We start from the raw sequence: 47,555 nt of genomic DNA, 5'->3' as shown, positions 1-47,555 counted from the left end.
CAACGCAAATGGGTGGTCAAGTGGGGTGCAATTTCGCAGTTTTTGAGTGTGAGCGCGTCAATCAGCGGTTAAAGGGGATTAAGGTCTGAGATGCAAGGCGGTGTAGTTCGGACGCTTACAGAATAACTGAATGAGTCAGGGTAATTTTTTTGCAGTTGGGTCTGCTGAGTTCTCAAAGGCTTGTGAATTAGGGCTTCGGCCGGCTGTAGCATTCCTTGTTCTTGCCCGAGGCACCCTGAAAGACCATTCCACAACTGCCTGGAGCGCCCAAGCGGTCTTTAATTATACGGGGATGGCATGGAGGCGAGCATCCGAAGCGATTGATGCACTAATCGACGCGAACCTTGTGGTTGTGACAAAAGCAGGAAAGAAACCCCGCTATAAGCTCTGTAAGCCTAAAGAGACAGCAGATTTCCTTTGGCTACCTAACGAGCTCATTGATGGCGCAGGCAGCGAGGTACCGCCCCTCCGTCGGCTTAGAGAGAGAGGAGAGCTATTCCTCTTCCGTCGATTCATCGAGCTTTATGGCATACAGGACCTGACGGCTGACGGTGGACTACCCCGAACGTTGGTACGCACAAACTATTCACGAGAGAAAATATGCCCAATCGGAACGCTCGTCGCCTACGGGTATAAAGCGGCCGAGACCACATCCACAGCTAAGGGAATTTTCGCCGATTGCAATGGACTAGAAGATGAAGACGGAAATCAGGGTGCATGGACGGTTTTGAACCCTCTTTTAAAGATGGGGCTGATTGAGCAAGCGACCTATATGGTTGAATCATCCGATTATGAATCGGAGCTACTTTACCCTCTGAACGACCTAACGAAAGAAGCCACTTATGGTCTCCTCCCATATTTTGACGCTAATGGAGGGGCAGGCTTCGCAAGCAAGATCGAGAAATTCTTACCGTTGGTAGGCGTAGCAGTCAGAGATTTAAATGACCCATCACTGATAGGTGTTTATCGACTGGTCTATAGACCGAAAACCGCCAAAACCACTGTTTGGTACGCCACAGAACAGGGTCTGACGGAGCGGTTTGTTCAGGGAATGAACCGTTTGCTTGGCCTTGATGTTGATATCAATGGTTTTCAAGGTACCTCAATGGAAATCAATGGGTATCAAGGAGCGGTAAGTGTTGATATCAATGGTAATCAATGAGACGTAAGCACAGCTGCGCACGTTGTGCGCTCGACAAGAGGTCTGCTATGAAATCATGGGAATACGCGTTTGCTCAGATCGGCTCCAAGGACGACCGCAAAACTCGCCCAGCCGGTAATCGCCGAATTTTGCCAGGAGGATGTGTGTTGATTGCCTTTCCTCGAAAGCGAGTAATCAATTCGCGAGCTGACTAATCAATCACATAACGCTGCATGAAGAGTCGAAACAAGCAGAATGCAAAGGGCACCACCCTGTGACGGGGTAGTGCCCTTGATGCTACGAAGGTTTCGTTGCTTATCAGCCCTACTCCAACACCAACGCGCGGTAAGGCTGATCGCCGCCCAGGTCATCCGAGCCGAACAGGGCCTGATTGACGGCCTTCCTACTCTCAAGCAGACGGTCATGCTCATCGTGAGTGCCAATGTCCGCCGCAACCCACTCAGGGAGCTCCTTGCGGCGCCGCATCTCGTTCAGGTGCGTCCACCACCGGGTAGCGTGGCGACGATCTGCCAGGATGAGCTCTACCACTAAGGTTCGTTGCTTCTCGTCGAAGAGGGGCAGGTGTAAGGCGCTAGAGTCGCCTACCTCAGTGCCTACCGAGCCCTCCCCTTCAAGTTCGGACTTATCTTGGCCTTTCAGGGCGTTACTGATATTTTGGTAAAGTCGCATGACGTGTCTCTCAAGGTTGCGTCGTGTGATCGCCAGGCGGCTGTTAGCGCAGCGGCCTGGCACCTCTTCTGAGATGGCCCAAATCTGGACCATCGATTCGATCGGCTAAGGTTTTAGCCAATTACTGCTTGCCCTTCTCGCTGATCCAGCCTGCTGCCCAGCTCAGCGGGTCTTTCGACTCCATCGGTTCCAGTGGCTTTCCTGCTCTTGCTGCCCTAATCCCCTCCTTTGCCGTCTCTTCGTGAATCCAGACCGTTGTCCGTTTGTAGCCTGCAGCCTTCTGCCGTTCGGCGAAGTCCCGCTGCCGATCCGCACCGGTCCTCTTGCCAGCCGCGCTGTTCGAATCTTCCATCCCTCTCCCCTGTTAGTGCTGACGCTAAAGGATAATGCCACGCTGTTAGTGCTGACACAAGCGAGCAATGCAAAATATTTGCTGCCCCCAAATCTGGGGGATCTGCCCGGCAGAGATAACACGGGTTTGCGTGGCATCTACCGAAATCCCGGTAGTTTTGCGAGAGGGTCGTAAAAGGGTTCCGTTCCTACAATCAACATCAGCTAGAAAATTCAACGCTATTGCTAATACACAGGAAGGCAAGCGAGTATCGATGCAGAAAAATCGCCAAGACGGAAAGGGAATTGAACATGACGAGGCTTTTGGAAAAACGGTTCGGCGAACTTGAGGTGCAACTCGAAGCCATCGAGGCAACCAAGCGGATGGAGCAAGGCGCTTTGAGTGGAGCCCCATACCCGCACATTAAGGCCGACCTAATTCTTAACTGGACTGTCAAAGCGAAGTCGCTTTTATCCAATGCGTGTGGCGAAAAATCGCTTCACTTGGCCACTTTCATCGAAGCGGAGAAGCCGCGCGCATACTCAAACAACTTCGAAACGCTCCAGCGAGTTAAGGCCGTCTTCCTGGCTGCCAAAGAAGATTATGAAGGTGGCTACCTCAACAGCGTTCGCAACCTGGTGCAGGCAGAAGTGTTCTCCAGCGAACTGGAGCAAGCCGAGGAACTGCTCAAATCAGGGTATGCAACAGCTGCAGCGGTAATCGCAGGTGTTGTCCTTGAGACGACTCTGCGCGATCTGTGTTCTACCCATGAGCTAGAGCACGGTAGTCTAAACAAAATGAACGATGACCTAGCTAAGATAGGCGCATACAACGCCAGTCAGAAAAAGCGGATCACCGCATTGGCTGCCATCCGCAACAGTGCCGCCCATGGTAAGCCAGAGGAGTTCACGGCCGCGGATGTGAGGGGCATGATTGATGACGTGGAGCGCTTTCTCACTACAACGCTTCAGTGATCAATACTCCCCCAACACCTACTCCTGAAGGAACAGAAACTAAATGAAATTAATATTTCCAGAAAGCTTTGATGACCTTAAAGCCAAATTGACAAATGTGGGTGGTGAATGGGACGAAACACAACCAGGAAAAAAGGTGCTTCGTTTGGATGGCGGAGTGATGAACTGGTTTGAAAGCACTGGCACTGTTCAGTTCCAAGGAAAGCTGGACAAGAAGGAAATTCTAGAGCGCCTTGTTACTGCCGCGTTAGCTCCAGAAAAAGATCTTCCTCCAGCCATTGAATCTCCTCCAGCAGCCATCATTGAACCTAAACCTGACCCTTCGGATGACGTAGCATCTCAGCATCTAAAAGGAGTTTTCACGGAGTCCGAAATAATAATAGGTATTGTTAGTGCAGTGGGTACAGAATCAAGCCGTGTAATAAGCCCCCTAAAGGATAGAATTTCGCAATTTGGTTATCATGTTGAAGAGATCAAGATCTCATCTTTACTCACACCTCCCAGCACAAACACGTCTGGAACATCTGAATACTCCCGTATAAAAGGTTTAATGGGTGTTGGCGACAAGCTTAGGGAAACTACAAAAAATAATGCAATCCTGTCATACGGGGCAGCCAAGAGCATAAGAGAGAAACGAGACCCGCGAAACACCAAAAGAGCTTACATTATAAACTCCTTAAAACACCCAGAAGAAGTTGACTTACTACGAAAAGTCTACGGCCAAGGATTCTACCTATTCGGCATTCACTCTGACCCCAAAAGGCGGCTTCATTACCTCATCAACGACAAAGGCTTGACTCAATCAGAAGCGGTTGAACTCACAAAAATTGACGAAGATGAAAACATCACTCATGGGCAAAGAACAAGAGACACTTACCATCTAGCTGATTTTTTTATAAACCTAGGAAAAAATGATGACCAGGTTAAAAATACACTCCAACGCTTCCTAGAGTTGATACTTTCACACCCCTATAAAAATCCGACATTTGATGAGTTCGCTATGTTTATGGCGTTCTCTAGCTCGGTTCGTTCGGGCGATCTATCCCGACAGGTGGGAGCGGTCATAACCAAGGATCGCCAGATAATTGCAACAGGCGCCAATGACTCTCCTAAGTTTGGCGGAGGACTTTATTGGGCTGAGACCGATGAAAATAGCGGTACCGTATCCGATACACCTCAAGGCAAAGATTACACCCGAGGGGAAGATTCCAACAAATCGGAACAGACAGAAATAATAAATGAGATCCTGTCTGAAATAGGCCACCTTAAAAACGACCAAGAAGTATCAGATAACTCTTACAAAGAAATACAATTTATTCTTGAGAAGAGCCGAATCAGAGACCTTACAGAGTTCGGCAGGGTGGTTCACGCGGAAATGGAGGCACTTCTTTCTTGCAGCAGATCTGACATAAGCAGCGCCGCGTCCGATTTATATTGCACAACATTCCCTTGCCACAATTGCGCCAAGCACATTATCGCAGCTGGGGTAAAACGCGTCATATATGTAGAGCCATACCCCAAAAGCAAAGCACTCGAGTTTCATTCAGATTCAGTGGAATTGAATACAACACTTGAGGCATCTAAGACTTCACTCAATGTTATATTCGAGCCATTTACGGGCGTGGGCGCAAGAAGATTCCTTGATTTCTTCTCTATGAATCTTGGCTCTGGAAGCAAATTAAAAAGAAAAAACAAGGATGGAACAGTTATCGACTGGGACAAAAGCAAAGCAAAAACCCGAGTTCCATTACTCCCAATATCATATTTAGATGTTGAAGCCAAAGCTGCTGTTTTTTTTAAATCAGAGACAAGCTCTTAAAAATGCATCCACTCCGCTTTGGAGAGGCCTCTCTCCAAAGCAAAACTCTCTTGCAAATAACTTAAAACACCTAAAAATTTCGTCAACCAAAATTATCTCACCTTCCCATTAACGCTCCCTTTCTCTTCCCGTTACTTTCTTGCCTAACTGAAGACCGTACCTGACAGCAGGCAAGAGCAGGCGGTGCTGTGACAGCAACACCCTCACTCAAATGTGAGCACATCTGCTCACATTGCTAGTGCTCGATATCTAAAGACCAGCGGCCCTTACTCCTAGTTGGATGCTATCGCTCGCTCTACGAACGCTCTTAGGCAGAGGCCGGAGGTGAGGAACTGATCCAGGAACACAACTTGACCGCCCTGCTGATAAGCGGTGTTCAGCGGTCCTTTCTTAGCGTCCAAGGTGAGAACAACCGACTCGAAGGATCGGGAAGCCAATGCTACATCTGCTTCATTAGGATAAAGCCTTGATTTAGCTTTCATGCGCGCACCTAACGTACTCCGCTGCTGCGCCATGAACGCCAACTCCGCCTCGCTTGCGAAGCAGCCCTGATCGAACCCCCCATATCGTTGTTCATCCGCCGGCACAGACTCGTCGTAGAAACCGAATAACGGAACCGTCTTGACGGCTCTCTGGACCGTTGTGTTGATGAAGGTCTTCAGCTCAGCCTTCTCCTCGGGGATTGGTGGTATCTCAAACTCCGCTTCCCGGGTCATGCAAAGACAGTACTGGTTAGCTGGAAACTCTGCGGTTAGATCTATTTGATGGTCGAACAGTAGATTCCAGACATTTGCGTCAATATAAACGCTGATCATGTGCGCGCTCCTCGCGGTCGTTAGATCGCTGTCTTGTCAAAACATTTGGAAAGGACAATGCCAGCCTAGCCTTAGAATCTTGCCGTGCCGAGTGAGACGTTTCGGTCTAAGTGGGATGGTTTGGTCTCACTGAGACGTTTTGGTCTATCTGGCAGATCTGGGGTCGTTCCGGTGTTATCGGTACTCAGCCCGAGTATTGCGAGACAGACCATATGAGCCGAATCGGACCGTACGGCCTGACTGGCCGGTAACGCTTCTAACGTTACCTTACCGTTACCTGGCGTGTGTCAAAGCCTGACAGCAGGCCGGAACAGGCACGCGACACGGTGATCCACCACTGGTGGAAGATGCGTCCAAATCTGGACGCATCAAATCCGCGCCACGTTTTCACATCTCGCAAAACGTGGCGCGGAAACCTGACATACCGAAACGGTAGGTCAGCCCTCCCCTCTCCATCCTCAATCTGAGGACGGACTGAGCCGAAAACCCGGCTTTGTATCACTTTGCCTACCGCCGACTTAGTGCAACAAAATCCCCCTCTCCAATCCCGCCGAAACCAACTATTTCAGTCCCGTTCAATCCCGTTCCGTGTAGCACATGAGGTGCACCTAAAAAGCACTGGATAAATGATCAGATCATGCCTAATGTGAGTTTTTGAGCCACTCAAAACCCCATTCGAGGCCGCATCTATGAAAACAACTAAGCCCGCCCGAGGACGCCAGCACAAACCAACTCGCTCCGAAGTTGCTGCCGCCTGGGGCCGCCTTCGCGAAGCCGCAGCCGACGGAAGCGTTCAAGCATCCGCCCTGCTGATAGCGCTCGCTGAAAACAAACCGGTCATCGCTATGGAATCGCCCACCGCATGACTGATCGCGATAAAGCCGGCAAATGGAAGCCGGGGCAGTCAGGTAATCCAGGTGGCCGTTCTGGCCAAACGCAGGAGCTGCGCGCCCGACTCGCCGAAGGTGCAGACGCCGTAACAAAGAAGGTTCTGACAGCGGCCAAGAAGGGCGATATGCAGGCGTGCCGTCTGATCCTCGAACGCTTGGTACCGCCAATCAAGCCAACTGCCGAGACCGTGTGCTTCGACCTGGACGACACAGACCTGCCCAGCGCAGCCAAATCAATCCTTCGCGCAGTTGCCGCCGGCGAACTACCGCCCGACCAGGGCAAGGCATTGATCGAAGGGCTAGGCGCTGTTGCCCGGGTCATCGAAGTTGCCGAGCTACAGAAGGCCGTCGAAGAACTCCGCGAACAGATGGAGGGAATGCGGCAATGAGCATTAAGTGGATGCGCGCCGAGCTCAAGCGAATTGCAGAAAAGATCGGCGCCGAAGACGAAGAAACAGTGCTCGTAATGTTGACGGTGGTGGACTGCAGGGTTGACGCGGTTGAGGAGGAGATGGACTACCCCAAGACAGTGGGCCACTCCTTCAACTATCCCGTCCTCGGCGTACAGACTGTCATGCACTTCCCACTGTGCACCATGAACAGCTATGACGCGGCCAATCTTGCAGAGGCGTTCATTCTCCACGTGCGCGCAATTGAAAGCCTCCGCCGTCCCGCTCCGGTAGGTGTGATGGATATGCGGCCATTCCCAAGTTCTGGTGCCTGGATTTTCCCGCCGCTGGCTGATGGGCAAAACATCAAAGAGCACGTCGCAGAACAGTACCAACTGATCATCGAGGCCCGCCATGAACATTCGTAACCAGATGGCAAAGCTGCGTCAGCAGTCCGGGCTCACTCAGTTCAATCGCGACGTGCGAGAGATAAGCGCCCTTATGGACGAGTTGCACGCCGCAGGAGCCGGCGGCGGCACCCAAGAGAGCGTGTCCCTATTCGAGATCCTGAGCGAAGCCTCAGACCAAAAAACGGCCGAATCACGGCCAGACAATCAAAAGGTAACCCAATGAAAATCGGCAAACGATCCGTCCTCAAAGTTGGCTTGGCCAACCTCCATTACTCCGAATACGAGCACTCCAAGGTAGAGGCAAGAACATTCAATATTCAGCGACCCGATGGCACCAAAGGCACCTGGCAGGCCGGTGGCTTGCTGAAGTCGGTTCGCCATTTGCAGGGCTTGGCGCTGGAGACTTTCAAGGACCTTGGAGAAGAAATTCTCTCGATTCGTGGAAACAAAGACCTCAACGCCGCGGCCATCGAGCGCAAGGGCAAGGAGCAGATCGACGGGATCATTCCTGCCTTGATGCCGGCTATGGAAAAGGCGGCAAAGGATATGCTGACGCTGGCCCAAACAGTGGTCAACGGCTTTGCTCCGGTCACGCCTCGCGCAAGCTCGGACGTTGTTGGCTTCCTGGCTGATCAGGAGCTACGAGCCATCGTGCGGAGCCTTAAGCCGGAAGAGCGCCAGCGACTGGTCGCTGAGGCGCGTGCAGGTAGTCATCCCGACGTTGTAGAGGCGGTGCTCAGAGCAAACCCAATGCTTTCCGGGCTATCGCCAGAGGCGGCTGACAGCCTTTCGCGTGCAGGTATTGCAGCGTCCCGCGCCGAGGACATTGAAGGGCTCAAGCAGATGCTAGCGATCTACGATGACGTGCTGACCACCGCCTCCAATGCTGGTGTCGCACTGAGCGGTATGGTCGCCAATTCGAATGGGTACACCGGCCGGTTTGAGAAGTGGCGATCGGGCTGTGAGGGCTCCGAAGCACTTCGCGAATGGCTGGCGAAGATGCCCACTCGCACCTCTGCAAAAGCGACCCCTGATCAATCCGAAGCGGCCTAACTGAGCATCCGTGCGCTGCGCAAGTATTGGTAGCGCCGATCAGCCGGCTGATTCTTTGAGTAAGAAGACATGACGTTTCAAGAGCGCTTTACCGAGGCGTGCAAAATTCAGAAATTCAAACCCTACGAACTGATCCAGGGGCCAGACGCGGGCTACACGGTGTGGGAGGTCCAGCACGTCATCGGCGGCCAGCAGGTGACCGTGGACGGGCCATTCTTTACCGAGGATGAGGCCAGGGTTTCGGCCGATCTGCTGCGGGGCACATTCAGCGGCGCCCGGGCCAGCGAGACGATCTACAACCGGGTGTGGAACTACGACCCGCGCCAGGAGCAGCTGACCATCGATCAGGCGCATATGTCGCGCGCTGTGCTCGCCATTCGCCTTGGTCTTCCCGCCCCTTCCACCAATCCATAGGAGGCCCCATGGCCGCTACAGCAATTGAATACGCCCCACTCACTACCATCAAGCTGTGCGGGCAGCTACGGCAGTTCGGTAAGTCCTACCAGTTCTCCGTCCGCACGACGGCCGAGGCCATCAAAGCACTGTCAGTGCAGATCCCAGGGTTTGAACGGTTTCTGTCTAACGCAAAGTCTCGCGGGCTCGTGTTTGCCGTGTTTCGAGGCAAGAAAAATATCGGGGAGAGCGAGCTCACCTACCAAGGACAAGGCGACATCATCATCGCGCCTGTGATCGTTGGCAGTAAGCGCGCAGGGGTTTTGCAAACGGTCGTCGGTGCGCTGCTTATAGCTGCTTCATTCTTCACGTTCTGGGCGCCTCCAGTATCAGCCGGCCTGTTTGCATCTGGCGTGGGTATGGTCGCCGGCGGCGTAATCCAAATGCTCAGCCCCCAGGCTGGCGGCCTCAAGACGAGCGCCGCGCCCGAGAACACGCCGGGCTACGCCTTTGGCAGTGCCAAGAACACCACGGCATCCGGCAACCCTGTTCCGCTCTGCTACGGCAAGCGACGGGTAGGCGGCGCGATCATCAGCGCCGCGATTTATGCTGAAGACAGGACCTAGCGAGTATTCCTATTCGGATTTCTTCGCTGCCGCAGAAGCAACCTCTATGGCCTTTTCCATTACTTTTCCAGCCGCGCCTGCAACTGCCGGGTCTACTGAACTGGGATCATGTTTAGAAAAGGCACTCTGACCCGAGATGTTCCAATGGGCAAACGCCTCCTTGACCTGTTCCCACTCGGCATTTGCTCCGTATGTATCGAGGTAAAACTCTCCGAACCGTATTGCGTGTGCTCGCTCACCCACCTTCAGAGATTCGTGCATATACGAGTTGCTAAAGATGAACGCATACCTAGCAAGGGCTACGCAGACGCCGACTACAATCAAGCCTCTGAATAGATGGAAGAAGTAATATCCTAATCCGGCTGCTGAGGCTTGATGATACGAATCTGAACTACTCAACATTGTGACTACGGCTATGGCTACACCTGCCAGTAGAGCAGCGGCTCCCCCTACCGCCCACCAATTGGCGATTCTATGAAACCGGCCTTCCTTGTCACCTAATAGCGTCAGGGCTGAACCGACGAAACGTTTGGAGTTGTCTTGCAGAGTTTGCTGAGATTCCTGTGTAAGACGGATTCTTTCCTGCTCAAGCGCGCGGGCTAAAGACTCTAAATCACGCCTTTCTTCAAGGTATTCACGCCGCCGATCGTCGATTTGCTGTCGTTCAACCTCGAAATTCCGCTCAAATTCTTCCTGGCGTTTAAGAAATGCTTGCTCCTGCTCGATCAAATTTTGCTGACGCTTGTCCCAAGCATCAGCTAGCTCGCGCTCGCGCCTTTCAAGCATTTTTTTGTCCTGCGCCGAGCGACGATCAATCATCTCCTCGCGCTGGACCAACTGACTGCGAAGTTCGTCTAGCTCTTTTTCCCTCGCCGCTAGGGCAGATCGAATCTGGTCTCGTTGCAGTTGGTCTGGGGTATTCCAAGGATACTGACTCTCCGCCATAAACACTCCCTTGCTGGCAAAATGATGTCTGATATCAATCATATCTTGAAGTATGCCTATCCAGATACAGGCTTATTTTGCCTTTTTCGGGCTTTTCGCTTGATAAGTAACACCCATAGTGCAACAGTATTAGTACAACGCCCTAACTGATACAGGCACCCATCATGTTCATCCGCGCATACCTCCGAGCATCCACCGAAGAGCAAGACGCCGGCCGCGCCCGGGTTTCGCTCGAGCAATTCGCCAGCGACCATAACAAGGTCATCGCCAGCGTATACCTGGAGAACGCCAGCGGCGCCACAGCCGACCGGCCGGAGCTGCTCCGCCTGCTGAAAGATGCGCGCAAGGGTGACGTGCTGCTGGTGGAGTCGATAGATCGCCTATCCCGCCTGCCAGTGGAGGACTGGCAAAAGCTCAAGGCGGCAATCGACTCAAAGGGCCTACGCATTGTCGCGCTCGACCTGCCGACCAGCCACCAGGGAATGCGGGATACCAAGGGCGACGAGTTCACAAGCCGGATGCTGGGCGCAATCAACTCAATGCTGGTGGAAATGATGGCGGCTATTGCACGCAAGGATTACGAGCAGCGCCGCGAGCGCCAAGCTCAGGGCATCGAGAAGGCTAAAGCTGCTGGTAAGTACCAGGGCCGGCCGGTCGATGAGGATCTGCACAAGAGGGTAAAGGAACTACTGGCCGCTGGGTTAGGCATCCGGGCCACCTCCAGACACGCCAACTGCTCCACTACAACCGTGCTACGTATCCGAGGTACGGTTTGATTACCAATTATTGAACGGGATGGCCGAAGACGTCACGATGTCGGCGCTATAGCCATACCGCTCAAGTAAAATCTGCGCAGCCTTCTCAGCGCGCGGCTGGTTTGGATTCGGACCGACAATCACTCGTTTGAGCGCATGAGGCTTCGTCTTGAGCAAATCGAGTGAAATGAAGGGTATGACATATGATGGCCCAGGCCGGAAGCAGACTTCCTGTTCAGGCTTACTAGCGATGATTCGCCACTCAGCTTCCTCATGAAACCCTTGATGCTTGAACAGCGACGCAAGACCCGATAGAAGCTCACAAGCCTTCTCTATAACCCGATCGCCATCAGATTTAAGCTCGTGCTCCAGCTTTCGTCTGAGTTCGTCCATGGCGTCGAGCTTTTCATCGATCGGAAGAGAATAAAACTGCTCTTCCGAATACGGTATCGACGGAAAAAAGTCTTTGGCGGCAGAAATTATGCTCGCGACAGCTCCAAGTTGGTCAGCATACTCGTAAAGACATTTCTCTAGCCTAATGCCCCGCTCCTCGCAGTACTCAGCGATCAATGCTTGGTCAAAACCGATGCAGTAGCCGCTTCCACCAGGGCAGTATCCCCGCCACTGACTTAGCAAGTCAGGCTTCTCACTGAACGATGAGACGTACAGATCCTCCCCGTGCATATGATCCAGGCTGTGGTAGAGCGCGGCCCCGAAGAACTGGGAGTAATCGTCGTCATATGCACGGCTCGCCATTGGCTGAGCAAGCGCCAGTGCATGAACGAATTCAGTGGGATCGTTTAGGAAATGGGTGTTGGTTGCCCATACAGCTTGGCTGCCAAGAATTCCGAGCAATCCATGTTGGCTGGTGTAGTGGTAGAGAAGGCTCATTTAGCGCTCAACCTCAAAGGACATGAGTACGCACTGCAATCCGTTTGCTGTCACCTTGCTGTCACAGCGCAATCAAGAATCTAAAGTTATTGCTTGAAGGCCTTGAAATATATGGTGTCCCAGGGCCGGTTCGAACGGCCAACCTTCCCCTTAGGAGGGGGATGCTCTATCCAATTGAGCTACTGGGACAAATGCCAAATGCTTACCCGGAAGGGCTAGCGACAGACGGCGTGCATCTTAACGGCCGAGGCTGGTTTTGTCATGTCGTCCGTTGGCATTTTGAATGTAGGCCGATCCCTGCGAATGCATTCAAAGCCTCTCGCTGCAGTCCAAAGCCTTCAGATGTATCGTGCAAATTGCACTGCGCCAATATGCCATCATTGCAAACTGCAACCTCAAAACCCCACAAATCAAATCTAACTCTTTGTTTTTATTGGCCTAATAGGTTGGCACGACATCTGCAAAGTCATATATACACAACCAATCGTTTCAGGCACCGTGGAGACCATGACTATGAACAGCGCCCTTCTATTAGCACTGAACGCTGTGGCACTGGCCGCGGTGGTGACGTTTCATTTTCAGCCGACCAATACTGAAGACGGCGCGCAAATCAGCCAAGCCATTCCCCACCATCTGCAACAGCGCCCTCAACTCGCACTGATGACTGCCAACCCCCAGCCCCCCATCCGCCTGACCCAAGAAACCCAATCTGCCCCAGCGGCCGAGCATTGGATTTTCTGAGAAAATATTCATGTCCAAATCTGCCTGGTTATTTCTGTGCCTGACCCTCATGTCCGCCGCACTAGGCCTGGGAGCCACCTCACAACAAGCTCAAACCCTAGCCTTCGTCGCAAGCGCCGTGCTGGGCAGCCTACTGATAATTGCACTCATCAAGGGTCGCCGAATCAAATTCGATCCACTCCTTCGCTAGCCCTCCCCGCCGCCCCTTCTCCCTACCTTATGTCGCCTGACACTCGTAAATAGCCGAACAGCTACTAACCTTAAGCTTGCGGGCAAAAGGCCATACCCCTATAGAAAGGACACCCTTCGACTCAGATTCCGCGCTGGCCTGAACGAAGGTTGCCGAGCTTCGCTGCAGCTGCGGGAAATTTTTCCAACCAGTCCGCAAAAACGCAAATCAGTACTGGCATAAAGCCTTTAGGCGGTTCAATATTTGTCACAGAATTGACGCCAATGAAATGGCAAATCTGAGGCATGATGCGGCCTCTTTGCAATTCGCGTTGAACTTTGGTCGTGAGCCTTGTCTTAACACTCATCTTGCGGCCAATTCCAGAAACCGCTCCCCTGAACTAACCGGTTAAATATATGCGCCCATTGAAACAGGCAATTTATTCCAGCCGTACGGCTGACAAATTCGTCGTACGTCTGCCAGACGGAATGCGGGAACGCATTGCCGAGGTGGCTCGCAATCATCACCGCAGCATGAACTCCGAAATCATCGCACGCCTGGAACAAAGCCTTATTCAGGAAGGTGCCTTGGGTGAAGAGTTGAGCATGCGCCTGGACAGCCCCGAGCTGTCACTGCACGAACGCGAACTGCTGCAGCGTTTCCGTCAGCTCTCCCACCGCCAGCAAAATGCTCTCGTCTCGCTTATCGCGCACGACGTGGAGGCGGCCGCAGAAGCCAATTGATTGACACCTGAAAGCCGAAGCCAGCCCTGTGCTGGCTTTTTTTGCGTCGAGTTTGGGAATAAGAAGCAAAGCGAGGGCAGGTTTGCCCCCGCGGGAAGGGTCAGAGCAGGAAGATCGTTGCCAGGCCCAGGAAGATGAAGAAACCACCACTGTCAGTCATGGCCGTGATCATCACACTGGCACCCATGGCGGGATCGCGACCTAGACGCGCCAGGGTCATGGGGATCAATACCCCCATCAAGGCCGCCAGCAACAGGTTAAGGGTCATGGCCGCAGTCATGACCACACCTAGGGACCAACTTCCGTAGAGCAAGTAGGCCACCACGCCAATCACGCCCCCCCACACCAATCCGTTTATGAGGCCTACAGCCAGTTCCTTGCGCAACAGCCGTGAGGAATTGGCGGTACTGACCTGGTCCAGCGCCATGGCGCGCACGATCATGGTGATGGTCTGGTTCCCGGAGTTGCCGCCAATGCCCGCCACAATCGGCATCAACGCCGCCAAGGCAACCAGCTTCTCGATGGAGCCTTCAAACAACCCGATCACGCGAGAAGCGATAAACGCGGTAATCAGATTGATAGCCAGCCAGGCCCAGCGGTTATGCAGTGAACGCCAGACCGACGCGAAAATATCTTCCTCTTCACGCAAACCCGCCATGTTGAGGACTTCGGTTTCACTTTCCTCACGGATCAAGTCGACGATTTCATCGATGGTCAGACGACCGATCAACTTGCCGTTCTTATCTACCACCGGAGCCGAGATCAAGTCGTAACGCTCGAATGCCTGGGCCGCGTCGTAGGCATCTTCGTCCGGGTGGAAGCTCACGGTATCGCTGGCCATCAGGTCAGCAACTTTTTTCTCCGGATCATTGACCAGCAGGCGCTTGATCGGCAAAACGCCTTTGAGGATGCCCTCATAGTCGACCACAAACAATTTGTCGGTGTGGCCGGGCAACTCTTTGAGGCGGCGCAGGTAACGCAGCACCACTTCCAGGCTGACGTCTTCGCGGATGGTGACCATCTCGAAGTCCATCAGGGCGCCGACCTGATCCTCGTCGTACGACAGCGCGGAACGCACACGCTCACGCTGCTGAGTGTCGAGCGCTTCCATCAACTCATGGACAACATCACGGGGCAGCTCAGGGGCCAGGTCAGCAAGCTCGTCCGCATCCATCTCCTTGGCGGCAGCCAGGAGTTCGTGGTCATCCATGTCGGCGATGAGCGTCTCACGCACCGAGTCCGATACTTCCAGAAGGATGTCACCGTCGCGATCAGCCTTCACCAACTGCCACAGGGTCAGTCGGTCATCCAACGGCAAGGCTTCAAGAATGTAGGCGACGTCGGCGGAGTGCAGGTCATCGAGCTTGCGTTGCAACTCGACGAGGTTTTGCCGGTGAACCAGGTTTTCGACGCGGTCGTGGTTCGGACCTTCCTGGCGGTGCGTGAGGTCTTCGACCACGCGCTGGCGCTGCAGCAGCTCGATAACTTGAGCCAGACGATCCTGCAGGCTTTCTTGTGTTTTCTTTACTTCTACTTCGGTCATAGGCGAACTCCACTCCCAGCAGCGGGGCACGCCGGAAGGATCAATCAGTCAATTCATGATTGGTAAAACGGGGTACTGAGTAACTACTGGGTAAGTCCATGGAGGTATTCCACAAGCCCCGGCGGGGCTGACGGGCGCATGATACACCGCCCGGACGTTTTAAACGTTAAAAAACTGGAAAGAACAAGCGCTTGCACGCCAAAGCTCAGTATTGGCTGCATCTATGAACTGCGACGACGCAGACGCATGGGAAAACACATGAGGAGGGAGAAAAAGGAGGACGCCGGATAAAGCCTATACAAACCCCAGACGGCAAAAAGCCCGCACTAGGCGGGCTTTTTGTTTGTATGGTGCACTCGACAGGATTCGAACCTGTGACCGCTCGGTTCGTAGCCGAGTACTCTATCCAGCTGAGCTACGAGTGCAGATTGTGTTTTTAGACCAGATCACAACTGGTTGAAGCCAAGCTACCTGCATCGCTGCAACTAACTCTTAAATGGTGCACTCGACAGGATTCGAACCTGTGACCGCTCGGTTCGTAGCCGAGTACTCTATCCAGCTGAGCTACGAGTGCATTTGTTGCCGCGCATTATAGGCCGTTCAATCTCTATGTAAAGCTATTTTTTCGAGTATTTTCAACAACTTACCGAAAAAACCAGATTGCAACGTACTAAGCAAATAATGGCGGAGAACGGGGGATTCGAACCCCCGACACCCTTTTGAGGTGTACTCCCTTAGCAGGGGAGCGCCTTCGGCCACTCGGCCAGCTCTCCGCAACACGGGGCGTATATTAACCACGTTCCTCCCCGTTTGCAAACATAAAAAACGATAAAAATTAAAGGCTTGGTTCTTCGTCCTTCTCTTTCTTGATCCGCAGGTAGATTTCCTCGCGGTGGACCGCCACCTCTTTCGGAGCGTTAACCCCAATACGTACTTGATTGCCTTTGACGCCGAGCACGGTCACAGTGATTTCGCCATCACCGATAATCAGGCTTTCTGCGCAACGACGAGTCAGAATCAGCATACCTTTCACCTCACGCATTTCAGTTCAGGAACAACAGTCTGCAAAAAAAAAGCATTCGACCTACAACCAAAAGGTCGTAGCCCTACTCGCTAAGTATTGTCGAGCCCATGCAAAAGACCATGTACCCCACAAAAAAATGAAAGGCGCGGTAAACCGCGCCTTCCTGGCAACGCATCACTCGCCCTGTCGGGCCGGAGCATCCAACTCAAAAGCCGTATGCAGCGCGCGTACAGCCAGCTCCAGGTACTTCTCTTCGAGGACGACCGAGACTTTGATTTCCGAGGTGGAAATCATCTGGATGTTGATACCTTCTTTGGCAAGAGCCCCGAACATACGGCTGGCAACGCCAGCATGGGAACGCATGCCCACCCCGACGATCGACACCTTGGCAATCTTGGTATCGCCGACCACTTCACGGGCGCCAATCTCGCTCGCAGTGTTCTGCAGGATTTTCAATGCTGCATCGTATTCATTGCGATGCACGGTGAAGGTGAAATCGGTGGTGTTGTCGTGCGAAACGTTCTGCACGATCATGTCGACTTCAACATTCGCATCGCTGACAGGCCCCAGAATCTTGAAAGCCACGCCTGGGGTGTCTGGCACGCCACGGATCGTCAGCTTGGCTTCATCGCGATTGAAAGCGATGCCGGAAATGATCGGCTGTTCCATGGATTCCTCTTCATCAATAGTAATGAGGGTGCCCGGACCCTCCTTGAAGCTGTGCAATACGCGCAGCGGAACGTTGTACTTGCCGGCGAACTCCACCGCGCGAATCTGCAACACCTTGGAACCAAGGCTGGCCATTTCCAGCATTTCTTCAAAGGTGATCTTGTCAAGGCGCTGGGCCACTGGCACGACGCGTGGGTCAGTGGTGTAGACGCCATCCACATCGGTATAGATCTGGCATTCGTCAGCCTTGAGCGCTGCCGCCAGGGCCACACCGGTGGTGTCCGAACCGCCACGACCCAGCGTGGTGATGTTGCCGTGCTCATCCATGCCCTGGAAACCCGCTACAACTACCACACGGCCTGCTTTCAGATCAGTGCGAATTTTCTGATCATCAATCTGCAGGATCCGCGCCTTGGTATGTGCGCTGTCTGTAAGAATGCGCACCTGACTACCAGTGTAGGACACCGCTGGCACGCCACGCTTGTTCAGCGCCATGGCCAACAGCGCAATGGTTACCTGCTCGCCCGTGGAGACAATCACATCCAGCTCGCGCGGCAGCGGCTGTTGATCACCGCTGATGGCCTTGGCCAGATCGATCAGGCGATTGGTCTCGCCACTCATGGCCGACAGCACCACTACCAGGTCATCGCCAGCATCGCGGAATTTCTTAACCTTGTCGGCGACCTGCTCGATTCTTTCGACAGAACCGACCGAGGTGCCTCCAAATTTCTGTACGATCAAAGCCATTTCCAAGCAGCCTCAGCCCGTAAAGGGGCGCCTAATTTCCAATCCACCCGCACTGAACAAGCCCGTGACTAGACAGACCACGGGCCGGTTAACAGTGCTTTAAATACCTGCCTCGACAAATGGCACGGTCAAGGCCAGCGCCGCGTCCAGGGCTGCGGCATCGACACCACCGCCTTGCGCCATGTCCGGACGACCACCGCCCTTGCCGCCCACTGTCGCAGCGGCTTGCTTCATCAAATCACCGGCTTTGAGTTGGCCAGTCAGGTCCTTGGTTACACCAGCAACCAGAACGACCTTATCCTCATGGACACTGCCGAGCAGGATCACTGCGCGGCCGAGCTTGTTCTTCAACTGATCGACCAAGGCCAACAGCGCCTTGCCATCCTGGCCGTCCAGGCGCGCAGCCAGGACTTTTACGTCCTTGACGTCAACCGCCGCGGCCGACAGGTCATCGCCCGCAGCGCTCGCCGCCTTGGCCTGCAACTGCTCCAGCTGTTTCTCCAGCGCACGGTTGCGCTCCAGCACGGCGGACAGCTTGTCGATCAGGTTGTCGCGGCTGCCCTTGACCAGGCCGGCCGCTTCCTTGAGTTGTTCTTCGGCCGCATTGAGGTAAGCCAGGGCCGCAGCACCGGTTACCGCTTCAATACGACGTACGCCCGAGGCCACACCACCTTCGCTGATGATCTTCAGCAGGCCGATATCGCCGGTGCGGTTGGCGTGGATGCCACCACAGAGTTCTACCGAGAAGCTGCCGCCCATGCTCAGTACGCGGACTTCGTCGCCGTACTTCTCGCCAAACAGCGCCATGGCGCCTTTATTCCTGGCGGTCTCGATATCGGTTTCTTCGGTTTCAACCGGGGTATTCTTGCGAATCTCGGCGTTGACGATGTCTTCCAGGGCCTTGATCTGCTCAGGCTTGATCGCTTCAAAGTGGCTGAAGTCAAAACGCAGGCGCTGGCTGTCCACCAACGAACCTTTTTGCTGCACGTGCTCGCCCAGTACCTGGCGCAGTGCGGCATGCAGCAAGTGAGTAGCCGAGTGGTTCAACGCGGTGGCATGCCGTACGTCGGCATCGACCTGGGTGTCTACCGGTGCGCCCACGGTCAAGTTGCCCAGCACCAGCACACCGTGATGCAGGAAAGCCCCGCCGGTCTTGGTGGTGTCGCGCACATCAAAACGACCGGATGTCGAGCTCAGGAAACCGCAATCGCCAATCTGGCCACCCGACTCGGCATAGAACGGCGTCTGGTCCAGCACCACAACCGCCTCTTCACCTTCGCTCAACACGTCGACCGACTTGCCGTCTTTATAGATGGCGACGATCTTGGCCGAGCCCGCAGTGGCTTTGTAGCCGGTGAACTCGGTCGGTACGTCAACCTTGACCAGGGTGTTGTAGTCCAGGCCAAAGGAGCTGGCCGAACGTGCGCGCACGCGCTGGGCTTCCATCTCACGCTCGAAACCGGCTTCGTCGACGGTCAACTCACGCTCGCGGGCGATGTCGGCAGTCAGGTCCATCGGGAAACCATAGGTGTCGTACAGCTTGAACACCACATCACCCGGCACCACGGTGCCTTTGAGTTCAGCCAGGTCCTGTTCCAGAATTTTCAGGCCATGCTCCAGGGTCTTGGAGAACTGCTCTTCTTCAGCCTTGAGCACCCGCTCGATGTTGCTTTGCTGTTGCTTGAGTTCCGGGAAGGCATCGCCCATCTCGGCAACCAGCGCGGCCACGATCTTGTAGAAGAAGCTGCCGGTAGCGCCCAGCTTGTTACCGTGGCGGCACGCACGACGGATGATGCGACGCAGCACGTAGCCACGGCCTTCGTTGGAAGGCAGCACGCCGTCGGCGATCAGAAAACCGCAGGAACGGATGTGGTCCGACACCACCTTGAGCGAAGACTGGCCTTCATTGGCGCAGCCAATGGCTGCCGCCGAGGCGCTCAGCAGGTTGGTGAACAGGTCGATTTCGTAGTTGGAGTGAACGTGCTGCATCACCGCACTGATCCGCTCCAGGCCCATGCCGGTGTCCACCGACGGTGCCGGCAGCGGATGCAACACGCCATCGGCGGTGCGGTTGAACTGCATGAACACGTTGTTCCAGATCTCGATGTAACGGTCGCCGTCTTCTTCCGGCGAACCTGGCGGGCCACCCCAGATATCGTCGCCGTGATCGTAGAAAATCTCGGTGCACGGGCCGCACGGGCCGGTATCGCCCATGGTCCAGAAGTTATCGGACGCGTAGGGCGCGCCTTTGTTGTCACCGATACGGATCATGCGCTCGGCAGGTACACCGATTTCCTGGGTCCAGATGTCATACGCTTCATCGTCCGTCGCGTACACGGTGACCCAGAGCTTTTCCTTGGGCAGCTTCAGCACGCCGGTGAGGAACGTCCAGGCGAACGTGATCGCGTCTTTCTTGAAATAGTCGCCGAAGCTGAAGTTACCCAGCATCTCGAAAAAGGTGTGGTGACGAGCGGTGTAGCCGACGTTTTCCAGGTCACTGTTCTTGCCGCCGGCGCGTACGCACTTCTGGCTGCTGGTAGCGCGGGTGTAGGCGCGCTTTTCCTGGCCCAGGAAGCAGTCCTTGAACTGGTTCATCCCCGCGTTAGTGAACAGCAGGGTTGGGTCATTGCCTGGGATCAAGGAGCTGGAGGCTACACGGGTGTGACCTTGCTCTTCGAAGAAGCGAAGGAAGGCTTCACGGATTTCTGCGCTTTTCATTAGGTTCTTCCACGGAGGCTGCGGCCAAAGGCCAGTGCGCAACATCATCAGACGGAGCGACGGCAAAGGGCCGCATTATATCGGCCCTTTGCCGGTGGTACAGCGTGTTTATGTGATAGAAACAGTCAATTAGACGGCCTGCACTGTCATTTCTGCGAAAACGCGACGAATGTCTGCAGCACTTGCTCGATCTGCGCCCGGCTGACGTCCAGATGGGTGACCATGCGCAGGCGCGGCGCGGCACTCAACTTGACCCCACGCTCGGCCGCAAAGGCCTTCAGCGCCTGCGCCTGATCGCCTACCTGCACATACACCATATTGGTCTGCACCGGCTCGACGCTGTAGCCGGCCTTGCGTAACTCATCGCCCAGCCATTGCGCGTTGGCATGGTCGTCAGCCAGGCGCTGCACCTGATGATCCAGAGCATACAACCCCGCCGCCGCCAGTGAGCCGGCCTGGCGCATGCCGCCGCCGACCATCTTGCGCAAGCGCCGAGCCTTGGCGATCAGCGCCGCCGAGCCACACAGCACCGAACCGACCGGCGCGCCGAGGCCCTTGGACAGGCACACCGACACCGAATCGAAGTGCTGGGCGATTTCTCTCGCATCCACCCCCAGCTTGACTGCTGCGTTGTAAAGGCGGGCGCCATCCAGGTGCAGGGCCAGGCCGTGCTCGTGGGTAAATGCCCGGGCCTTGGCCAGATAATCCAGCGGCAGCACTTTGCCCTGCATGGTGTTTTCCAGCGCCAGCAGGCGCGTGCGCGCGAAGTGGAAGTCGTCGGGCTTGATGGCTGCAAGCACCTGGTTCAGATCAAGGGAGCCATCAGCTTGAACCTCCAGGGGCTGCGGCTGGATCGACCCCAGCACCGCCGCACCGCCACCTTCGTATTTGTAGGTGTGGGCCTGCTGGCCGACGATGTATTCCTCGCCGCGCTCACAGTGAGCCATCAACGCCAGGAGGTTGCTCATGGTGCCGGTGGGTACGAACAGCGCCGCGGCAAAGCCCAGGCGCTTGGCCAACTCGGCCTCCAAGCGGTTAACGCTGGGGTCTTCACCATAAACATCATCGCCGCTGACGGCGCTGGCCATTGCGTCGAGCATGCCGGGGGTAGGTTGGGTCACGGTGTCGCTGCGCAGGTCGATCACGGTCATGAAGGGGGCCTCTAACGGAGTGGATAAGTCCTTTTGTGTGTGATTACTGCGGGCAAAGCCACGGAATATCAAGCCCCTATTGCATTCATTCGAATACCAACCAATCAAACCGATATAAGTTATCGAGACGGCAGCCGTGCAGTTTTCGAAAAACCATGTTAAAAACTCTCCGCCGCCAGGGTTCTGGCGGCAACGTTCTCAGGGCGGGGTGCAATTCCCCACCGGCGGTAATTGCACGCAATGTGCATAGCCCGCGAGCGCTTGGCGCCTTGAACTGCTCAGGCAGGACGGCGACAAGGTCAGCAGACCCGGTGTGATCCCGGGGCCGACGGTCATAGTCCGGATGAAGAGAGAACGGGATTGGCACCTAAGGGCCGCGCGCCTGTTTGCGCATGCGTACCCTTAAATCCCATTCGATTCATAACGCCCTGTTTTTTTCTTAAACAGGAGTCAGAACATGCAACCCACCGCAATCGACAGCAAAAGCAAAAACCATCACGGCGAGCGCGTCGCGTTTATCCAGGCCTGCTGGCACAAGGATATTGTCGACCAATCGCGCAAAGGCTTCCTCGCCGAAATGATCGCCCAGGGTTATCAGGAATCGGACATCGACTTCTTCGAAGTCGGCGGCGCCTTTGAAATGCCCCTACACGCCAAGTTGCTGGCCAAGACCGGCCGTTACGCGGGGATCGTCGCTGCCGCGCTGGTGGTGGACGGTGGCATCTACCGTCACGAATTCGTCGCGCAATCGGTGGTCAGCGGCCTGATGCAGGTGCAGTTGGAAACTGAAGTGCCGGTGTTCTCGGTGTCCCTGACGCCGCACCACTTCCATGCCGGCAGCGAGCACACCACGTTCTTCTATGAGCACTTCGTGCACAAGGGTCAGGAAGCTGCGCGTACCTGCGCCGATACCCTGCACAAAGTGCGGGCGATCTATCAAAGCGAGCCGCAAAAGCGCGTTAGCTGATTGCATCCGAGCCCTGTCCAGCCGAGTTTCCTTGGATCGACAGGGCATATATATAAGTAAAACCAGTGATTGATGTACCGACGATGTAATGGTTTTGAGGTTTACCTCAAAAGAGTTCCCATCATCAACGGAGTCAGCATGTCTGAGATTACCCTTCCAAGCGCTCCGCGCGCTCCCGATAACGTCTGGATGATTGACGGACGAATCAGCGACCCCATCAACCGCACCAAAAACCTCCAAAGGGGCCCGCACGCCCAACTGCCGTTAGCGTTCATCACGCTGCATTCCGATAATACCGTGCTTGTCGAGCGCGAATTGGCCGATGAACTGCACGATTACCTTGTGTTCACAACCACCGATAAAGCCGACCGAATCTGCGTCGACCTCCCCGCGCAAGGCGAAGGTGAAGGACTCAGCGTCATAGTCAATACGCAACGTTTCCATGTCACCCTGAACGGGCTCAATCAGTTCGTGGTGTTCCGGACACAGGGCGGTGATGACCTAATTAATGTTGCCGACGATGTCACCCACCCCATCCTGATCGACGCCGGTGAAGGCAGTGATCGCATCTGGGCCGGAGGCGGCTACTCGCGCATTTTCGCCGGCCCCGGCGAAGATATGATCCTGACTCGGCGAGGCGCCTGCTATATCGAGGCAGGTGATGGAAACGACAAGGTTGTTGCCCTCGCCGACGGTGACATGACGGTCTACTCCGGCGCGGGGGACGATACCGTCATTGGCGCCCAAGGGCAGGCCTTTATCAATGGCGGAGAGGGCCATGATCATCTGACAGGGGGAGGCAAGCACAACATCCTGGTGGGTGGGCCAGGCGATGATATTTTACAGGCAGGCCCGCACAGCAATGTGATGTATGCCGGACACGGCATGGATCTGGCACTTCAGCTCAAGCCGAGGGACATAGTCTTCAAAGACTCCAACACCATCCTTGTTGCTGCGCAGCAGTTCAGCGTGCCCGCTTCCACATCAGGGAACAGCTCGCCAATAGATGTCCAGCAAGCGCGGGTGACCGATATCAATTACTACCCTCTGATCCACAGCGGCGTTCGAGTAGTCGGTAGCCTCCAGTTTCAACAACGAGTAAACGATGACCTCTCGCTGCTGGCCCAATCGCCGAACGGGCAACAATTGCTGCAAGCGCTGTACGCCGCGCAATTGATAGGCGGCACCCCAATCAATATCTATGAGTTGCAAGATGAGAGCAACGGGCTGTTTGCGCCGAGCAACGAATCGGAACCCAGGTCATTCATTGAGAATAATCAACGGGGCATACCGGCCTACGGTGGTTCGATCTACTACAATCCGACGTTCATCGGCAATCGAATGACCAACATACCGTTGCTTTATCACGAGCTGTGCCATGCGTACAACGCGGTCACCGGAACCACCCTGCCAGGATACAGCGAGGACGGTGTCGACGGCGACAAGGCCCGTCCGCTCATCCGCAACAGCGAACTGCAGGCGGTGGGCCTGCCTACAGACGCCCCCCCTTTCGACTTCGACAACGACCCGTCGACTCCACCCACCAATTCCAACCCGGTGTCATTCAGTGAGAATGGTATCCGCGAAGAACTGAACATGCCGCCGCGCAAACAGTATTCCTTTAACCCTGTTTAAGCTCCGCGGCGTCTTCTGAGGTCGGCACAATTAATATCCCCGCCCGTAGGCCATTCTTGACCTTCGGGTTGGGGAAAATGATATGCGCGCCCTCCTCCTCGATCACCCAACGGGTCTTGGCCACGTCTTCGGCCAACAGGTAGCCCTTGGCCAACGGCGAGAAGTTTTCCACATCCGCCGGCAGGTGCAACAGGAACGCGTCGCTGTGCTTGATCACTTCACGGGACACGGCAAACAGCTGCAGGCCGTCCAGGCTCTCGGTCACAGGCTCGGTGCCTTCGATGATCTGCGTGAGGCGAGCCTCCAGGAGACGCACGTCTACACCCTCGTTGTGCCCGAATGGTCGCGCCTTGCCCAATTCAAGGGTGAAGGCCTCGGCGCCCAACTGTTCATAGGTAAACGCGGTGAAGGTGATCGAGGTTTTATTCTGCAGCAACACCGCTTGTATACCGGCAGCGCGCAGGCGTGCCAGCTCGTGGCGCGAATGCTGGCGCCCTTCCTTCCAGGGATACAGCGCGAATTGTTCGATCTTCGAGCCACGAATCGCGGTGTGCAGGTCGTAATGCAGGCGCGAGCGGCCAGGCAGGCTGAAAAAGCTGCGGGCCAATTGCTCAAGCTCGGCGGCGCGCATGGCTTCGGGGCCAATGTTTTGTTCATGACGGCCATTGAACAGCCGGTTGACGTCCAGCTCGAGGTAACGCTCACCGCGGCGCATGGCCTCGGTATTACCGAACAGGAACAGAATACGGGTGCGGGGTTTGATCTCCCCGCGGGCAATGCCATGCAACAGGCGGTCGAGCAATTCGATCGGCGCGGTTTCGTTGCCATGGATGCCGGACGACAACAGCAAGTCGCTGCCGTTGTCCAGAGCTTCAGGAGGACGCACTTCAAGCGCGCCTTCGCTGAGCCAGCGCATCTGCACGCCGTCGACAGTCAGTTGAATTTTTTGCGCCGGTTCACGACCGGCGAGGGTCAGTTCAAGCAGTTTGCCGAGGGCGAGCATAAGCAGCTTCCTTAGTGGTTGCAGCCTGGGCCATGGACGTGATCGTCGTCGTCACCTTCAACGTCGGCCGGCTCCATTTCCAGTTGCAGGCTCATCAGGTTGGTGGCCAATGGGCGCATCAGCAGGTTGGCGTACTCGGCATCGCCCTCCTCTACGTCTACGCCAATCAGCAGTTGGCCGCGGCCATCGTGCTGGATCCAGATCTCCTTGCCCTGCCAGACCACCGCGACGCGGGTGCAGGAGGTTTCCAGCTGGGTGCCGTCGGTGTCTTCAAGGATGAGTTTCAGGGTGTCGGTCATAAATAAAATATCTCAGCCGTGTGGCATTAATTGATCTGGAAAGGATAAACCGAGCCCAGTTTAAGGATTTGCGTCAGTTCATCCAATGCCGTCCGGCACTCAAGCAGCAACTGCGGGTCAGCCAGGTCGGTTTCGCGCAGGCTGTCGCGGTAGTGCTTGCCCACCCATTGGGTCAGGGTTTCGTACAACGGCGCGGTCATGATAACCCCTGGGTTCACGGCCGCCAGCTCGGTTTCGTTCAACGCCACGCGCAGGCGCAGGCACGCCGGCCCACCGCCATTCTGCATGCTTTGCTTGAGGTCGAAGACCTTGACTTCGCGGATCAACCCGCCGGAAACGGTCAAGCCTTGCAGGTACTGCCACACGCGCTCATTGGCGCGGCACTCTTCCGGCACGATCAGCAGCATCGAACCATCAGGACGAGTCAGCAACTGGCTGTTGAACAGGTAGGAACGCACCGCGTCCTCGACACTGACCAACGCGCGGGGCACACACACCGACTGGAAGTTGCCGCCCAGCTTGCTCAACTTGCCGTGCAGTTCGGCGAGCATCTGTTCGGTATTGAGGAACGCATCCTCGTGATAGAACAGCACCTCGCCGTTGCCCACCGCGATCACATCGTTGTGGAACACACCGGCATCGATCACCGCAGGGTTCTGCTGGGCGTAGACCACACCATCATCCTTCAAGCCATGCAGGCGCGCAACGGCCTGGGAGGCTTCGAGGGTCTGGCGCGCCGGGTACTTCTGCGGGGCCGGGTAACGGGGGTCGAAAGCACTACGGCCGAAGACGAAAAACTCGACGCCCGCCTCGCCGTACTCACGACAGAAACGCGTGTGGTTGGCCGCGCCTTCATCGCCAAATTGCGCCACGGCCGGCAAGGCGGCGTGGTGAGCGAAATGCTTGCCATCGGAGAACATCGCCCCCAGCACTCGGCTGGTGGTGGGGTGCTCGATGCTGCGGTGGTATTTGCAATTGAGGTTGGCAGCGGTGAAATGCACACGACCGTCTGCGGTGTCGGCACTTGGGCTGACGGTGGCGGCGTTGGCTACCCACATGCTGGATGCCGAGCAGCTCGCTACCAGCAAAGGCATGGCCTGCCTGGCAGCCTGCTCGATCACCTGAGCGTCGGTGCCGCTGAAACCCAAGCTGCGCAAGGCGGCTACATCCGGGCGCTCCTGGGGCGCCAATACACCTTGCACAAAGCCCATGTCCATCAGGGCTTTCATTTTCTGCAGGCCCTGCAACGCCGCTTCCTTCGGGTTGGAAGACTGCTGGCTGTTGCTTTGGGACGCGACGTTGCCGAATGACAAACCGCCGTAGTTATGGGTCGGCCCCACTAGACCGTCAAAATTGACTTCACAGGATTTCATCGGCGAGGCTCCACAAACATCTGTTTTTATAGGCATCAAATCACTTGAATACACCACAGATCCATTGTGGGAGCGGGCTTGCTCGCGAAAGCGGTGGTTCAGTCACTTCAAATGTTGAATGAAACACCGCATTCGCGAGCAAGCCCGCTCCCACATTTAGATCAGCGTTATACCTGGCGTGAGCGTTGCCGGGACTATCAGGCTTGGCGTTTCCAACGACGCCACCGGGTACGCGCAATAATCCGCCGCGTAATAGGCACTGGCGCGATGATTGCCCGACGCCCCGACACCACCGAACGGCGCGGTACTGGCAGCGCCGGTCAACTGCTTGTTCCAGTTGACGATACCGGCGCGGCTTTCCAGCCAGAACTGCTGGTAACGCGCTTCGGAGTCCGACAACAGGCCAGCGGCCAGGCCGTACTGGGTGTTGTTGGCCTCAGCGATGGCACCGGCAAAATCCGCATAGCGGATCACCTGCAGCAGCGGGCCGAACAGCTCTTCGTCTTCACGTTCCGTCACCCCGGTTACGTCGATGATTCCAGGGGTCAACAATGCGGCCTGAGCCTGAGGCTGGGTCATTTCCAGCAGTGCCACGGCACCATTGGCCAACATCAGTTCCTGGGCTTGCATCAAGGCTCTGGCCGCAGCCAGGGAGATCACCGACCCCATGAACGGCGCCGGTTGCTGATCGAAAGCGCCCACTTCAATGCTCGCACTCACCGCCACCAGGCGCGCCAGCAAGGCATCGCCCCAGGCACCTTGCGGCACCAGCAAGCGGCGCGCGCAGGTGCAACGCTGGCCCGCCGAGATAAACGCCGACTGGATGATGGTGTACACCGCCGCATCCACGTCGGCGACTTCGTCCACGACCAGCGGGTTATTACCGCCCATTTCCAGGGCCAGGATCTTGTCGGGCCGCCCTGAGAATTGCTGGTGCAAGTGATTGCCGGTGCGGCTGGAGCCGGTAAAGAACAGGCCGTCGATGCCTGGGTTGGCCGCCAGGGCGATGCCGGTTTCCCGCGCGCCTTGCAGCAGGTTCAGCACGCCCGCCGGCAAACCGGCTTCGATCCAGCACTGTACGGTCAGCTCAGCGACCTTGGGGGTCAGCTCGCTCGGCTTGAACAGCACGGTATTGCCCGCCAGCAACGCCGGGACGATGTGCCCATTGGGCAAGTGCCCAGGGAAGTTGTAAGGGCCGAACACCGCCACCACACCGTGGGGTTTATGGCGCAACACAGCGGTGGCGTCGCCCAGGGGGCCGCTCTTCTCGCCGGTACGCTCGCGGTAGCTTTGCACCGAGATCGCAATCTTGTTGGCCATGCTGGTGACTTCAGTGGCCGACTCCCACAGTGGCTTGCCGGTTTCTTCGCCAATGCAGCGGGCGATTTCATCGGCACGGCTTTTAAGCGTGGCGGCGAAGGTTTCCAGCACGCTGATGCGTTCTTCGAGCGGGCGCTTGGCCCATGCCGGGAATGCCTGGCGCGCAGCCTGCACGGCGGATTCGACCTGTTCGGCACTGGCACCATTGCCAGCCCACAGCACTTGCTGAGTCACCGGGTTGCGCGATTCAAACAGCTCACCCTGGCCAGCCAGCCAGCTACCTGCGATATACAGCGAATTCATTATTTGGACTCCCGAGCAGCAGACAACGCAACAGCACGCACTTGATCACCCACCACCAGTTGCAGGCGCTTGGCGGTCTGTGGATCGACCACCAGCGTACCTGCCGCCAGACGGGCCGGAGCGGCGGTGATACGGCATTCCTCGCGCTTGCGGTTATGGATCAGGAACGGCGTGGCATCGTCCCCCGGCGTGCCGATGGCCAACACCAGTGACTGGCTGTCGCGCACCGCACGGATCTTGCTGGTTTCACATTCCACCGCCGGGCCGGCGTCGAAAATATCCACATAGCCCTGGTAGCTGAAGCCTTCGCTCTTGAGCATGCTCAGCGCCGGCTCGGTGTCCGGGTGGACCTTGCCGATTACATTGCGCGCGTCTTCGGAGAGAAAGCAGCTGTACAGCGGGAACTTGGGCATCAGCTCGGCGATAAACGCCTTGTTGCCTACGCCCGTGAGGTAGTCGGCCTGGCTGAACTCCATCTTGAAGAAGTGCCGGCCCAGGCTTTCCCAGAACGGCGAACGCCCGGCGTCGTTGGACACACCGCGCATCTCGGCAATGATCTTGTTGCCGAACAGTTGCGGGAACTCGGCGATAAACAACATGCGCGCCTTGGCCAGCATGCGACCGTTGAGGCCGTTGCGGTAATCGGCATGCAAAAACAACGAGCACAATTCGGAATTACCGGTGAGGTCGTTGGCCAGGAACAGCGTCGGTATCTCACGGTAGATATTCAGTTCCTGGGAAGCGCTGACAGTCAGCCCAACCCGGAAGTTGTACCACGGCTCGCGCAGGCCAACGGCGCCAGCGATGGCGGAGATTCCCACCACGCGGCCTTCGTCGTTTTCCAGCACGAACAGGTAGTCGGCATCGCCGCGCCCGGCTTCGCCGCGAAAGGTTTTTTCCGCCCAGCCCACCCGGTGGGTCAGGCGCTCTTCGTTGGCCGGCAAGGTGGTGAGGCCGGTGCCAGTGCTGCGCGCCAGGTCTATCAGGGCCGGTAAATCGCTGCTGCGTACGGGACGAACGATCATGCTATCTCCTCGAACGGGCCGCTGTTGTCAGCCACCCGCGAAACTCTCTTTTTAAACCGCAACCAGGCGCACACTGGCGCCTTCGCCAACGCCCAGCGCTTCGGCTGCCGCCAGGTCCAGGGTCACTGGTTTGCCGGGCGCGTAGTCCAGCTCCAGCATCACCGCACGGTAATCCTGCAACTGCGCGTTGCTCACCAGGTACTGGCGGCCAACCCCCTTGACCATCTCACCGATTTTCACTGGCACCACGCGGCTCTGGGCAATCGAGCGAATGCCCGACACCCGGGCGTGCAGCGTCGGGCCACCGTCGAAGATGTCGATGTAATGGTCAGTTTCGAAACCTTCACGCATGAGGATGTCGAAGGTGATTTGCGCACGCGGGTGCACCTGGCCCATGGCTTCTTGCGCTTCGTCCGGCAGCAGCGGCACGTAGATCGGATAGTGCGGCATCAGCTCGGCGAGGAAGGTACGGCTTTTCAGCCCGCACAGGCGCTCGGCGGCGGCGTAGTTGAGGTCGAAGAAATTGCGGCCAATGGCATCCCAGAACGGCGAGTCACCGTTCTCGTCGCTGTAGCCGACAATCTCGGTCACCACCGAGTCGGCAAAGCGCTCGGGATGGCTGGCGACAAACAGCAGTCGGCCACGGGAATTGAGTTCCGACCACGGCGAACCGACCAGCGCAGGCTTCACGTAGAAACTGGTGAGCAGGCTGTTGCCGGTAAGGTCGTGGCACTGGGAAAGCACGTGGATCTTGTTGTGGATCTTCAGCTCGCGGGAGGCGTGTACGAAGGTCTCGTTACGAAAGCTATAGAACGGCTCGGAGTAACCGGCCGAGGCCACGATGGCCGAGCAGCCGGCGAGCTTGCCGGTCTCGGTGTCTTCCAGCACGAAGAAATAGCTCTCTTCACCATTGAAACTCACCTCGGCCGCAAAAGAAGCTTCGCTGGCCGCGATCTTGTCGCTCAGGCGTTCCACATCATCCGGCAAGGAGGTGACACCAATCGGGCTGTCCGCAGCCAGACGCTGTACCTCGCCCAGATCAGCCATTTGCGCGGGGCGCATCACCAGCATGGTGTCACTCCTTAACTCGAAAACTCACAGAGGAAAAAATGCCGGACACAGGCCCTGGATACACATCGGTCTCAATGTGTCAGCAGATCCATGTGGGAGCTGGCTTGCCTGCGATACAGGCAACTCGGTATATCAATGTCACCGAGGTGATGCTATCGCAGGCAAGCCAGCTCCCACATGTGTTCAGGTCCGGCCAATAAAATGTGTCGCTATCAGGCTTGCGTCAACGTCTTCACAGCACGCTCAAAACGATCCAGGCCTTCATTGATGTCCGCCTCTTCCACCACCAGGCTCGGTGCAAAACGCACCACGTCGGGGCCGGCTTGCAGGATCATCAAGTTCTCTTTTTCGGCCGCGTTGAACACGTCCTTGGCCTTGCCTTTGAAGGCATCGCTGAGTACGCAACCGATCAACAAGCCCATGCCACGCACTTGGGTGAAGATGCCGTACTGCTTGCCGATCTGCTCCAGGCGCGCCTTGAACAGGTCGTGCTTGGCATTCACACCCGCCAGCACTTCTGGGGTGTTGATCACGTCGATCACCGCTTCCGCTACCGCGCACGCCAGCGGGTTGCCGCCGTAGGTGGTGCCGTGGGTGCCGACTACCAGGTGCTTGGCCAGGTCTTCACGGGTCAGCATCGCCGCAATCGGGAAGCCGCCGCCCAGGCTCTTGGCGCTGGTGAGGATGTCCGGGGTCACGCCGTAATGCTGGTAGGCAAACAGGTGTCCGCTGCGGCCCATGCCGGTTTGCACTTCGTCGAACACCAGCAGCGCGTCGTTCGCGTCGCACAGTTCGCGGGCGCCTTGCAGGTAAGCCAGTTCGGCTGGCAGTACGCCGCCTTCACCTTGGATCGGCTCCAGCACCACGGCGCAGGTCTTGTCCGACACCGCGGCTTTCAATGCGGCCAGGTCGTTATAAGGAACGTGGGTGATGCCGGTGATTTTAGGCCCGAAACCATCGGAGTACTTCGACTGGCCACCGACGTTGACGGTGAACAGGGTACGGCCGTGGAAGCTGTTCAGCGCGGCGATGATCTCGTACTTCTCGCTGCCAAAACGGTCGAACGCCACGCGACGGGCCAGCTTGAAGGCGGCCTCGTTGGCTTCGGCGCCGGAGTTGCAGAAGAACACGCGCTCGGCAAAGGTGGCGTCGATCAGCTTGTGGGCCAGGCGCAGCGCCGGCTCATTGGTGAACACGTTGGAGACGTGCCAGAGTTTGTTGGCCTGTTCGGTCAAAGCACCGACCAGTGCCGGATGGGCGTGGCCTAGAACGTTAACCGCGATGCCGCCGGCAAAGTCGATCAGCTCTCGACCGGCCTGGTCCCACACGCGCGAACCTTGGCCACGCACAGGAATAAAGGCAGCAGGTGCGTAGTTGGGCACCATCACCTGGTCGAAATCGGCACGTTGCACCGGGGCTTGCTCAACGGACATCGGAGTCTCCTGAAGAGGAACGCCTGCCTGGAACTGGCGGGCGATGCAGGGATTGTAAGGACAGTTTTCAGTGGGGCCTTGTCGCCAAGCGACAACTTCTTATAGCGCCAACCCGTGTTTTTCGCGGGTTTACGCCAATGCGACAAATAGCGTCGCAATGGCGCAGTTTAAACGCTGCGGCAGGTTTACGTCAGGATCATGCAGCGAAAGGGTTGGCGCGCCCTGACGATCTAACCGCGCCTACCTGAGTTCCGGGCAGCACGGCCTGATAAGCAAGGGAGGCAAGCGCAAGATCTGCAGGTTTCTTTGCGGGCATCACTATATATGCTCCCGCCCTGCATCAAAGTTGGTGTGATGTCGCTGCCTCAATTCAATGAAGATCCAGCCCATGCCCACCCCAACTCAGACCTCGCTCTCCCAACACCTCGCACAAGTCGCAGCCGTAGTGCCCGCCGAGGTCAACCCCCGCCTACCGAAATGGCTAGGGAACGCCTCAAGTGCCCGGCGTCAGGCCCTGAAAAACAGCCCAATTGCATTCGCCGATTGGTATGGCGATGCCAACCGCACCCAGCAAGCTCCCGCCAAGAAGGCCCTGGAGAACAGTTGGAAGGCACAAAACCAAATCGACAGCGCCCTATCCACGCTCCAATCCCCGCAGGCATTTGCCGCCCCCTTGCTGCAGCAGGCACTCAAGCAGCAGTTCGACGCCGACTGCGACGTCAGCGCTATTTACCTGCGCTTGTATATCCCACAGACCACACCGCTGCTTCCCATAGAAACTGGCGCCAAAACCTGGACCGTTTCACTGGTGGAGGCGGCATTGCACAACTTTGATGCGGACGAAAGCAAGCCGACGGCATATGCCCCAGAGTCGACATTCATTACTCAGCCCTCCGCCACCGGGCAATTCAACACGCTGCCCCAATTACGCGAGAAAATCAGCATCGCTCAATTCATTGGGTTATGCCGCACGCTGGATGTCGGCAAGCAATACCAGCGCTACCTCAAGAACCTTTTGGGCTTCAATGACGCGGCGATCAAGGCTCAACTGCGCCAAAAGGTCATCAACAGCCTGAAAGCCGACGCCCAAGCCAGCTTGCATATGGCGCAGCTGAAAAAAGATGTATCGCCCCAAGCGTTCAATGCACTTCGCAGCTTTCTCAAAAACCTGATCGGCGACCTGAACGGCAGGCCGTTGCTGTGCCATGACCTTAGCCTGATGAACGCCCCCTTGACCGGCATCGTGCTGTTCGCCGCCGACCTGGAGTCCAATCGCAGCGCCGTCCCGATGGTGGCCTACATTCCGGGCGACCCGCAATCGCCGCTCAAGTATTACGCCAACGGTCAGGCTTTCATGCAGGACCTGGCGAACAAACTGCGCAGCGCCGACTATCAGGCGTTTTTCAGCCGTTTCGTCAGGCATGAACAGCGTGGCTACTTCTTTGCCGATCTCAACAGCCGCTTATCACAGGTCGTCTGGCACGAGCATGTTTCGGGCGACCCCCGCCCTGTCTGGCGTGACGAACCTGTGGCCAAAACCAACCTGCAATTCTATGCGACGAAAATCACCAACGACCTGTACGAGCACCTGTATGAGAACAAGCTTGATAAGTTGCTCAACGATGCTCGCGTAACGGCCATTCCCACCGCCGACGCTGACAGAAATGCTCGCTGGCGGCACTGGGAGGTTGTGCAGAAAATCGGTGAAGCCATTCTCGAAATCGCCGCCTTCATCGCAACACCCTTTGTTCCGCCGCTGGGCTTACTGATGCTCGGCTATACCGCCTATCAACTGCTCGACGATGTGTTCGAAGGCGTGCTCGACTGGGCCGAAGGGCTCAAGCGCCAGGCATTCGGGCACCTGATGTCAATCCTTGAGCAAATGGTCCAACTGGGGATGTTCGCGGTCGGCGCACCGATAGCCGAAAACCTGTTGCGACAGACGCTACCGAAGGCGCTATGGGACTTCTTTGACAGACTCACTCCGGTGACCACCGACCGTAAAACCCGTCTGTGGAACCCCGACCTGGCGCCCTACGCCCACGACATTCAATTGGTTCCAGGGTCGCGCCCCGGCCCGCAGGGATTACATGCCCATCAACAAAAGCAGATCCTGGCGCTGGACGGGCAATATTTCTCCATCAAACAACCCTCGGGCAACGCTAGCCTTGAACACCCTACGCGCCCCCACGCCTACCGCCCACGCCTACTGAGCAATGGCAAGGGCGCCTGGTTGACGCCCGTGGATCGCCCGTTGACCTGGAATCGCACCACCTTGCTACGCCGGCTCGGTCCATCTGCCGAAGGTATCAGCGAAGCCGGTCTTGAAAGAGCCAGTCGCATCAGCGAGACCAATGATGACGTCCTGCGCAAACTGTACATGGACCACCAACCGCCGCCGCCGCTGTTGGCCGACACACTCAAGCGCATCCGGATCGATGAGCAGTTGCAAACTTTCATCGACCAAATGAACAGCGATGACCCTGCGATGTATCAGAAGGCTGATACCCAAACGCAACTGTGGCTGCTGAGCCAGACGGGCCTATGGCCCGAATCCAAGACCCTGCGGTTTCTCAACGCCAAAGGTGAAACCGTCTGGGAGCACAAAGGCCATAAAAACGCCGCCGTGGCACAGATACACGAAGCCCAGATGAACAACGGCGATTTGCTGACGATCGTGCTGGAAACCTTGAATGAGTCGGAACGCAAAACCTTGCTTGAAGAGCCGTTCGGCCCCACGCCCACCCTGCCTGCACGCACCGCCAAACTGCGCAAACAACTGGCACGCGCAGCTCAGAAAAGCCGCGCCTCGCTGTTCGACTCGCGTTATCGCGGGCTGGAGATAACCGCTGACGCACGCCTGCAAACCATCATCGACGCCGCGCCCGGCCTGCCAACGAGCGCCGCCGAAGACGTATTACGCTGCTCCACCGGCCAGCAGTTGCTGGACATCGACCAAGGCAAGGTACCCGCGCCGGTACTTGAGCGAGCACGCTGGGCCGCTCATCACGTTCGAATCAGCCGGGCGCATGAAGGGTTGTACATGACCGCTCTGGAAAACAGCGACACCCACCGCCTCGCCCTGCACTCGCTGGAAAACCTGCCGGGCTGGTCGCCGTCTGTGCGCCTGGAAGTGCGCGATTTCAAGCAAACCGGCAAGCTGCACGATGCGATCGGCGCTCCTGAAGCACCGATCAAACGCACCCTGGTGCGTACCATCGACGGCGAGTACATCCCCGAAGACGAAAAAGGCATGGTGCTTGCCGAAACGGATTTTTACACTGCCGTCCTGCAGGCCCTGCCTGACACTCAGCGCGATGCGCTGGGCATTCATATCGGCCAGGGTCCGTTGTTGCGGCAAACCTTGAGCCAGCGCCCCCTGACACGTGAAGCGCTCGGCGCGTTGTTGGCCCAGGATCCAGTGCGCAAACCTGCCTACGACCCCAGGCTGATGCGCCTGCCCGGCGGCATGGAAGGCTACCCCGCCACACCGCCAGAGGCCGGCAACACCCCCGAATTGGCGTTGTTACACGAGCTGTACCCTGGCCTGAGCCCGCAAGAGCTGGCTCAGACACTGGACATTTTGAACAGCCATCCCAGCACTCCCTTACAGACGCTCCGCTACCTGAAAAACGAGCTTTTACGACTCAAAACCGATCTGATGGCCTGGCGCTCGACCCTCTTGCAGGCCTCTCTCAACACCGATGCCCCGCTGCCCCCTTCCACGGTCGCCGAAGCGGAACTGCACCGCTGGATATGGACACAAGAACTGCTCCGCGGCTGGCGTCATGAAACGCCGATCGATACTGACCACGCAATCGGACGCACACTGAACCTTGGCTACCCCATACACGGCGAACTGCCTGTACTCAATGCAAACTTCGATCACATTTCCAGTTTGACGCTAAAGGGTTACCCCACTACCCGGGGAGCGCCAGGTTTCCTCACCCACTTCCCCAACCTACGTACGTTGCATCTGAGCGACGTTGCCCTCAACACAATTCCTCCCGAGGTCATCGCACTTTCTCACCTTGACAGACTGACGCTGCGCAACTGCAACCTGACCCTGCAAAACCGCGCAGACCTTGATCCATTCACAGGACTCAAAAGTCTGGACCTGTCCAACAACAATCAGCTGTCACGGTCTCCCAACCTCGGGCACATGCCTGAACTACAGACGCTGAACCTGAGCGGAACCCATATCTCCCTGTTTCCCGAGAACTTGCTCAATCGCCCCCAACTAGTCAGCGCCGATCTGAGCAACAACTATTTGAGTCGGCTGCCTGATTTGATCTTCCAACTGCCAGGCAATGCCGCCAAAGCCTTTAACCTGTCAGGCAACGGGTTCTCACGCGCCACGCTGCAGAGGATCAAAGCCTATTGCCAGATAACCGGCGAACATTTTGGTGCTGATGCCAACCCCGCGCAGCGGCTTATGGTGCAAGCGCTTTACCCCAAGTACAGCGTCGACCAGGCGAATAACTTCATCTTCAGGCTGCCCGGCGGCCTGGACGACTCAATGGCACACTTGGTGCGCTTGAAAGCGGACTACGAGCGTCTTCAAGCCGATTTGCAGGAATGGATAGTGAGTGTGCCGGCACAGCATCCGCTTACGAGGGCACCCCTGGACGAGCAAGCGCAGGCTCAGCAGCAGTTGGTGCGAGACGAACTCAAAACAGTGCTGGAAGCAGCTTGGCGACGGGAAACCGCTCTGGACTCCGACCAAGAGCCGCCCGCCGCCTCCCATGAAATGGAAGTGACGCTGGCGCCGCTAGGCGATCTACCGTCATTGAATATCGATTTCGAGCACATTTCGAAGCTGGAATTGAGAGCAGAGGAAACTACGTCGATTCCCCAGGGATTTCTCGAGCACTTTCCCAACCTGGAAAGCCTGCTGATCTACCGCTATGCCTTGAACGACATTCCTGGCGCCGTGTTCAATCTACCCAAACTCAAGTCACTGAGCCTTGCAAACAGCCATATTCGCTTGACCACCACCAGCGCCGACGCCCTGAGCGACCTGCAAAACCTTGAGTACCTGGACCTGAGTCATAACCCGCTGGGCGTCGCGCCCGACATCAGCAAAATGTCGGGGCTGACAGGTTTGATGATCGAAGAAGCTGGCCTCACGCAAGTGCCGAACGGAATATTCAACCTGCCATCGCTTGATCAAGTGAGCTTGCGCAATAACCAGATTAGCGAGCTGCCCAGCGACCTCCTTGAAATGGATGCAGACAGAGCCCAGGGCTTCGACCTCAGCGGCAACCCGTTCTCGCCCGCGGCGATCGCCATGCTGCGCAGTTATTACAACCGCACGGCGGTAAGTTTCGATGTACCGGAAGCTTTACAACCCCCGCCGATCAATCCCAACCAGGACTCCGTCAGCGGTGGACCCGACACAGAGGGCGATGAATAGCCCGCCGCTCAACCGCGCTCGGAGGGCACCGACGACAACTCGAACGGGCTGCTGCTGCGCCGTTGGTTGCGGTCTTCACGGGGAGTAGCGCCGAAGAAGTTACGGTAGGCGCTGGAGAAATGCGGCCCCGAGGAGAAGCCGCACGACAGGCCGATCTGGATGATCGACTTGCTGGTTTGCATCAACATCTGGCGCGCCTTGTTCAGGCGCAGCTCCAGGTAATACTGGCTGGGAACGCGGTTAAGGTACTGCTTGAAGATGCGCTCCAGCTGTCGTCGTGACACGCACACGTGCTGGGCAATTTCATCGGTGGTCAGCGGCTCTTCAATATTGGCTTCCATCAGCAACACCGCCTGGGTCAGCTTCGGATGGCTGGAGCCCAGGCGGTTTTGCAACGGAATGCGCTGGCGCTCGCCGCCCTCACGGATGCGCTCCACCACCAATTCTTCAGACACGGCACCGGCCAACTCGGCGCCATGGTCACGGGCCAGTACCGCCAACAGCAGGTCAAGTACCGACATGCCGCCGCAAGCGGTCAGGCGATCACGGTCCCAGTCAAACAGGTGGCTGGTGGCGATGACCTTGGGGAAACGCTCGGCGAAATCGTCCTGCCAGCGCCAATGCACGGCAGCACGATAACCATCCAGCAAACCAAGCTGGGCCAATGGGTACACGCCTGCCGATAACCCGCCTATCACGCAACCAGCCCGAACCAGTTGCTTGAGCGCGGTGCTGAGCTGGGAGGCGATGGCGGCAGGCGGCTCATCCGCCAGCAGGAACAGTTTCTGAAAACCTTCCAGCTTGCCGGCCCACGGCTCGCCCGGCAGTTGCCAGGCCCCCTCGGTTTGCGGCTCGGCCTGCAGAAACGACAATTCGTAGACCACATCCGGATGTACCCGCTGAGCAACGCGCAAGGCCTCCTCAGCCAGCGCAAGCGTGAGTGCTTTTGTGCTGGGCCAAATCAGGAAACCAATTTTGTGGGCGGTCATGGAGTGCTATCCGGAGCGAAAACGGTGAAAGAAGCTGTGGGCCAATGCTAGCCCGTAATCAACTACAAATCCCAAAACAAACACAGATCAAAAGTGGGAGCTGGCTTGCCTGCGATGGCGGTGGGTCAGTTAACACATCATTGGCTGATGCATCGCTATCGCGGGCAAGCCAGCTCCCACAGGGAATCGGGGCTTACCTCAAGACTGCGGAGCATGCACTATCCCGGTGCACAAAAGCAGTCTTGATTATTTCAAACTGCCAGAGAGGAACTGCTGCAACCGTTCCGACTGCGGGTTCACCAGCACTTCCCTCGGATTGCCACGCTCTTCAACAATGCCTTTGTGCAAAAACACCAACTGGTTCGACACTTCCCGGGCAAAGCCCATTTCGTGGGTCACCACCACCATGGTGCGGCCTTCCTGGGCCAGGTCCTGCATGACCTTGAGCACTTCGCCCACCAACTCCGGATCCAGCGCCGAAGTAGGTTCGTCGAACAGCATCACCTCAGGTTCCATCGCCAGCGCGCGAGCAATCGCTACGCGCTGCTGCTCGCCACCGGACATGTGGCCCGGGAACGCATCCTTACGATGGCCCACGCCGACTTTGGCCAGGTAATGCTCGGCCTTTTCACGGGCCTCTTTCTTCGATATGCCCAACACGTGCACCGGGGCTTCCATCACGTTTTCAATCGCGGTCATGTGCGACCACAGGTTGAAATGCTGGAACACCATGGACAGGCGTGAACGCATACGTTGCAGTTGCTTGGGGTCGGCGGCCTTCATGGCGCCGTCCTTGCTGGCCACCAGTTTCAGCTCTTCGTTATTGAGCAGAATCTTGCCGGCGTGGGGCTGCTCCAGCAGGTTGATGCAGCGCAAAAAGGTACTTTTGCCCGAACCGCTGGAACCGATGATGCTGATCACATCACCGGCGGCGGCGGCCAGGGACACACCTTTGAGCACTTCATGACTGCCATAGCGTTTATGCAGGTCTTGGACTTCAAGCTTGTACATGCGGTCGGTTCTCACAAAAACAGGTGGTCAGTCGTTGAGCAAGCGCCCGTGACGCAGCGCTTCGCGCCCCGCCACCTTGGCCAGCCAGAAACCCGCTTGGGCATAACGTAGCCGTTCAACGGCAAACAACACCCCCGAGGTGCCCGCGCAAATAGTGCTTACGCGGTCAGTCAGGGGGTCAATCACTTCAAAAATCTCGTCGCCGGTTTCTACCCAGTCGCCCGCTTTACGCAGGTAACTGATCACCCCGGCATGGGGCGCGAACAGCAGCTCGGTGCCCTCAAAAGGCACACCTTCGCAAGGTTCGTGTTGCGGCGCAGGCCACTCGCCCTTGATCAAGCCTTGTTCGGCGAGGAACGCAAGGATGCCTTCGGCGTGGAAGATGGCTTCATCACGGCCGGTGTCGGCCTGGCCGCCCAACTCCAACGTCGTTGCCAGGCAGGCCAGCGGAATCTGCGCCTGCGGGAACATGCGCGACAAACGCAGCCACGGCAACGAGCACGCCTCGTCAAACGAACTGCCGCCGGAATCTTCCGCCAGCAGGCCGACCTTCACATTCAGATGTGCCGACAGCGACCGCCACTGCGGCCAGTGTTGGGGCAGCGCGTACATGTGCAGTGCGGCTTCGGCGTCGCAATGCAGGTCCAGCACCACATCGGCGGTGCAGGCATGGCTCAGCAGGATACGCTGCATGCCTTGCAACTGGCTGCTCGGCTCGGGCAAGGCGGCCAGCGTATCGCTCATGGCCTGGCGAATCATGCGCACATTGGCGTGCGGGTCATCACCCAGTTTGCCTTGCAACAATGCACCGACCGGCTCGCTCAACTCAACGAAGTCGCGATTGAAGTTCTTGCCGCTGCCCACTTCGAAACGCCCCTGGTGGCTGCCCTGCAACAGCTGGCCAAGGCCCATCGGGTTAGCCACCGGCACCAGCTCGATCACGCCGTTGAGGGCGCCCTGCTGCTCCAGCTTTGTGAGGCGTTTTTTCAGTTCCCACGCGGCACGCATACCCGGCAACTCATCGGCGTGCAGGCTGGCCTGGATATAGGCCTTGCGCTCGCCGCTGCCAAAGCGGAACACGCTCAGTTGGCGCTCGCAGCCCAAATGCCCCCAGGGCAGCAGATGATCGATACGTTCCATATCAGTGCTTCCGTGGAGCCAGGTAGCTCAGCCAGCGGCGCTCGGCCAACTTGAACAGGCGCACCAGGATGAAGGTCAGGCACAGGTAGAACACGCCAGCGGTGATATAGGCTTCGAACGGCAGGTAATACTGGGCATTGACCGTACGCGCGGCACCGGTGATGTCGATCAGGGTAACGATGGACGCCAGGCTGGTGGTCTGCAGCATCATGATCACTTCGTTGCTGTACTGCGGCAGCGCACGGCGCAGGGCCGACGGCAACAGGATGCGGCGGTACAGTTTGTAGCGCGACATGCCCATGGCCTTGGCCGCTTCGATCTCACCGTTAGGCGTGGCCTTGAGGCTACCGGCGATAATTTCGGCGGTGTAGGCGCTGGTATTGATCGCAAACGCCAGGCACGCACAGAACGTTGCGCTGGACAGCAGCGGCCACAGGAAGCTTTCGCGCACCACTTCGAACTGTGCCAGGCCGTAGTAGATCAAAAACAGCTGCACCAGCATCGGCGTGCCGCGGATCACGTAGGTGTAAAGCCAGGCCACGCCGTTGACGATCGGCTGCTTGGACACGCGCATCAAGCCCAGGGGCAAGGCCGCGAGCAGGCCGAAGAACAGCGAGATAGCGAGCAGTTTCAGGGTGGTCAGCAAGCCGCCAAGGTACAGCGGCATGGCCTCCCAGATGACGTTGTAGTCGAAGATCATAGATCAGCCGCCCTTACGCCTACCGAGTAGCGCTTCTCAAGGTAACGCAAGGCCAGCAACGACACGCTGGTGATCACCAGGTACATCGCCGCCACTGCGAGGAAGAAGGTAAAAGGCTCGCGGGTGGCGTCTGCCGCCTGCTTGGCCTTGAACATCATGTCTTGCAGACCTACCACCGAAATCAGCGCGGTGGCCTTGGTCAATACCAGCCAGTTGTTGGTAAACCCGGGGATCGCCAGCCGAATCATCTGCGGCACCATCACCCGGAAAAACACCTGGAAGCTGCTCATGCCATACGCCACGCCGGCTTCGGCCTGGCCCTTGGGAATGGCCATGAAGGCGCCACGGAAGGTTTCCGAGAGGTAAGCGCCAAAGATGAAACCCAGGGTGCCGATACCGGCGGCCAGGGGGTTCAAGTCGATATAGTCGTCAAAGCCCAATAGCGGCGCGACGCGGTTAAGCAAGTCCTGACCGCCGTAGAAAATCAGCAGGATCAGCACCAGGTCGGGGATCCCGCGGATCACCGTGGAGTACAAGTCGCCCAGCCAAGCCAGCCAACGTACCGGCGACAGGCGTAGCGCGACCCCGATCAGACCCAGAACAATGGCCAAGGCCATGGACGACAAGGCGAGCTGAAGCGTCAACCAAGCGCCATCGAGGATAACGGCCCCGTAGCCTTTCAACATGATTCAGGTCCTCGAAAAGGGGGATGAAAAAATGGCGCAAACTTCAGGATGACTGTTGCTTGCGCCATTTCGGACAGACAGCTGCGATGAGTTACTTGGCGTCAGCGCCGTAAATATCGAAGTCGAAGTACTTGTCCTGGATTTTCTTGTATTCGCCGTTGGCACGGATTGCAGCGATGGCCGCATTGATGCGCTCAAGGTTTTCCTTGTCGCCTTTGCGCACTGCGATGCCGATACCGTCGCCGAAGTATTTGGTTTCGGTGAACGATGGGCCTACAAACGCGTAGCCTTTGCCGGCGTCGGTTTTCAGGAAACCATCTTGCAGCAGGGTGGCGTCAGCCACGGTACCGTCGAGACGACCGGCAGCCACGTCCAGGTAGATTTCGTTCTGGGTACTGTAACCCTTGATATCCGCACCTTTTGGCGCCAGGACTTCACGGGCGAAACGATCGTGGATCGAACCGCGCTGCACACCGATCTTCTTGCCTTTGAGTTCATCCAGGCTGTCGCTGACGGTGGTGCCTTCCTTCATCACCAGACGCGCTGGGGACAGGTAGTAGCGGGTGGTGAAGTCCACGGATTTCTTGCGGTCTTCAGTGATGGACATGGACGACAGGATCGCGTCGATCTTGCGCACTTTCAACGCCGGGATCAGGCCATCGAATTCCTGCTCGACCCAGGTGCACTTGACGTCCATCTGCTTGCACAGCGCATTGCCGATGTCGTAGTCAAAACCGACGATGCTGCCATCCGGTGCCTTGGAGGCAAACGGAGGGTAAGCCGCTTCGATACCAATTTTCAGCGGCTTGCCTTCGGCGAAAGCCTGCATGGACAGCACGGACAGCGCCAGGGCGCCCAACAGCACGAGTTTCTTCATCTTGGGACTCCATCGGTATAGGGCAAAAACAGCAGTATGAGCCATGGCCCACGATGCGGCGAAGGTGTAACCGAATAGCGGTGCTGCGTCCTGCGCGGGCGACACCTGCGACGACGAGCGAGTGATCGGCATTCTAACGACAGGCCGGAAGCCGATATTTCCTCAATGCGACAACAATTTACAGAAGCACTGAGAAAGCGGTTCCAACACATTGACAGCCTCTGAATTTTATGCAGAGACAAAAGATATTAAACCTGATGATGCTGCAAATTGCGGGCCTATTATTCGCAAACCCTTCTAGCACGGCAAGTCTGGCGTTTAATCTTATTTTTGGGGGTGTCTAGAACGCGGTTTTTCGGGGCGGGGGCGTGGTCCATTGCCCCAGCTTTGTGCGGGTGGTTACACATTTGAGCGGGCCGGTAACATTCAGAAACGTCCTACCGGGAAAACCGATATTTATTGGCTTGGTCGTGATGCGGCTCTGTCAGACCGCCACCCACACCCCTTTATGAAATGCGATCTGAACTGTGGGAGCTGGCTTGCCTGCGATAACGGTGTATCAGCCAAAGATGGGCTAACTGATAAATAGCTATCGCAGGCAAGCCAGCTCCCACACTGCATCTCGGTGTTACATGGCCCCCCCACAAAAAAGCCCCACCCGGCTTGCACCGAATGGGGCTCTGTCCCACCTACCCCGCTTACGCGACGTTCATGGTCTTGTGCGTTTCAATCAAATGCGCCACCACGCTTGGATCTGCCAAGGTAGAGATATCCCCCAACCCATCGTATTCAGCCGTGGCGATCTTGCGCAAAATGCGCCGCATGATTTTCCCCGACCGTGTCTTCGGCAGCCCCGGCGCCCACTGGATCACATCCGGCGAGGCAATCGGGCCAATTTCCTTGCGCACCCAGTTCTTCAGCTCCAGGCGCAGTGCTTCGTTGGGCTCTTCACCATTCTTCAACGTGACATACACATAAATGCCCTGCCCCTTGATGTCATGCGGCACGCCCACCACCGCCGCCTCGGCGACTTTGGGGTGCGCAACCATGGCGCTCTCGATCTCGGCAGTACCCATGCGGTGGCCGGACACGTTCAACACGTCATCCACACGGCCAGTGATCCACCAGTAACCATCCTCATCGCGACGTGCGCCGTCACCGGTGAAGTACATGCCGCGGAAGGTCTTGAAGTAGGTGTCGACAAAACGGTCATGGTCGCCGTACAGGGTGCGCGCCTGGCCTGGCCAGGAATCCAGAATCACCAGGTTGCCTTCGGCGGCGCCTTCGATGATGTTGCCCAGGTTGTCCACTAGCGCCGGCACCACACCGAAGAACGGCCGTGCCGCCGAACCCGGCTTCAACGCATGGGCGCCTGGCAGTGGGCTCATCAGCGTGGCACCGGTTTCGGTCTGCCACCAGGTATCGACGATCGGGCAACGGGATTGGCCGACGTTCTTGTAGTACCAGTCCCAGGCTTCCGGGTTGATCGGCTCACCCACCGAGCCCAACAGGCGCAGGCTGCTGCCGTCGGCGCCTTCGCAGGCTGCGGTGCCGGAAGCCATCATCGCGCGGATCGCGGTCGGTGCGGTGTAGAGGATATTGACCTTGTGCTTGTCGACGATCTTCGCCACGCGGGTGATGTCCGGGTAGTTCGGCACGCCTTCGAACAGCAGCGTGGTCGCGCCATTGGCCAGCGGGCCGTAGACGATGTAGGTGTGGCCAGTGACCCAGCCGACGTCGGCGGTGCACCAGTAGATTTCGCCTGGGCGATAGTCGAATACGCGCTCGTGGGTCAGGGCCGCATAGAGCAAGTAGCCACCGGTGGTGTGCTGCACACCCTTGGGCTTGCCGGTAGAGCCGGAGGTATAGAGGATGAACAACGCTTCTTCGGCGCCCATTTCTTTTGGCGCGCAGACGGTGCCCGCCACTTTCATCAGGTCTTCGTACCAGATGTCGCGATGCTGGTTCCACTTGATCGCGCCATTGGTGCGCTTGCACACGATCACCTTCTGGATGCTGCTGGTTTCCGGGTTGGTCAGTGCGTCGTCAACGTTAGCCTTAAGCGGAATTTTCTTACCGGCGCGAATGCCTTCGTCAGCGGTAATCACCACTTTCGACTTACAGTCGATGATGCGACCGGCCAGGGCTTCTGGGGAAAAACCGCCAAACACCACCGAATGGATCGCGCCGATGCGGGTACAGGCCAGCATGGCGACCACGGCTTCGGGAATCATCGGCATATAGATAGTCACCACATCGCCGCGGTGCACGTCCTGGCCGCGCAAGGCGTTGGCGAACTTGCAGACTTCTTCATGCAACTCGCGGTAGGTGATGTTGCGGCTCTCGGCAGGGTCGTCGCCCTCCCAGATGATTGCGATCTGGTCGCCACGCTCGGCGAGGTGACGGTCCAGGCAATTGTAGGAAACGTTCAGGGTGCCATCGGCGAACCATTTGATGTCGACATGGTGGTCGTCGAAAGAGGTCTGCTTCACCGCGGTGAAAGGCTTGACCCAGTCAAGGCGCTTGGCTTGCTCGCGCCAGAAGCCATCGGGGTTGACCACCGACTGCTGGTACATGGCCTTGTAGGTCGCCTCGTCGGTCAGCGTGTTGGCTGCTACTTCGGGGCGAACGGGGTACAGGGAAGCCGCACTCATCTTTCTTACCTCGGTGACATAGTTGTTGTTGTATGGCCCCTGTTGTAGCCGGGGTGGGCCTATAGAACCATTCGACGATGGTAGTAACAAGACCCTACAAATTGCCCTGCTATGCCTTTTCACCGCTCTGGCCCGCGTGCTGCGGCGGCTGGCAGGTTTCTGAAAAAATCTTGATTGAGGGATTGTTACAAAAACCGCCAAAAGTGTTTATCAAAACTACGGGTATATGAATATAACCGAGGCGCCTAAAATCAACTCCGCCAACAAGGCACTCTGATTAACAACGCAACAGCCCCCACGAAGGCAACGTTAATCCGAACTTCCCAACTTTTAAGTGACACACGCGGCCTCACAAGGGCCCCGTGCCCCCTTTCGCCCTGAAGAAGGTAATGAAGAAATGAAAGCGTTATTAGTGATCGCCCTGAGCAGCTTGTGCGCCACCGCCGCCCTGGCGGACGAAGCCCCGACTGAACTGGCCGGCCAGAACGCCCCGATTGTCGAGAACTACACCTATAGCACGCACTTGGATGTGGCCAAAGTCTTGTCCATGAGCAGCATTCCAGAAGTCTGCGAAGTTGTACCGGTGAAGATGGAATATGAAGATTCTCAAGGCCAGCGTCATATTCTCAACTATCAAGTAATGGGCAATGGTTGCTCTAACGGCTAACAGCCCTTGCTTCGCCCCATCAAAATCCATGTCTATAAAGTAATCATTGTTGCGACGAGGAGCATTATCTCGGGCGGCTACTCCAGCCCTCAGTGATGACCGAGCCACTGCTCCTTCCCGCATATGATTTTTTTACTGATAAATACCTCACATAATTCCAATTACTTCTTTAAACCTGTCAACTCTGACAGTTACCTCAGTTTTAAGTGCGTGTTTGAATGAGACTCCGAGTTTGTCATGCCTGTCGCATCAAGAAGGATGCGGCAAGACAAATATCATACGCAACGACTGAGGAGCAAAAACCATGACGATTTTAAAAAAAGACCCGCGTGATTTAGCTAAAGCGACAGGAAGCGGGAGTGCGGTCATCCATTTCAAAGAGATCCGTGGTGAAGTTGACCAGAGAGCAGCTTATTTGTATTTTTTACCAAAACTTTCAAGCTACGACAGTTACGTTCAAATCACCATCCTGCGTGAGGAGTTCAACCAAGGCGCAATCCCCTTACCCTCAGACAATGTACAAACCTATATAAAACTGGGCACTTCCGCGTGGAGCGCCAATGCGGGAAACGTTAAATGCGACTGGGATGAAAATTCAGGCCGTGCCACAGGTACCTTTGAATTAATTAACTCGCAAACCGAAGAAAAAATATCTTCCGGTAATTTTGATGTGACATTCCCGGTTAAAAAGTAACGCACCCTCGCGGGGGCAGTAAATGCTGTAGCCCCCCTCCTGCCTCCGTATCTGTGAGCCAGATCGAAGCGCATTGGCATCACAAGCGTCCAGAGATCGCGAAAGCATCTGCGCACCAATTAAAAATCGCTCAAGCAACAATCCCCCTGCAAACCCTTGCCGTGGCTGGAAAAATCTACATTCAGCTCCTCCACTGCGGTCATCCACCACAACACAAACCCAATTTTTTCCCTATAATGCGCGGGTAAATCGGGCCTGCAATATCCCTTTACACAGGGATGAAGAGCCAGACCTGAGGCATCCCGCGCGAGCTTGCACCTGCTGCTGCGCCCCTCAAGCCTCACGCAGAGCACCCGTAGCCCTATTCCGTTTAATGCGTGCGCTAGCTGCAACAAACGATTCCTTAAGATCCACCGCGGCCCTAGGGCCGTGTGAACACCCAACCATCCGGTTTCACACGGGCACCTTTGAGCCCTCACGCAGGAGACGACACGTCATGCTGAGCTGGGACGAATTCGACAAAGAAGAAGAAGGCGAAGTAGCCGCCAAAGGCGCCAACGCCGGCCACGCCACCGAAGCCAACATGGACCGCCTCGACGGTGCCGGCGCCGCTGCCGCCGTGGAAGCCCGTGCCGTCACCGCCAACGACTCCGCCGCCATCGTGC

General features: G+C 56.9%; 43 protein-coding genes, 4 tRNA genes, 1 pseudogene and 1 riboswitch. Of the genes and pseudogenes, 19 read left to right on the top strand and 29 right to left on the bottom strand.

Annotated elements, in window-relative coordinates; translation table 11 throughout:
- Window positions 1-130 precede the first annotated feature (130 nt).
- Window positions 131-1,162 carry a hypothetical protein gene (locus tag ACP7CZ_RS26765; protein WP_283553850.1) on the top strand — a complete coding sequence of 344 codons (1,032 nt, stop codon included), beginning with the start codon at window positions 131-133 and terminating at the stop codon, window positions 1,160-1,162.
- Between the two features lie 303 nt (window positions 1,163-1,465).
- Here the strand turns inward: ACP7CZ_RS26765 and ACP7CZ_RS26760 are convergent, their stop codons facing one another.
- The gene (locus ACP7CZ_RS26760) at window positions 1,466-1,690 is read right to left on the bottom strand and encodes a hypothetical protein (protein ID WP_426175460.1); all 225 of its coding nucleotides are present in this window, start codon (window positions 1,688-1,690) and stop codon (window positions 1,466-1,468) included.
- Between the two features lie 262 nt (window positions 1,691-1,952).
- Window positions 1,953-2,183 carry a hypothetical protein gene (locus ACP7CZ_RS26755; protein ID WP_283553852.1) on the bottom strand — a complete coding sequence of 77 codons (231 nt, stop codon included), beginning with the start codon at window positions 2,181-2,183 and terminating at the stop codon, window positions 1,953-1,955.
- A 290-nt stretch (window positions 2,184-2,473) separates the two neighbouring features.
- Between ACP7CZ_RS26755 and ACP7CZ_RS26750 the strand changes: the two genes are divergently transcribed.
- Together ACP7CZ_RS26750 and ACP7CZ_RS26745 are read left to right on the top strand one after the other, a co-directional pair.
- Window positions 2,474-3,136 carry a DUF4145 domain-containing protein gene (locus ACP7CZ_RS26750; protein ID WP_426175458.1) on the top strand — a complete coding sequence of 221 codons (663 nt, stop codon included), beginning with the start codon at window positions 2,474-2,476 and terminating at the stop codon, window positions 3,134-3,136.
- A 43-nt stretch (window positions 3,137-3,179) separates the two neighbouring features.
- Window positions 3,180-4,955 carry an anti-phage dCTP deaminase gene (locus ACP7CZ_RS26745; RefSeq protein WP_283553854.1) on the top strand — a complete coding sequence of 592 codons (1,776 nt, stop codon included), beginning with the start codon at window positions 3,180-3,182 and terminating at the stop codon, window positions 4,953-4,955.
- 272 nt (window positions 4,956-5,227) lie between these two features.
- Here the strand turns inward: ACP7CZ_RS26745 and ACP7CZ_RS26740 are convergent, their stop codons facing one another.
- Complete coding sequence (locus ACP7CZ_RS26740) at window positions 5,228-5,770, bottom strand: hypothetical protein (RefSeq protein ID WP_426175456.1); 543 nt, start codon at window positions 5,768-5,770, stop codon at window positions 5,228-5,230.
- 862 nt (window positions 5,771-6,632) lie between these two features.
- Here ACP7CZ_RS26740 and ACP7CZ_RS26735 point away from each other — a divergent pair.
- The 6 genes from ACP7CZ_RS26735 (at window position 6,633) to ACP7CZ_RS26710 (ending at window position 9,531) form a co-directional block, all read left to right on the top strand.
- Window positions 6,633-7,049: a DUF5681 domain-containing protein gene (locus ACP7CZ_RS26735; protein ID WP_017529439.1), complete on the top strand. Its 417-nt coding sequence runs from the start codon at window positions 6,633-6,635 to the stop codon at window positions 7,047-7,049.
- A complete protein-coding gene (locus ACP7CZ_RS26730) occupies window positions 7,046-7,477 on the top strand; it encodes a hypothetical protein (protein WP_426175454.1) in 432 nt (143 codons plus the stop codon). The genes ACP7CZ_RS26735 and ACP7CZ_RS26730 overlap by 4 nt, the downstream gene beginning before the upstream one ends.
- On the top strand, window positions 7,464-7,682 hold the full coding sequence (locus tag ACP7CZ_RS26725; protein ID WP_426175452.1) for a hypothetical protein: 219 nt from the start codon (window positions 7,464-7,466) through the stop codon (window positions 7,680-7,682). The genes ACP7CZ_RS26730 and ACP7CZ_RS26725 overlap by 14 nt, the downstream gene beginning before the upstream one ends.
- Window positions 7,679-8,512, top strand: coding sequence for a hypothetical protein (locus tag ACP7CZ_RS26720; RefSeq protein WP_426175450.1), 834 nt, complete (start codon window positions 7,679-7,681; stop codon window positions 8,510-8,512). Before ACP7CZ_RS26725 ends, ACP7CZ_RS26720 begins: the two co-directional genes overlap by 4 nt.
- A 69-nt stretch (window positions 8,513-8,581) precedes the next feature.
- Window positions 8,582-8,926 (top strand): hypothetical protein, encoded by a 345-nt coding sequence (locus ACP7CZ_RS26715; protein ID WP_426175448.1) that lies wholly within the window; start codon window positions 8,582-8,584, stop codon window positions 8,924-8,926.
- Window positions 8,927-8,934: 8 nt separating this feature from the next.
- Window positions 8,935-9,531, top strand: coding sequence for a tail assembly protein (locus ACP7CZ_RS26710; RefSeq protein ID WP_426175446.1), 597 nt, complete (start codon window positions 8,935-8,937; stop codon window positions 9,529-9,531).
- Window positions 9,532-9,540: 9 nt separating this feature from the next.
- Here the strand turns inward: ACP7CZ_RS26710 and ACP7CZ_RS26705 are convergent, their stop codons facing one another.
- Window positions 9,541-10,518 (bottom strand): hypothetical protein, encoded by a 978-nt coding sequence (locus ACP7CZ_RS26705; protein WP_426175444.1) that lies wholly within the window; start codon window positions 10,516-10,518, stop codon window positions 9,541-9,543.
- A 122-nt stretch (window positions 10,519-10,640) separates the two neighbouring features.
- On the opposite strand from ACP7CZ_RS26705, the gene ACP7CZ_RS26700 reads away from it, so the two are divergent.
- Window positions 10,641-11,252: a recombinase family protein gene (locus tag ACP7CZ_RS26700; RefSeq protein ID WP_058410850.1), complete on the top strand. Its 612-nt coding sequence runs from the start codon at window positions 10,641-10,643 to the stop codon at window positions 11,250-11,252.
- Here ACP7CZ_RS26700 and ACP7CZ_RS26695 read toward each other — a convergent pair whose 3' ends face one another.
- Entirely contained in the window at window positions 11,253-12,122 is an 870-nt protein-coding gene (locus ACP7CZ_RS26695) for a DUF2971 domain-containing protein (protein WP_426175441.1), read from the bottom strand. It abuts the gene before it with no gap.
- 112 nt (window positions 12,123-12,234) lie between these two features.
- Window positions 12,235-12,311: transfer RNA gene (locus ACP7CZ_RS26690), tRNA-Arg, on the bottom strand.
- Window positions 12,312-12,635: 324 nt separating this feature from the next.
- On the opposite strand from ACP7CZ_RS26690, the gene ACP7CZ_RS26685 reads away from it, so the two are divergent.
- Both ACP7CZ_RS26685 and ACP7CZ_RS26680 read left to right on the top strand, forming a co-directional pair.
- Complete coding sequence (locus ACP7CZ_RS26685; RefSeq protein WP_236454981.1) at window positions 12,636-12,863, top strand: hypothetical protein; 228 nt, start codon at window positions 12,636-12,638, stop codon at window positions 12,861-12,863.
- Window positions 12,864-12,873: 10 nt separating this feature from the next.
- On the top strand, window positions 12,874-13,053 hold the full coding sequence (locus ACP7CZ_RS26680) for a PA3371 family protein (RefSeq protein ID WP_034128463.1): 180 nt from the start codon (window positions 12,874-12,876) through the stop codon (window positions 13,051-13,053).
- 121 nt (window positions 13,054-13,174) lie between these two features.
- On the opposite strand, the gene ACP7CZ_RS26675 is transcribed toward ACP7CZ_RS26680, so the two are convergent.
- On the bottom strand, window positions 13,175-13,399 hold the full coding sequence (locus tag ACP7CZ_RS26675) for a hypothetical protein (RefSeq protein ID WP_103299870.1): 225 nt from the start codon (window positions 13,397-13,399) through the stop codon (window positions 13,175-13,177).
- Window positions 13,400-13,448: 49 nt separating this feature from the next.
- Between ACP7CZ_RS26675 and ACP7CZ_RS26670 the strand changes: the two genes are divergently transcribed.
- Window positions 13,449-13,775 carry an Arc family DNA-binding protein gene (locus ACP7CZ_RS26670; protein ID WP_003193592.1) on the top strand — a complete coding sequence of 109 codons (327 nt, stop codon included), beginning with the start codon at window positions 13,449-13,451 and terminating at the stop codon, window positions 13,773-13,775.
- 100 nt (window positions 13,776-13,875) lie between these two features.
- Here ACP7CZ_RS26670 and mgtE read toward each other — a convergent pair whose 3' ends face one another.
- The 8 genes from mgtE to ltaE all read right to left on the bottom strand — a co-directional run bounded on the left by mgtE (window position 13,876) and on the right by ltaE (window position 21,627).
- Window positions 13,876-15,318, bottom strand: coding sequence for a magnesium transporter (gene mgtE, locus ACP7CZ_RS26665; protein WP_003193593.1), 1,443 nt, complete (start codon window positions 15,316-15,318; stop codon window positions 13,876-13,878).
- A gap of 348 nt (window positions 15,319-15,666) precedes the next feature.
- Window positions 15,667-15,743, bottom strand: a tRNA-Arg gene (locus ACP7CZ_RS26660).
- Between the two features lie 72 nt (window positions 15,744-15,815).
- Window positions 15,816-15,892, bottom strand: a tRNA-Arg gene (locus ACP7CZ_RS26655).
- Window positions 15,893-16,000: 108 nt separating this feature from the next.
- Window positions 16,001-16,091: transfer RNA gene (locus ACP7CZ_RS26650), tRNA-Ser, on the bottom strand.
- Between the two features lie 62 nt (window positions 16,092-16,153).
- Window positions 16,154-16,342, bottom strand: coding sequence for a carbon storage regulator CsrA (gene csrA, locus ACP7CZ_RS26645; RefSeq protein ID WP_003175645.1), 189 nt, complete (start codon window positions 16,340-16,342; stop codon window positions 16,154-16,156).
- A gap of 174 nt (window positions 16,343-16,516) precedes the next feature.
- The gene (locus ACP7CZ_RS26640) at window positions 16,517-17,758 is read right to left on the bottom strand and encodes an aspartate kinase (protein ID WP_294171788.1); all 1,242 of its coding nucleotides are present in this window, start codon (window positions 17,756-17,758) and stop codon (window positions 16,517-16,519) included.
- A gap of 99 nt (window positions 17,759-17,857) precedes the next feature.
- Window positions 17,858-20,476, bottom strand: a complete 2,619-nt coding sequence (alaS, locus tag ACP7CZ_RS26635) for an alanine--tRNA ligase (RefSeq protein WP_014719590.1) — start codon at window positions 20,474-20,476, stop codon at window positions 17,858-17,860.
- A gap of 146 nt (window positions 20,477-20,622) precedes the next feature.
- The gene (ltaE, locus tag ACP7CZ_RS26630) at window positions 20,623-21,627 is read right to left on the bottom strand and encodes a low-specificity L-threonine aldolase (protein ID WP_034128464.1); all 1,005 of its coding nucleotides are present in this window, start codon (window positions 21,625-21,627) and stop codon (window positions 20,623-20,625) included.
- A 190-nt stretch (window positions 21,628-21,817) separates the two neighbouring features.
- Window positions 21,818-21,987, top strand: a riboswitch (FMN riboswitch).
- A gap of 97 nt (window positions 21,988-22,084) precedes the next feature.
- Between ltaE and ACP7CZ_RS26625 the strand changes: the two genes are divergently transcribed.
- Together ACP7CZ_RS26625 and ACP7CZ_RS26620 are read left to right on the top strand one after the other, a co-directional pair.
- Window positions 22,085-22,594 carry a 6,7-dimethyl-8-ribityllumazine synthase gene (locus ACP7CZ_RS26625; RefSeq protein WP_054922336.1) on the top strand — a complete coding sequence of 170 codons (510 nt, stop codon included), beginning with the start codon at window positions 22,085-22,087 and terminating at the stop codon, window positions 22,592-22,594.
- A 138-nt stretch (window positions 22,595-22,732) separates the two neighbouring features.
- On the top strand, window positions 22,733-24,229 hold the full coding sequence (locus tag ACP7CZ_RS26620) for a M91 family zinc metallopeptidase (protein WP_172415519.1): 1,497 nt from the start codon (window positions 22,733-22,735) through the stop codon (window positions 24,227-24,229).
- Here ACP7CZ_RS26620 and astE read toward each other — a convergent pair.
- The 7 genes from astE to ACP7CZ_RS26585 form a co-directional block, all read right to left on the bottom strand.
- A complete protein-coding gene (astE, locus tag ACP7CZ_RS26615) occupies window positions 24,216-25,232 on the bottom strand; it encodes a succinylglutamate desuccinylase (RefSeq protein ID WP_054922329.1) in 1,017 nt (338 codons plus the stop codon). The genes ACP7CZ_RS26620 and astE overlap by 14 nt on opposite strands.
- A gap of 11 nt (window positions 25,233-25,243) precedes the next feature.
- Window positions 25,244-25,531 (bottom strand): hypothetical protein, encoded by a 288-nt coding sequence (locus ACP7CZ_RS26610; protein WP_003175651.1) that lies wholly within the window; start codon window positions 25,529-25,531, stop codon window positions 25,244-25,246.
- 26 nt (window positions 25,532-25,557) lie between these two features.
- Window positions 25,558-26,904 carry an N-succinylarginine dihydrolase gene (gene astB, locus ACP7CZ_RS26605; RefSeq protein ID WP_294171805.1) on the bottom strand — a complete coding sequence of 449 codons (1,347 nt, stop codon included), beginning with the start codon at window positions 26,902-26,904 and terminating at the stop codon, window positions 25,558-25,560.
- 156 nt (window positions 26,905-27,060) lie between these two features.
- Window positions 27,061-28,530, bottom strand: coding sequence for a succinylglutamate-semialdehyde dehydrogenase (gene astD, locus ACP7CZ_RS26600; protein WP_164919372.1), 1,470 nt, complete (start codon window positions 28,528-28,530; stop codon window positions 27,061-27,063).
- Window positions 28,527-29,552 (bottom strand): arginine N-succinyltransferase, encoded by a 1,026-nt coding sequence (astA, locus tag ACP7CZ_RS26595; RefSeq protein WP_003193612.1) that lies wholly within the window; start codon window positions 29,550-29,552, stop codon window positions 28,527-28,529. Before astA ends, astD begins: the two co-directional genes overlap by 4 nt.
- A 51-nt stretch (window positions 29,553-29,603) precedes the next feature.
- The gene (aruF, locus tag ACP7CZ_RS26590) at window positions 29,604-30,623 is read right to left on the bottom strand and encodes an arginine/ornithine succinyltransferase subunit alpha (RefSeq protein WP_015885475.1); all 1,020 of its coding nucleotides are present in this window, start codon (window positions 30,621-30,623) and stop codon (window positions 29,604-29,606) included.
- 212 nt (window positions 30,624-30,835) lie between these two features.
- Window positions 30,836-32,056: an aspartate aminotransferase family protein gene (locus ACP7CZ_RS26585; protein ID WP_034128468.1), complete on the bottom strand. Its 1,221-nt coding sequence runs from the start codon at window positions 32,054-32,056 to the stop codon at window positions 30,836-30,838.
- Window positions 32,057-32,444: 388 nt separating this feature from the next.
- Between ACP7CZ_RS26585 and ACP7CZ_RS26580 the strand changes: the two genes are divergently transcribed.
- Complete coding sequence (locus tag ACP7CZ_RS26580; RefSeq protein ID WP_089042790.1) at window positions 32,445-37,472, top strand: leucine-rich repeat domain-containing protein; 5,028 nt, start codon at window positions 32,445-32,447, stop codon at window positions 37,470-37,472.
- 8 nt (window positions 37,473-37,480) lie between these two features.
- Here the strand turns inward: ACP7CZ_RS26580 and argR are convergent, their stop codons facing one another.
- From argR to acs, 7 genes are all read right to left on the bottom strand, one after another.
- On the bottom strand, window positions 37,481-38,461 hold the full coding sequence (gene argR, locus ACP7CZ_RS26575) for a transcriptional regulator ArgR (protein WP_034128470.1): 981 nt from the start codon (window positions 38,459-38,461) through the stop codon (window positions 37,481-37,483).
- 246 nt (window positions 38,462-38,707) lie between these two features.
- Window positions 38,708-39,472 carry an ABC transporter ATP-binding protein gene (locus tag ACP7CZ_RS26570; RefSeq protein ID WP_054922314.1) on the bottom strand — a complete coding sequence of 255 codons (765 nt, stop codon included), beginning with the start codon at window positions 39,470-39,472 and terminating at the stop codon, window positions 38,708-38,710.
- A gap of 27 nt (window positions 39,473-39,499) precedes the next feature.
- Window positions 39,500-40,612, bottom strand: a complete 1,113-nt coding sequence (locus ACP7CZ_RS26565; RefSeq protein ID WP_054896742.1) for a succinylglutamate desuccinylase/aspartoacylase family protein — start codon at window positions 40,610-40,612, stop codon at window positions 39,500-39,502.
- 1 nt (window position 40,613) lies between these two features.
- Window positions 40,614-41,312 (bottom strand): ABC transporter permease, encoded by a 699-nt coding sequence (locus tag ACP7CZ_RS26560; RefSeq protein ID WP_003193625.1) that lies wholly within the window; start codon window positions 41,310-41,312, stop codon window positions 40,614-40,616.
- Entirely contained in the window at window positions 41,309-41,998 is a 690-nt protein-coding gene (locus ACP7CZ_RS26555; RefSeq protein ID WP_294171823.1) for an ABC transporter permease, read from the bottom strand. Before ACP7CZ_RS26555 ends, ACP7CZ_RS26560 begins: the two co-directional genes overlap by 4 nt.
- Before the next feature lie 91 nt (window positions 41,999-42,089).
- The gene (locus ACP7CZ_RS26550) at window positions 42,090-42,875 is read right to left on the bottom strand and encodes an ABC transporter substrate-binding protein (RefSeq protein ID WP_294171826.1); all 786 of its coding nucleotides are present in this window, start codon (window positions 42,873-42,875) and stop codon (window positions 42,090-42,092) included.
- 698 nt (window positions 42,876-43,573) lie between these two features.
- Window positions 43,574-45,529, bottom strand: coding sequence for an acetate--CoA ligase (gene acs / locus ACP7CZ_RS26545; RefSeq protein ID WP_005790645.1), 1,956 nt, complete (start codon window positions 45,527-45,529; stop codon window positions 43,574-43,576).
- 397 nt (window positions 45,530-45,926) lie between these two features.
- Between acs and ACP7CZ_RS26540 the strand changes: the two genes are divergently transcribed.
- The 3 genes and pseudogenes from ACP7CZ_RS26540 to ACP7CZ_RS26530 all read left to right on the top strand — a co-directional run.
- Window positions 45,927-46,196, top strand: coding sequence for a DUF2790 domain-containing protein (locus ACP7CZ_RS26540; protein ID WP_054896740.1), 270 nt, complete (start codon window positions 45,927-45,929; stop codon window positions 46,194-46,196).
- Window positions 46,197-46,500: 304 nt separating this feature from the next.
- Entirely contained in the window at window positions 46,501-46,890 is a 390-nt protein-coding gene (locus ACP7CZ_RS26535; protein WP_054896739.1) for a hypothetical protein, read from the top strand.
- Window positions 46,891-47,386: 496 nt separating this feature from the next.
- Window positions 47,387-47,555 (top strand): annotated as a pseudogene (locus ACP7CZ_RS26530) (ribonucleotide-diphosphate reductase subunit beta); the annotation flags it as partial.

This window comes from Pseudomonas sp. DWP2-2 (genome assembly GCF_049897065.1).
Classification (GTDB): Bacteria; Pseudomonadota; Gammaproteobacteria; order Pseudomonadales; family Pseudomonadaceae; genus Aquipseudomonas; species Aquipseudomonas paracarnis.
This window is presented reverse-complemented; position numbering and strand designations above follow the sequence as displayed.

What these genes read in the sequence shown, in the direction of transcription:
- ACP7CZ_RS26765 (WP_283553850.1), top strand. Translation starts at nt 131, where the DNA reads ATGAGTCAGGGTAATTTTTTTGCAGTTGGGTCTGCTGAGTTCTCAAAG.
- ACP7CZ_RS26755 (WP_283553852.1), bottom strand. Translation starts at nt 2,183, where the DNA reads ATGGAAGATTCGAACAGCGCGGCTGGCAAGAGGACCGGTGCGGATCGG.
- ACP7CZ_RS26750 (WP_426175458.1), top strand. Translation starts at nt 2,474, where the DNA reads ATGACGAGGCTTTTGGAAAAACGGTTCGGCGAACTTGAGGTGCAACTC.
- ACP7CZ_RS26745 (WP_283553854.1), top strand. Translation starts at nt 3,180, where the DNA reads ATGAAATTAATATTTCCAGAAAGCTTTGATGACCTTAAAGCCAAATTG.
- ACP7CZ_RS26740 (WP_426175456.1), bottom strand. Translation starts at nt 5,770, where the DNA reads ATGATCAGCGTTTATATTGACGCAAATGTCTGGAATCTACTGTTCGAC.
- ACP7CZ_RS26735 (WP_017529439.1), top strand. Translation starts at nt 6,633, where the DNA reads ATGACTGATCGCGATAAAGCCGGCAAATGGAAGCCGGGGCAGTCAGGT.
- ACP7CZ_RS26730 (WP_426175454.1), top strand. Translation starts at nt 7,046, where the DNA reads ATGAGCATTAAGTGGATGCGCGCCGAGCTCAAGCGAATTGCAGAAAAG.
- ACP7CZ_RS26725 (WP_426175452.1), top strand. Translation starts at nt 7,464, where the DNA reads ATGAACATTCGTAACCAGATGGCAAAGCTGCGTCAGCAGTCCGGGCTC.
- ACP7CZ_RS26720 (WP_426175450.1), top strand. Translation starts at nt 7,679, where the DNA reads ATGAAAATCGGCAAACGATCCGTCCTCAAAGTTGGCTTGGCCAACCTC.
- ACP7CZ_RS26715 (WP_426175448.1), top strand. Translation starts at nt 8,582, where the DNA reads ATGACGTTTCAAGAGCGCTTTACCGAGGCGTGCAAAATTCAGAAATTC.
- ACP7CZ_RS26710 (WP_426175446.1), top strand. Translation starts at nt 8,935, where the DNA reads ATGGCCGCTACAGCAATTGAATACGCCCCACTCACTACCATCAAGCTG.
- ACP7CZ_RS26705 (WP_426175444.1), bottom strand. Translation starts at nt 10,518, where the DNA reads ATGATTGATATCAGACATCATTTTGCCAGCAAGGGAGTGTTTATGGCG.
- ACP7CZ_RS26700 (WP_058410850.1), top strand. Translation starts at nt 10,641, where the DNA reads ATGTTCATCCGCGCATACCTCCGAGCATCCACCGAAGAGCAAGACGCC.
- ACP7CZ_RS26695 (WP_426175441.1), bottom strand. Translation starts at nt 12,122, where the DNA reads ATGAGCCTTCTCTACCACTACACCAGCCAACATGGATTGCTCGGAATT.
- ACP7CZ_RS26685 (WP_236454981.1), top strand. Translation starts at nt 12,636, where the DNA reads ATGAACAGCGCCCTTCTATTAGCACTGAACGCTGTGGCACTGGCCGCG.
- ACP7CZ_RS26680 (WP_034128463.1), top strand. Translation starts at nt 12,874, where the DNA reads ATGTCCAAATCTGCCTGGTTATTTCTGTGCCTGACCCTCATGTCCGCC.
- ACP7CZ_RS26675 (WP_103299870.1), bottom strand. Translation starts at nt 13,399, where the DNA reads ATGAGTGTTAAGACAAGGCTCACGACCAAAGTTCAACGCGAATTGCAA.
- ACP7CZ_RS26670 (WP_003193592.1), top strand. Translation starts at nt 13,449, where the DNA reads ATGCGCCCATTGAAACAGGCAATTTATTCCAGCCGTACGGCTGACAAA.
- mgtE (WP_003193593.1), bottom strand. Translation starts at nt 15,318, where the DNA reads ATGACCGAAGTAGAAGTAAAGAAAACACAAGAAAGCCTGCAGGATCGT.
- csrA (WP_003175645.1), bottom strand. Translation starts at nt 16,342, where the DNA reads ATGCTGATTCTGACTCGTCGTTGCGCAGAAAGCCTGATTATCGGTGAT.
- ACP7CZ_RS26640 (WP_294171788.1), bottom strand. Translation starts at nt 17,758, where the DNA reads ATGGCTTTGATCGTACAGAAATTTGGAGGCACCTCGGTCGGTTCTGTC.
- alaS (WP_014719590.1), bottom strand. Translation starts at nt 20,476, where the DNA reads ATGAAAAGCGCAGAAATCCGTGAAGCCTTCCTTCGCTTCTTCGAAGAG.
- ltaE (WP_034128464.1), bottom strand. Translation starts at nt 21,627, where the DNA reads ATGACCGTGATCGACCTGCGCAGCGACACCGTGACCCAACCTACCCCC.
- ACP7CZ_RS26625 (WP_054922336.1), top strand. Translation starts at nt 22,085, where the DNA reads ATGCAACCCACCGCAATCGACAGCAAAAGCAAAAACCATCACGGCGAG.
- ACP7CZ_RS26620 (WP_172415519.1), top strand. Translation starts at nt 22,733, where the DNA reads ATGTCTGAGATTACCCTTCCAAGCGCTCCGCGCGCTCCCGATAACGTC.
- astE (WP_054922329.1), bottom strand. Translation starts at nt 25,232, where the DNA reads ATGCTCGCCCTCGGCAAACTGCTTGAACTGACCCTCGCCGGTCGTGAA.
- ACP7CZ_RS26610 (WP_003175651.1), bottom strand. Translation starts at nt 25,531, where the DNA reads ATGACCGACACCCTGAAACTCATCCTTGAAGACACCGACGGCACCCAG.
- astB (WP_294171805.1), bottom strand. Translation starts at nt 26,904, where the DNA reads ATGAAATCCTGTGAAGTCAATTTTGACGGTCTAGTGGGGCCGACCCAT.
- astA (WP_003193612.1), bottom strand. Translation starts at nt 29,552, where the DNA reads ATGATCGTTCGTCCCGTACGCAGCAGCGATTTACCGGCCCTGATAGAC.
- aruF (WP_015885475.1), bottom strand. Translation starts at nt 30,623, where the DNA reads ATGCTGGTGATGCGCCCCGCGCAAATGGCTGATCTGGGCGAGGTACAG.
- ACP7CZ_RS26585 (WP_034128468.1), bottom strand. Translation starts at nt 32,056, where the DNA reads ATGTCCGTTGAGCAAGCCCCGGTGCAACGTGCCGATTTCGACCAGGTG.
- ACP7CZ_RS26580 (WP_089042790.1), top strand. Translation starts at nt 32,445, where the DNA reads ATGCCCACCCCAACTCAGACCTCGCTCTCCCAACACCTCGCACAAGTC.
- argR (WP_034128470.1), bottom strand. Translation starts at nt 38,461, where the DNA reads ATGACCGCCCACAAAATTGGTTTCCTGATTTGGCCCAGCACAAAAGCA.
- ACP7CZ_RS26570 (WP_054922314.1), bottom strand. Translation starts at nt 39,472, where the DNA reads ATGTACAAGCTTGAAGTCCAAGACCTGCATAAACGCTATGGCAGTCAT.
- ACP7CZ_RS26565 (WP_054896742.1), bottom strand. Translation starts at nt 40,612, where the DNA reads ATGGAACGTATCGATCATCTGCTGCCCTGGGGGCATTTGGGCTGCGAG.
- ACP7CZ_RS26560 (WP_003193625.1), bottom strand. Translation starts at nt 41,312, where the DNA reads ATGATCTTCGACTACAACGTCATCTGGGAGGCCATGCCGCTGTACCTT.
- ACP7CZ_RS26555 (WP_294171823.1), bottom strand. Translation starts at nt 41,998, where the DNA reads ATGTTGAAAGGCTACGGGGCCGTTATCCTCGATGGCGCTTGGTTGACG.
- ACP7CZ_RS26550 (WP_294171826.1), bottom strand. Translation starts at nt 42,875, where the DNA reads ATGAAGAAACTCGTGCTGTTGGGCGCCCTGGCGCTGTCCGTGCTGTCC.
- acs (WP_005790645.1), bottom strand. Translation starts at nt 45,529, where the DNA reads ATGAGTGCGGCTTCCCTGTACCCCGTTCGCCCCGAAGTAGCAGCCAAC.
- ACP7CZ_RS26540 (WP_054896740.1), top strand. Translation starts at nt 45,927, where the DNA reads ATGAAAGCGTTATTAGTGATCGCCCTGAGCAGCTTGTGCGCCACCGCC.
- ACP7CZ_RS26535 (WP_054896739.1), top strand. Translation starts at nt 46,501, where the DNA reads ATGACGATTTTAAAAAAAGACCCGCGTGATTTAGCTAAAGCGACAGGA.